The organism is Acaricomes phytoseiuli DSM 14247, from assembly GCF_000376245.1.
GTDB classification, from domain to species: domain Bacteria; phylum Actinomycetota; class Actinomycetes; order Actinomycetales; family Micrococcaceae; genus Renibacterium; species Renibacterium phytoseiuli.
This window is the reverse complement of the sequence record NZ_AQXM01000053.1, coordinates 1-56,281: the sequence shown is the minus strand read 5'-3', so window position 1 is coordinate 56,281 and position 56,281 is coordinate 1. Positions and strand designations below refer to the sequence as shown.

Below are 56,281 nucleotides of genomic sequence, written 5' to 3'. Positions count from 1 at the left end.
GCTGGCTCTGGTGGAATCCGCCATCGGTATCGAGGAAGCCAATAACATCGCCCGGGCCGAGGGCGCCTTCCGGCTCGCTTTCGGTTCCGGTGACTTCCGCCGGGATACCGGAATGGCCGCGGACCGGGAAGCCATGGCTTATCCCAGGGCCAAGCTCGTCGTGGCCAGCCGGGTGGGTGATCTGCCAGGCCCTATCGACGGGCCCACCGTCGGCAGCAATCACCCCATCCTGCGCGAGCAGTCCGGTATCACCGTGGCTATGGGCATGACCGGTAAGCTCTGCCTGCAGTCGGACCAGGCCACGGTGATCAACGAAGTGATCTCCCCGGCGCCCTCCGATGTCGCATGGGCCACGGACTTCCTTGCTGATTTCAAGGCACGGGGAGAGGTCATCCGAGATGGCTCGGATCTGCCGCGTTTAGGCCGGGCGCAGAAGATCATGAAACTCGCGGTGGCCTTCGGCGTCCAGCCGGCCAGCTGAGCAGCCTTTCTGGCGGGCAAGAGTTCATGACTATCGAGGCTATGCGGCTCCGCGAGTACACTGCAGACGATGCCTGCGCCACGCTCTCGGTTTTCCTGGCGGCGGTGACCGTGACCGCCAGCAGTGATTATTCCGCCGAGCAGATCGCGGCCTGGGCCAGGCCGGAGCGGTGGGTGCTGAGGGAATGGGATGCTGCCCGGCTCCAGGGGATGACCCTGGTGGCGCTCCTCGATGACGAGATCCGCGGCTTCGGTCAGCTCATCGATACGGGGCATATCGAGATGATGTTCGTCCATCCGGAGTACACCAGGCGCGGGGTGGCCAGCGCTTTGCTGGGCACTCTGGAATCCGCCGCGCGCCAGGCCGGTTATGCCGAGCTGACGAGCGATGTGAGCCTCACCGCTCGCGAATTCTTCGAACGGCACGACTTCGCGGTGATCGCGGAGCAGCAGCCGGTATTCTCCGGCGTCAGGCTGCGCAACTTCCTCATGGTCAAAACCCTGGCTGCCTGAGCTCGGCAGACCCCTGGCCTCGGTAGACTAGGGGTATGTCCGAATACTGGCGTGTCGCGAGCCCGGCCTACAAGACCATCGTCTTCACGGCGATGGCTCTGCTCGGTCTGGGTATTGTGCTGACCATCCTGAGTGCGGTCACCGGGAACAACGGGCAGGTCTGGCCCTCGATGCCGTTCCTCATCGCCGGGGCCGTGCTGCATTTGGTGGGCCTGGTGGTCCGCATGCTGGATGTGCGCCGCCGACTGCGCGGGCTCGAGAAGCGTTGAGCGCGGATTCCACCGTTTCCAGCTGACCCGTTGAGCCTCATTCGCTCTCTGTTTTTACTGAGTCCTGAGTGCGGACCTTCCGCAGCACGATAAGGGCCATGGCCGCAGCGACGAGCATGAGCGTCAGCCCCACCAACGAGGTCACGACGGCACCGCTATCGAAAGCGTGGCTCGCCGATTGCCGCAGCGCTTCAGCTGCCGGCCCCGGCAGGTCATTCGCGATCTGCAGCGCCCCGGCCAGGGTCCCCTCGGCTTGGGATACCTGCCCGGCGTTGAGGTTCTCCGGCAGGGACAGCTGATTCCGGTAGACCGCGACCAGCACAGAGCCCAGTACGGCGGTGCCGAGCACCGAGCCGACTTCATAGGCGGTTTCCGAAATCGCCGCGGCGGAGCCGGCTTTCGCCGGCGGCGCTGAGCTGAGGATGAGGTCGTTGGAGATCGTCTCGGCGGCTCCCACACCGGCTCCGAGCAGGATGAAGGCGATCATGAGCACCGGAACGGGTTGCGGGTTGGTGAAGGCCACCAGTGCGTAACCGACGGCGTTGAGCAGCAGCCCTCCGGTGATGATCCACACCGGTGCCACTCGCCGGGCCAGCGGAGCGGCGATCAGCCCGGCGGTGATCGCGAAGCCCAGCCCTGGCAGCAGCACGAAGCCGGCTTGAGTGGGCGAGAGGCCGATGATGAGCTGCAAGTGCTGGGAGATGAAGAAGAGGAATCCGACCAGAGAGAAAACGCTGAGCAGATTCGCTACGACGCCGCCGGAGAACGCGGGGTTGCGGAAGAGCCGCACATCCAGCATCGGATCGCGGTGCCGCATCTGTCGACGGATGAACAGCCAGAGGAAGACCGCGCCGGATGCCGCGGCGGCGATCATCACCGGGGTCAGTCCGTAACTGGCGAAAGTCTTGATGCTCAGTACCAGCGGGACCATCGCGGCGAAAGAGAGCAGGATGCTGACCGGGTCGATCTTCGGCGGGTTCGGATCCTTGGACTCGGTGATGAAGACCGGGCCGAAGATCAGTAGTGGAATCAGTACGGGAACGGCGAGGAGGAAGACCGAGCCCCACCAGAAGTGTTCCAGAAGCAGTCCGCCGACGATGGGGCCGAGTGCGGCGCCGCCGGAGAAGCCGGCGGCCCAGACGGCTACGGCGAGCCGGCGCTGCTGCGGATCCAGGAAGATATTGCGGATCAGGGAGAGCGTCGAGGGCATGAGCATGGCTCCGAAGAAGCCGAGGCCGGCGCGTCCTGCGATAAGCCATTCGGCGCTGGGGGCGAAGGCCGCTAGAGCTGAGACCAGGGTGAAGCCGGCGCCGCCGAGCAGGAGCATCCGGCGCCGCCCGACGCGGTCCGCGAAAGAGCCCATGGAGACCAGCAGCCCCGCTAGAACCAGCGGGTAGATATCGATGACCCACAGGAGCTGGGATCCGCTGGGGGCCAGCGCTGCGGAGATCTCCGGGATGGCGAAAGACAGGACGGTGTTATCCACTGCCACCAGGAGTACCGGGAGCATCAGGACGGCCAGGGCGATCCAGTCCCGCAAGGTGGCGCGGGGCGGGGTGTTCGCTGAGTTCGCGGGGGATGGCGTGGAGGTCGGGTGCGCAGAGGGCTGCATGGGGCACTCTTTTCACGGTGGGAGGACGAAGAGATTGATTATTACTGTACCGTCTGGACGGTATAGCATCAACCCAGGGTCATGATGCACAATGGTGGAGATGAGTGAAAGGACCGGTGTCGATGCCGCGGAGTAGCAGCCGGGACCAGATACTCGACGCTTTCGTCGAGCTTCTGATCGATCAAGGGGAGCGGGCTGCCACACTAGAGGCAGTGGCCGGTGCGGCGAATGTTTCCAAAGGCGGACTGCTCTATCACTTCGGTAATAAAGCGGCCCTGACCGAAGGGCTGCTCGAGCGCCTCCGGGAACTCGCAGCGGAAGACCGGGCCGCCATGGCTGAAGCCAGCGACGGGTCCATCGGCTACTATCTGCGGACATCCGCCGCCAGCGGCTCAGATCTCGAGCGCGTCATGCTGGCCGCGATGAAGCTCAGCGACGCCGCAGAACAAGCTACCCAGACGCTCAGTCAAGTGCAGCAGGGCTGGTTCGATCTGATCTTTGCTGAAGTCGGCGACCCCACCGTCGCTCAGGTGATTATGCTGGTAGGCGACGGCATGTACTACAACACATCCTTGCACGGCAGCGGAATCGACCTTCCCGCAGCGCGGCACGGAGTCGATGCAGAAGACATCCGCGCCGCCCTGGAACGGTTGCGCTGATCTCTGCAGTGGTCTTCGCATGCCGGTCACGGACGCAGCCCGGTGCCCGATAGGCTTAGAAGCTGGGGTCAGCCATATCTATCCGCTCTCAGGAGGCACCATGAGTCTTCACCCAGGTCTAGCAGGCCGGGTCTACCCGGCTGAAGGCGTCTATGACGTCGGCCGGGAGAAAATCCGGGAATTCGCGGCGGCGGTGAAAGCCGTCGACCCCGTGCATACCGATCTGGAGGCAGCCCGGGCGGCCGGTTACTCAGACCTGGTCGCACCGCCCACTTTCGCGATCATCGTGGCGCAGCGAGCTGAAGCCCGGTTCATCCGGGACCCTGAAGCCGGCATCGACTTCTCCCGGGTGGTTCACGGGGAGCAGCGCTTCCAGCATCACCGGCCGATCATCGCCGGGGACGCACTCCAGGCGGAACTGCATGTGGATTCGATCCGCATGATGGGCGCAGGAGCGATGCTCACCACCCGGGCGGAGATCACCACCGTCGAGGGCGAGCCGGTGTCGACCACCGTCTCGACCATCGTGGTCCGGACCGAGGAAGAAGGTCAGGAACCAGGGCAGGGGAGCGGGGCATGAATCAGGATCCTGACAGCGCGAAGACCCCGGTGCTCGCCAAACTGACGGTCGGCCAGGAGATCGGCAGCCGTTCGATCCCGGTGACCAGAGCGGATCTCATCCGCTACGCCGGTGCTTCAGGGGATCTGAACCCCATTCACTGGAATGAGCGGGTAGCTCGGGAAGTAGAGCTTCCCGGTGTTATCGCGCACGGCATGTTCACGATGGGTGCTGCCGTGCAGCTCGTCGTGGACTGGGCCGGTGGAGCCGGTGCCGTGGTTGCGTACCAGACCCGGTTCACCAAGCCCGTTCCGGTACCGGATAACGATCAAGGCACCGCGATTGAGGTCACCGGAGTGGTCGGTGCCCTCGAGCCCGAACCGGGGACGGTAAGGATCGACCTGACGGTCATGAACTCAGGTCAGAAAGTCCTGGTCAAAGCTCAAGCCCTGGTCCGGCTGGTATGACGCCCACAGCCTCCGGCGCGGATCTCGCGCTCGCCGAGCTGACCACCATCGGAGTGGGCGGCCCGGCGCGACGCCTCGAGGAAGCCGTCACCGAAGCGGAGATCATCGACGCGGTCCGTGCCGCAGACGACGCTGAAGAACCACTGCTGATCATCGGTGGCGGCTCCAATCTGCTGATCTCCGACGCAGGTTTCGACGGCACGGTGCTGAGGATCCGGACCTCCGGCATCAGGACCAACTCGGAAGACACCTGCGGCGGTGCTTCCGTGCTCGTGCAGGCGGGTCAGAACTGGGATGAGTTCGTCCATGACGCTGTTCTCCACGCCCGGAGCGGAGTTGAAGCGCTTTCCGGTATCCCGGGTGCCACCGGCGCTACTCCGGTGCAGAACGTCGGCGCTTACGGCTCTGAAGTGGCTCACACCATCGCCGCCGTCCGGGTCTGGGACCGTCAGGAACAGCAGGTCCGTACTTTCACCACCTCTGAACTGCAGTTCGGATACCGGGACTCGGTGCTTAAGCGCCATCGGTGGCAGGGCATCACCGGCTCGCCGCGGTACGTGGTGCTGACCGTGGAGTTTCAACTGCCGCTCAGTCGGATGAGCGCCCCGATCCGCTACGCTGAGCTCGCCGCTCGGCTGGATGTGCCCCTGGGCGAGCGCGCCTCGGCGCTGGATGTCCGTGAAGCCGTGCTCGAGCTGCGCGGACGTAAGGGCATGGTGCTCGATGCCGAAGACCGGGATGCTTTCTCCACGGGCTCGTTCTTCACTAATCCTGTGATCAGCGAAGAACAAGCTGCCGGATTGCCCGATGAGGCACCTCGGTACCCGGCTTCCGGCGGGGTGAAGCTCAGTGCTGCCTGGCTTATTGCGGCTTCAGGTTTTTCCCGGGGTTTCGGCTCCGAGCTCACCGGCGGCCGGGCATCGCTGTCCACGAAGCACACTCTGGCGATCACTAACCGCGGTGGCGCTGATGCCACAGACATCCTGGCTGTCGCCAGGGCTGTACGCCAAGGGGTGCAGGACCGCTTTGGCATCGAGCTCGAGGCAGAGTCACTGCTGGTGGGCCTGCAGCTTTGAATAACCGGTCAACCCGGGAAGTCCTCGTTCCTTTAGGGGATCAAGAGAGGTCAGCGATAAACGGTCTGCTGGATCCGCTGGTATCCCAGCACGCCGAGAGCCGTGAAAAGGATGAGGTACCCGCCAAGCAGGCCGAGTGCGGGCCAGGAGATCTCCGACGCCAAGGCGGAGTTGATCAACCGAGACCAGGCGCCGGGCGGTAGCCACGCTCCGATGTCACTGAGCACGCCCAGGTTCATGCCACCCCACAGCCCGCTGAGTGCTGCCAGCGGAAAATACAGCACCGTGGCGATGGGCCCTGCTCCTTTGACCGGAAGCCAGTACCCCAGAACGAGCCCGAATGCTCCTTGAACGACGGCCCCGAGCAGCAGAGCTGCGCTGCCAAGCGTCAGGGTGCCCCCAGGACTTCCCGCGAAGGCGCCCAGAAGCAATCCGGCGATGGCTATCGGTGCGGCGAACAGGACGGTCAGCGCAATATTCGCCAGGATCAGCGAAGCTATTCTGATAGTTCCGCTGGCCGGCAGCGACAGCAGATAGAGCGACCACGGCTGCTCTCGTTCGGCGGCAACTGCTGCGCCGAAATGGAAGACCGCGGTACCGAGCATCGAGAAGGCGAGATAGCCGAAGACCAGCGGCAGGGGGTCGGCTCCCGAGGTGGTCCCAAAGATCAGGTAGAAGAGCAACGGCAACCCCATCGTGGGCAGGACGAATGACGGATAACGTAGGATCTCCTGAAGCCGCAACCGGGTGTAGCGCAGTAGCCGCCGCATCAGCCGGCCGCCTCAGGGGAGTCGCGCAGAAGGTCCGAGATCAGATGCTCCAGCGTGAGTTCGCCGCTTTTCGTGCTTTCAGAACGCAATCTGGTGAGCTGCCCGAGCCGTTCGTGCAGCAGCAATCGCCCATGACGGATCAGCGAGACCGTGTCTGCGGTGGTTTCAGCTTCGGCGTAGTCATGGGTGCTCAGGATGATGCAGCGGCCCATGGTGCGCTGTTCGCGGAGAATCTCATGCACCGTGGAGCGGGTCTCCGGGTCCAGGCCGGTTGACGGTTCATCGAGGAGCAAGACCTCCGTATTGCCGCTGAGTGCACAGGCCAGGCCTACCACCCGGGTCTGCCCGCCGGAGAGACCTCCGCATTTGCGTTCCAGAAGCTGCGCCAGCGGCAGCCGATCGCAGAGCGCATCTATCGCCAGCGGTTGCGGATAATGTGCGGCGATGAAATCCAGGACTTCTCGCACCCTAAGCACCGGAGGGAAGGAGAGCGCCTGCGGTGTGCTGCTCAGCGAGCGGGCGCTTCTTCCCCCGCGGGTCACGCGCTCCCCGCAGACCCGCATTACCCCGTCATCAGCCAGCCGAATACCGCTGAGCAGATTCAGCGCGGTGGATTTCCCTGCACCGTTCGGTCCCAGCAGGGCGTGCACCCCGGGGCCGAGCTCAAGACTGAAGTCCTCGAGCGCCGCTCGAGGGCCGTACAGCTTGGTCACGTGCTCCCAGCTCGCCCCCGGGGTCATGGTGCTCCGGTGCCGGGCCGGCCCAAGACCAGGCAGTAGATCACGGTCTGCTCCACCCCGTCCAGGCCGAAGAAATCATCGGCGAGCCGATCGTGATAACCGCCTACTGGGCAGCTGGCCAGGCCATAAGACTGAGCGCTCAGAGTCATCGCCTGGGCAAGATGGCCCGCCTCCAAGAAAGCGAAGCGGTAGCCGCGCTGACCGTATTTCACCCGGCTGCGCAAGAAGCTCGCAACGAAGAACACAGCGGCGCAGGCGCCTGCTGCCAGTTCCGGGTAGAGGAGCGCATCGTGGAGGAAGGCTCTGGCGTCCGAGGCATCATCCACTGGCAGCCGGTAGAGTCTCTGGCCGAAAGGATCGATCGAGTAGAAGCCTTCATCGAGCCCGGAGACCCCGGTGGCGCAGAGATACAGATCTAATGGATAGAGCCCGCCCGCGGAAGGGGCGCCGCGTCCATGGTCGGGTGAGACCATGACGGTCTCCAGCAGGATATTGCTGAGGGTCTGGAAATCAGTGCCACCGGGCCCGAAGTCACTGGCCGAAACACGATCTCTGAAAACGGCACTCAGTGCGGAGCGTGTGTGTTCAGGGCCGGGTTCCAGCTCGATGGAGTCGGTGGATTCGATCACTGCGCTGGGCAGTCCGAAGCGATCGAGGGCTCTGCCATCGCTGCGGAACTGCTCGAAAGCGGGCCCGGCGAATGATTCGCTGAGCCGAGGGCTCAGTTTGGAGGCGACGATGAAGTTCTCCGCCGGGTCATCCAGGGAGATAGCGGGAAGCTGGGGTGCGGACACGTGGCTCCTTAGGATCGCGAGACTCGATGAGCTCAGGGGTCAGTGAGCTCAGGGAAAGGGGTTCAGGGTTGCATGGGCCACTTCGCCGAGCTGGCGCAGATGAGGTATGCCCACGTCCAGGGTCACTGCCTGCGGGGCCAGAGCGCGAATGACATACCAGCCGGTGCCGTGGAGGACTGCGGGCGCGATCTCGGCGAAGCAGAGTTCCCAGCCGGAGTCATGAGCACCGCTGATAGCCGCCGTGAAATCGACCGCAGGAGTGCTGAAGAACTCAACCAGGCCGGCCTCCGGGCCGGTATCGAGGAAATCGTTGAGCGGGCGGTTGGCGGGCGGAGCGTGTAGCTGGACGTGAGAGCGGAGCGTGAGGCCGGTATCTCCGATGGTTTCGCCCGACTGCCCTTGATCGAGTTCGGCTTCGGGGGCGTCTGCGCCGGTTCCTCCTCGAGCAGCTGCATTGCCCAGTTATAGCTGTGCAGGGATTCCGTGAAGGCCGTACGAGCGGCATCGCCTATTGCCGATTTGGCCGCACAGCCCACGGCCAGGCCCACGGTTCCGGAACGCAAGCAGGAGAGAATCACTGGCACTCCTGCGACGGCCGGCAGCTGCACCAGGGTGGCCTCGATTCCGCGTAACCGGAGCTTCTGCAGCATTCTGGGCAGCTCGGCTCCCATGCCCAGGGCTGAGGCTAGCAACGCCGGCTCCTGGCCCAGCATGGCTAGCCGCCCCTCGCCTCGCCGGGCGTACCAGGTTCGAAGAAAAGCGTCACGTTCGATGAGCTCGTAAAAGGCGGATGCAGCAGCTGACCCGCGGGATCGTCCCGCACCGAGTCCGCTCGAGCTGATAGTGCACCAGCGCTTGGCATCCACTCCGGTCAGGAAGACCAGTTCCGCCGGAACCGTTACGGGGAGGTTGTCGATAGCCCGACGGGCGGGGTAGTAGTGCACCTGGTTGAGGGTGCGCGGATCCCGGTACGGGAAGTCCGGGGAAGCGTACTGCTCGTCGGTGAACTGTAGGAACGACTCCAGGCTCAGCTGCCGGGCCGAGGCCGGGCCCGGCTGGCTGAGGTTCTCGGGAATGATCAGGCTGGCATAGCGTTCTACCAGTTCGCCATGGAGGGAGCCGGCCTGGTCACCGTTCTGGAGTGAGAAGCTGCTGCCGCAATGCAGGTCCTCACCGGGAGCGAAGACTGGTACGGCTGCTGCGGGGAGTGCCTGCAGCGCTTTCGCCGGAATTCCCTGCGGCCGGATCACGGGCTGGGTGAGCGTTGGTGCCACGCCGAGTGCGGGGCTGATCAGCCCTTCGCGGAGATCGGCTCCCGCCAGGGATAGCCGAGGCAGGAGGTAGCGCTCGTCGAGCAGGTCGGGCATCGGGGAACACTCCAGATTCTGGAACCGTGAACGCTCAACGAGCGCAGGTTGACCACTAGGCAAGAACCGATGGACTCTGGATCCTGCCGCACGAAAGCGGCTTCGGCGAGCCGCTGGGCGAGATTGAGGGATAGCTGCAGGTCTTTCGGTGAGATTTCGCCGCGGGAGCTGTTGCGGTGGATCTCCAGATAGTCTTCCGGCCAGCCGCTCAGCCCGGCGCGGCGCAGCATGAGGCATTCGAAGCATGCCGTGAGGCCTGGAACAACCGCCGGGCCGATGATCATCCGATGGCCGTCCCCGGGAGCGACCGGAAGGTGTTTCCGGCCGGCGGTCCAGGCGATCCCGGCGCAGTCCAGCATCTCAGCGGTTGACTCGCGGACCATGATGCTGGCCTCGGCGGTCTCTGCCGGAGGCGGATCCAGCTCGGAACGCAGAGATTCGGGGAGATCGTAGCCGATGCTGATACCGGTGCTCGGCATATCATCGACCATGGTCAGGGCGCCCGCTTCGGTGAGTCTGCCCAGAAGGCGTTCCGGGTCCGCCAGACCCGGAACGCCTCGGGTCACCTCGTCCGCGCTGCGCGGCGACTCCAGGAAATCGAAGAGCCTCCGAACCAGCTCCCGGTGCTCACGGAAGCGCAGGATCGATGCGCCGTTGACTACTGCGTAACAGGCATCGAGATCCGCTCTCTGAGTACCGTAGGCCAAGGTGTATTTCATGATTGAGCAGGATCAGTTCCGAGTGGGCGGAAGCGTGCAGGAACTGCTGCTGCAGCACGATGCGCCGTTGCTCATCCTGGCCGGCGGAATGTGCTGCCCCTCGTGTTCGAAATCGAGGTCGATCAGCACCTCGGGCATGATGCTGCCAGGTTCGGTTTCCATGACTTCTGGAACAACGATGTGGTGATCCATGGTTGATGACTCCTGACTCTTCAAGGAAAGCCTGGGGGAGGCGTGTTCAGACCATGCCCCGGCGCTCCGATTGACCCGGAGAATTCGACGGTGATTCCCCCGAGTGACGCTCTCTGCGAAAGCGTTGCAGAGAATGTATTTCAGTCAGGGACAAAGGTCAACTGTTGATAGACAGAAAAATGCCATCTGGTAGACGGTGAAGATGCTTATAGCCGAGCAATATAGGCGAGCGAGGTGGCCGCCCGGAGGCCCGATGGTAGACGCTTCGACAGCCAGCTCAGAGCCGGCCGGTGGCGATAGCCAGCATCCGGCGCAGGGGTTCTGCGGCGCCCCAGAGCAGCTGGTCGCCCACCGTGAAGACGCTTAGGTATTCCGGGCCCATCGACAGCTTCCGCAGCCGCCCCACCGGAATCTCCAAGCCGCCCGAAGCCGCCATCGGCGTCAACGCTGCAACCGTCGCTTCCTTGGTATTGGGCACCACCTGCGCCCAGGGATTATCCCCTGCGATGAGGTTTTCGATCTCGGGGAGCGGCAGGCCCTCGCGGAGCTTCACCGTGAGCGCCTGGGAATGCGCTCGCATCGCCCCGATGCGCACGCACAGCCCATCGAGGGCGATCCGATCAGTTGCGCAAGTGCCGAGGATCTTGTTCGTCTCCGCGGCGCTCTTCCACTCCTCGCGGGATTGGCCATTGCCAAGGTCCGCATCGATCCAGGGAATCAGCGAACCGCCCAGGGGAACCCCGAACTGGCTCGCATCGGCCTTGCCTTGCGCGGTGAGCACGCCCCGGTCGATCTCCAGAATGGCTGCGGCCGGGTCTGCCAGCTGATCTGCCACTGCCGCGTGGATGCTGCCGAACTGATTCAGCAACTCCCGCATATGTTGGGCACCGCCGCCCGAGGCCGCCTGGTACGTCATCGAGGTCGCCCATTCCACCAGGCCATTGCGGAAGAGGCCACCCAACCCCATCAGCATGCAGGAAACTGTGCAGTTTCCGCCGACAAAATCCCGGACTCCGTTAGCCAGCGCAGCATCGATAGCCGCTCGGTTGACCGGATCCAGCACGATCACCGAACTCTCCTCCATACGCAGGGTAGAAGCCGCATCGATCCACAGACCGTCCCAGCCCCGGGCTCTGAGCCGTCCGTGGACCGCCTCGGTGTACTGCCCGCCCTGCGCGGTTACCAGAATCGGCAGGGCGGCCAGCGCATCGAGATCGTAAGCGTCCTGCAAAGTGCCGGGATCGCCCTCGTCGAAAACCGGGGCCGGGCCGCCGTGGTTGGAGGTGGAGAAGAACACCGGATCCAGCTGACCGAAATCTTGCTCTTCGCGCATCCTCTGCAAGAGGACTGAGCCGACCATGCCGCGCCAGCCGATAAAACCTACCCGGTGGGACATATGCTCACTCGCTTCCTGATTCTGCTCTTGATGATTCCTGGCGCCGCTGCCACCAGGTGAAACGGTATCCGGTGCCGGTGCTCGAGCTATGCCAGCCTGCTGCAGGGTCGCTGCGCGTCAGTTCCCATTCCGGGCCGAGCTCCGGTGCCAGGGTGTCTCCGCTGACATCCGTGTCGATGTAGGTGATCGCCGTGCTATCCGCCAGCGGTAAAGCCTGTTGATAGACGCGCCCGCCGCCGATGATCCAGATCTCTTCGCCGCCGGGGGCGTTCTTGGCCACAGTGATTGCTCGTTCAAGGGCTCTGTCATATTTTCCGTCGCAAATTACATGAGCTCCAGCTGCGTCAGCCTCGACCCCCCACCCGGGCTCACGAGTCAGGACGTAATTGGTCCGGCCGGGCAAAGGCCGGAACCGCTCCGGGAAGGAGTCCCAGGTGCGCCGGCCCATGATCACCGGATGCCCTTCGGTGGTGCGCCGGAAATGCGCTAAGTCTTCCGGCAGATGCCAGGGCATGCCGCCTTCGGAGCCGATCACGCCCTGCGTCGTCTGCGCCCAGATCAGACCGATCCGGGGAGTCATACGGCAACCGAGGCCTTGATCGTGGGGTGGTGCTGGTAATCGACTACCTCGAAGTCCTCATAGCGGTAGTCGAAGATGGATTCCGGCTTCCTCGTCAGGCGCAGCCGGGGGTACGGGTACGGCGTCCGGCTCAGCTGTTCCTGGACCTGGGCCACGTGGTCGTCATAGATGTGGGTGTCCCCGCCGGTCCAGATGAATTCTCCGGGTTCCAAGCCCACCTGCTGGGCGACCATCAAGGTCAGCAGAGCGTAGGAGGCGATATTGAAGGGCACACCTAGGAACATATCCGCACTGCGCTGATACAACTGGCAGGAGAGCCTGCCCGGGCCATCAGAAGAGGGCTGCACGTAGAACTGGAAGAAGGCATGGCACGGCGGCAGAGCCATCTTCCCGATATCCGCCACGTTCCAGGCGGAGACGATATGGCGTCGGGAATGGGGGTTCTCCCGCAGCCCGTCGATCAGGGCCGAGATCTGATCGATATGCTTGCCATCGGGAGTGGGCCAGGAACGCCATTGGACTCCGTAGACGGGCCCCAGTTCGCCGTCGTCATCGGCCCATTCATTCCAGATCCGGACCCCGTTCTCCTGCAGCCATCCCACATTGGAATCCCCGCGGAGGAACCAGAGCAGCTCCAGGGCGAGGGATTTGAAGTGAACCCGTTTAGTGGTGATGAGCGGAAAGGACTCCGCTAGACTGAAGCGGATCTGCCTGCCGAAGACGCTGCGGGTACCGGTTCCGGTGCGGTCAGATTTCGGGGTTCCGTGCTCCAGCACATCACGCAACAGGTCTTCATAAGGGGTGGGCAGGCTCATATCTCAATCTTATCTCCGGCTGAGCTTTGGAACGCGAGGCCTCAATCGTCAAAAGGACGGAAGCGCTCCACCGCGACGATCCGGTCCCGGCAGACCTGGAACACTAAGAGTTCCCCCGGGCTCAGGTACGGGTCGGCAGATGGCAGCCGTTCGGCCAGGCCCTCGGGCATCTCTTTTTTTAAGCGGTTGAGTACTGTCGGCAGAGTCGGCCGGTGCACGCAGACCACGACGGGCCGGTGCTTGTCGAGCACCCCATCGAGAACAGCTGCGGTCTTCTTGGGCTTACGCCGGTGCTCGGCTTCGGTCAGGGCGTCCACGAGCTTGATCTTGGCGTCGCTGGCCTTGACATAAGCGGATACCGTGGCGACGCAGCGCAGCCAAGGACTGCTGATAACGCGTTTCGGAGACCAGGCCGAGAGCAGCCGCTTCACCGCCGCTGCTTGCCGTTGGCCGGTGGCGGCTAACGGCCGGTCCCCTTCGGCCCGAGTCCAGGAAGAGCGGGGCTTGGCTTTGGCGTGTCTGAGCACGATCAACGGCCAGGTGGCGAGCTGCTGCTGCTCGAAAGCTCTGCTGAGCGCATCGAGCGGGATCACATCAGAAGGGTTCGTGAGTAGCTCCCGGGCCCGCTGCGGAGTGGCCCACAGCACTGCATCCACTTCTTTGCCATCCGGCACCGGCTTCTGCTCCCCGGTCTCAGCAGCCCAGTAGTAGACGCGTTTCAGACCGGAATTCACCCGGTAGTCGATTTCGGGTAAAGGAATGCCCAGTGAGATCTTGAGCCCGACTTCTTCGCGCACTTCACGGACCGCGGTCTGCGGAAGCGTCTCGCCGTGATCGTATTTCCCCTTGGGCCAGGACCAGTCGTCATAGCGTGGCCGGTGGATCAGCAGGACCTGGAGTTCCTTCTTACGGATCCGCCAACACAGGGCTCCCGCGGCGAGCACCGCCGGCTCCTCCGGTCCGTTCTCGGGTAGCACAGGGGATACTGAGGCGTTCAACGGTGTTCCTAGCGACGAGACGCCATGCGCTGACGGGACCGGCTGGCAAGCAGCCAGGACTGGATATCGGAGAGCGGAGCTCCTTGCGCATCGAGGTGGTGCCTGGTCCACGCGCCTTCATGGTCCAGATGCCAGCTGGAGGTGCTCTGAGCCATATAGCGGTCCAGGAGCGAGAGCACTTCTGCGATGTCTTCCTGATACGACAGCTGCACCAGTGCCTCGACACGCCGGTCCAGATTGCGGTGCATCATATCGGCCGAGCCGATGAAGACCACGGGATCCCCGCCGTTGGCGAAGACGAAGACCCGGGAGTGCTCCAGGAACCTGCCCAGCACGGAGCGGACCGTGATGTTCTCGCTGAGCCCCGGAACCCCGGGCCTCAGCGAGCAGATTCCGCGGACGATCACATCGACTTTCACACCGGCCTGGGAAGCTCGGTAGAGCGAATCGATGATGGCCTCGTCGACCATCGAGTTCACCTTGATCTGTACCCGGGCGTCCAGCCCCGCACGCTTATTGGAGATCTCCTTCTCGATCCGGTCGATGAGCCCGGAGCGCACCGAACGCGGAGCCACCAGAAGGCGCTTGAAGGTTGATTTTGGCGCGTAGCCGGAGAGCTGGTTGAAAAGCCGGCTGAGATCCTCGCCGACCCGCGGGTCAGCGGTCAGCAGGCCGAGGTCTTCGTAGTAGCGCGCGGTTCTCGGATGGTAGTTGCCGGTACCGATATGGCAGTAGCGACGCAGCCCGTCCTGTTCCTGCCGAACCACGAGTGAGAGTTTGCAGTGAGTTTTGAGGCCCACGATTCCGTAGACCACGTGCACACCGGCTTGTTCCAGCGTCCGCGCCCAGGAGATGTTGGCCTGCTCATCGAATCTGGCCTTGATCTCCACGAGGGCCAGAACCTGTTTACCCGCTTCTGCCGCATCGACGAGCGCATCGACGATAGGTGAGTCACCGCTGGTGCGGTAGAGGGTCTGCTTGATCGCTTGGACCTTGGGGTCGGCTGCAGCCTGCTCCAAGAAGGCCTGTACCGAGGTGGAGAAGGAGTCATAGGGGTGGTGCAGCAGAATATCGCGGCGGCGCATCGCGGCGAAGACATCCGCGGCCTTGGAGGTCTCCGACTCGTTGAGCGCCCGGGAGGTATGCGGCACGGCTTTGGGGTAGTGCAGGTCGGGGCGGTCTATCCCGGCGATCACATTGAGCCCGCGAAGATCCAGGGGAGCGGGCACGGCGTAAACCTCGGATGCTTCCACGTCCAGCTCGCGCACCAGCAGCTCGCGGATATTCGGATTGATATCCGTGGTGACCTCGAGCCGTACCGGGGGGCCGAAGCGCCGCCGCAGCAGCTCCTTCTCCAGAGCCTGCAACAGATTCTCGGCATCGTCTTCTTCGACCTCGAGATCTTCGTTGCGGGTCACTCGGAAGGTGTGATGTTCCAGGACTTCCATTCCCGGGAACAGCTGGTCCAAATGCTCGGCGATAACGTCTTCGAGGGTGATGAATCGGGCGACTCTACCCGGCACCGTCCCGGCGCGCGGGCCGTCGACGGAGATCAGTCGGGGCAGCTGATCCGGCACCTTGACCCTGGCGAAGAGCTCCTTATCGCTCACCGGGTTCCGTACGACGACGGCCAGGTTCAAGGAGAGTCCGGAGATATAGGGGAACGGATGCGCAGGGTCCACCGCGAGCGGGGTGAGGATGGGGAAGACCTTCTCCGAGAACATCGTGCTCAGTTGGGTTTTCGCGGTCTCATCCAGTTCGTCCCAGCGGACCAGATGAATATGCTCATAGGCCAGTGCCGGGCGGATCTGATCGGCGAAGACATGGGCGTGCCTGGCCTGCAGATGATGCGCTTCCTCGCTGATCTGGGCGAGAACTTCGCGGGGGCTCAAACCGGCTGCAGAGGGCACAGCCAAGCCGGTGGCGATTCGGCGTTTCAGGCCGGCCACCCGGACCATGAAGAACTCGTCCAGGTTCGAGGCGAAGATGGAGAGGAAGTTTACCCGCTCCAGCAGATGCAGGTTAGGGTCCTCGGCGAGTTCCAGAACCCGGGCATTGAAGGCTAGCCAGCTCAGTTCCCGGTCCAGGAAGCGATCCGGGCTGATATCCCCCTCCGGTACCAGTGTCGGCTCGAAGTCGGGGATGTCGATCCGATCCTGAGTAGCCCGGGCTGTAGGCACTTCAACAGTGCTGAGACGTTTGGCTGCGTTCTCCGCGCCGTTATCGCCCGCAGGTTCCTGCTGCATGATGCCCTTTCTTTTGGTTCCAGCCACTGCTGTGCTGCTGATCTAAGGTTACAAGGAGATCCGAGGCGAGTGGTCGCCAGCGCTCATCGCTCGGTTTCTGCTGCTGCCCCCAGTGCATACATCACATCGACTTTCCACGGCTCGAAGCCCAGGCTGCGGTAAAGGCCCAGCGCTGCGGGGTTATCGCCGTCCACGTACAGCGTCGCCTGATCGAGCCCTCTGGCGCGCAGATGCTGCATCCCCGCGAGAGTCAGCGCCTTGCCGAGGCCTCGGCCCTGAGCCTCAGGCGATATTCCGACGACATACACTTCGCCGAGCGGGGCAGCGTCGTCATGCTGATGCACCTTGGTCCAGTGGAACCCCAGAATGCGGTCATCTTCGTCCACCGTGAGCAGCAGCCCGTCTGGATCGAACCACGCTTCGTCCATTCTGGCCTGCAGATCCGCCAAGGTCAGTGCTCCTTGTTCCGGATGATCCGCGAAAGCCGCTGAATTCACCGCCAGAAGCGCTGATTCATCCTGGCCGGGCAGGAAGGTGCGCAGCCGCACCCCTGCGGGCCAGTTTGGCTCAGGCAAGTGCCCGGTGAGATTAGAACGCAGCTGCAGCAGTTCCCGCACGGGGACGAAATTGTTTTTTTCCGCGAGCCGGGCCGCCGCCGGATAGTTGCCATGGGACCAGGCGCGCAGCTTCTTCAGGGGAATATCGGCACCCCGCCTCTGGTCGTAGCGGATTCCCTGGATCAGATCGGTGCCGATGCCCTGATCGCGGTATTCGGGGAGCACTGCCATTTCCAGTGTGTGCCCGCCTTCGGGCCGAGGAGCGGTCAGCGCCACACCGAGAATCCGGGGTGCGGAGCCCGCCGTCTCATTGGTGCCCCGGATAACGTGGAAAAAGCAGCCGCGCCCGCCCGGTTGCATCGCTAGCAAGGTCTCTTCGGAGAACGGGCTCTGCGTGCCGTTTTCAGCCGCCGCGTATTCGCTGAGGAAGGCGCGGAAATCTTCGTCAAGAGTGCTTTCTAACGGGGTGTAGAACGACATAACTTCCCAGTTGGAGGCAAACGGCTCTTCAATATCATCTCGCATCATTGAGCTCCATGCCGCTAGCCTAGATCTTCCCGGAACGACACGCCTACCCGCCCGTGGCAGTAGCCCCGCGAGTTTTCCGCTATACTAGTTGACTGTTGCCGTTAGGCAGCCGAGGGGGATGCACCAGTGGGGTGCCTTAGATACGTTCGACCCGTATGTCCTCCACCATATTCGAGATGAGCTTCGTGCTGAATCTTTATCTCCGCCAGGCTGAGTCCGCGCAAATACCTTCTAGTACTCTAGCTATTGCCTTTTAGGCTTCGGAGAGCTGATTCTCTTCCGACTGCACATAAGCCAGCCGGTAGCCGACGTTGCGCACTGTACCGATGAGATTCTCGTGATCCCCGCCGAGTTTCGCGCGCAAACGCCGGATATGCACGTCGACCGTCCGGGTGCCGCCGTAGTAGTCATAGCCCCAGACCTCATGCAATAGCTGGGCCCTAGTAAAAACCCGGCCCGGGTGCTGAGCGAGATACTTGAGCAGCTCGAACTCCTTATAGGTCAGGTTCAGCAGAATCCCGTTGACTCTCGCGGTGTAGGAATTCTCATCGATGACCACTCCCGCGGCCCGGATCTCCTTGTCCCACTCGACGCCTCCCGGCTGCTGCGAACGGGATATCGCTAGCCGAAAACGGGCTTCCACCTCTGCGGGCCCGGCATGGTCGAGCAGCATGTCATCGGCCGCCCAGTTCGCCGAGATCGCGGCCATTCCGCCTTCGGTCAGAACCAGAATGAGCGGAGCACTAATGCCAGTAGCCCTGAGCATCTGACTTAGCGAGCGCGAGCCGACCAGGTCTTTACGTGCATCCAGGAGAGTCACATCGGCGCGGATCTGCCCGAGCAGTGCTGCCGGCTCTGCTGGCAAGACGTGCACCTGGTGATTGAGGAGCTCGAGTGCAGGGAGGATACTCACCGAAGGTTCGGTGCTATTGGTCAGTATCAGAATCTGTGACAAGAGCATCCTCCGCCGGGCTTCTGCAGCATGTGACCGGGCGGTCATCTTGCTGATCGGCCCTGAGTGATTGTTTTCAATTATAGCCGCCCCGAGGGCCGTCGGCGGGCCGGGACAGCGGCTCGGTGCTGCGGAGCCAGGCAGAATTCCAGGATTAGGGCAGGATGGAAGGGTGAAGAACCGGACTCTTGCCGCTAGTGCGCTGCTGATGTTGACAATCGTCATCGCTGGAGCAGGGCCGTGGCAACTCTCCCTGATCCTCAAGATCGTGCTGGTGGCGTTCTTCGCCATCGGCTGGCCCCGGTACCTGGGCATTCCGGCGCGTAAGACGCTTAGCCTGGTGATCGGCATCGTGGGTGCTATCGGTATGCTGATAGCGCACTTCACCCCCGCCTCGGACCTGCGGGGCCTGCTGGGCTGGCTCGCTCCGGTGATCGCCTTGGGCATAGGTGCCGTGATCGTGGTCCAGCTGATCCGGGGCACTGGTCAGAGCCACCGGCTGGAATCGGTTTTCGGTTCGGTGACCGGCGTAATCCTGGTGACCAGTGGGGCCGGCTGGCTCGCGATTCTGCGCTCTTCGGGAGGGTTCGAGCTGCTTCCGGGCGCCGCGGCATGCGTCCTGGTCGTGGTACTGCTCAGTATGACCTCCTGGCCGGATCAGATCGTTGCACCCTTTGGTCTGGCCCTGGGAGCCTTGGCGGCTGCCTTAGTGACGCTGCTGATCTCCGGCCCGGATTTCCTCATCGCCGCGATCGTAGCGGCGCTGGTGACTGCTGCGATCTTCCTGGGATTCCGGAAAATGATGATCATGGCCCAGCCTCCGACTGAAATCCTCAGCCAGCTGGCCCTCGGTGCTGCTCCGGTCCTGGCACTCGGTTCGATGCTCTACTTCGTCGGCCGATCCTTCTTGCTCTGACTTGCTCTGACTTGCTTTGAGCTGCTTCTGAGGATGGTCGTCCCGCGGGGTAGACTGTTTTCATGTCTATTCTGGCGTTAGAGATTTTCTTCCTCACGCTGCTCGCGCTGGCCAGCCTCGGCATGGCCTGGTTTGCTGCGGTTGTGGTTCTTGGCCTGTTCAAGGGCCAGAAGTAGCGCAGGCGGCTGCTATGCCCATTGACATCCCCACGGATCTCACACCTGAGCTCGTCCCGCTATCCTGGCTCATCGGTGAGTGGGAAGGCTACGGCAGGCTCGGTGCGGGGGAAGCCGATTCCGAACACTTCTTTCAGCAGATGAGCTTTCGCTCCCATGGTCTTCCCTACCTGGAGTACCGCGCGGAGAGCTGGCTCGCTGATGAAGACGGAGCAAAGCTCCGCCCGCTGAGTGTCGAGCTCGGATTCTGGGCGCTTGACCGCGAGCTCGGCGAAGCGGATGGCGGCCCCGGGCTCATCCCCGCTGATATCGTCCCGGCACTGACGACGGCGGATGCGGTCGAAGAACTGCGCAACGATAGCGCTGGTTTCGATATCACCGCGACCATCGTGCACCCCGGCAAGATCGCGGAACTCTACTACGGCAGCATCAACGGCCCGCAGATCCAGCTGGCTACAGACGCCGTGATGCGAGGAGCCGGAGCCAAGGAGTACAACGCGGCCACCCGAATTTTCGGCCTGGTCAACGGCGACCTCTACTGGCGCTGGGATCTAGCGGCGGCCAGGGCAGACGAGGAAGGCGGCTTGCGGCCGCATGCCTCGGCGATCCTCAAGAAGCTTCAGGTCGGGCCCGGGGAGGAATCCACGGGCAGTCCTGGCGCAGATGCGGAATAGCCGCTATGCAGCGGCGGTTCGCATCTGCATGAGTGAGCGCAGCTATGAGTGAGGCCAGCCGGGACGGTTATCGCAGCGTACTGCTGGATCGTCACGGCGCAGTCGCGGCTACCGGCCTCGATGCGGCAGTGGCGGCGCACTACGGCGATCCTTTGCGTGAGCAGCGCTCACTGGCCCTCGGTGAAGCGGTGGTGGATCACTCGCATCGCGGGGTCGTCACGGTGACCGGGCCGGACCGGCTTAGCTGGCTGAACACCCTCTCCTCGCAGGATGTCTCCAGGCTGCGGCCCGGAGATTCGACCGAGCTGCTCCTGCTGAACCTCCAGGGCCGGATCGAGCACGACGGGCATGTGCTCGACGACGGCGAGCGCGTCTGGCTGATCGTCGAAGCGGAGGAAGCAGCCCCGCTTGCGGCGTGGCTCGATTCCATGAAGTTCATGCTCAAGGTGGAGATCGCGGATGTCTCCGGGGAGTGGGGAGTTCTCGCCGGCACGGTTCCTTTGGCGGATGTCGGGCCGGAGCGGGTGCCTTTGGTGTGGCAGGATCCCTGGCCGGAAGAAGCGCCTGGCGGCTATTCGTATTCGCTGCCCGCTGCTCAGCACCCGGGGCGAGAGCGCCGCTGGTATGAGCATCTGATCCGGATCGCGGAGCTGCCAGAGCTCGTTGAGAACCTTGAGGTAGCTGGCTCTTGGGCCGCTGAGGCACTGCGCATCGCCGCATGGCGTCCGCGCTGGGGGGCGGAGACGGATGAGAAGACGATTCCGCACGAACTGGATCTGCTGCGCACTGCCGTGCACCTGGCGAAGGGCTGCTACAAAGGTCAGGAGACCGTCGCCAGGGTGCACAATCTGGGCCGGCCGCCACGCAGGCTCGCTTTTCTGCACCTGGACGGCTCTCAGCACACCATGCCGGCCGCAGGAGCGGAAGTCTTCGCACCAGGTTCCGGGGAGCGCCCGGTAGGGAAGCTTACCTCAGTCGCCCAGCATTATGAGATGGGACCGGTTGCGCTGGCTCTGCTCAAGCGCAGTGCGGACCCCGAGGCCGAGCTGCTGATCCGCGACGGCGAGACGGAATACAGTGCAGTCCAGGAAGTCGTGGTGTCGCCTGAGGCCGGGCAGGTCGTCGGCCGGGAGAAAGGCTTTTTACGTCCGCCGCGCTGAGGGGCATGAAAATCATGGCCCACAGCGCGTTGCGGACAATGCAAAGCCTGGCCTAACCGAACAGCAGCTCGGCTTCCTCGTAGCGGCTGAGCGGTACTGTCTTCAGCTTGCCGAGGGCTTCTTCGAGGGCGACGTTCACAATATCCGTGCCGGAAAGCGCCACCATCGTGCCCCAGTCGCTTTCCATGACCGAATCCACCGCTGCCATGCCCAGCCTGGTCGCCAACACCCGGTCGAAGGCCGTCGGCACGCCGCCGCGCTGGATATGCCCCAGGATGGTGGCACGGGTCTCGATACCGGTGCGCGCTTCGATCTCCGGTGCTAGTTGATCGGCGATGCCCCCGAGGCGCGGCCGGCCGAAAGTATCCAGGCCTCGGGTGGAGTGCGCGGTGTCCAGGTGCTCGGGAACGAAGCCTTCTGCGACCACGACGAGCGGAGCCCTGCCGCGGGCGTGGGCGTCTGTGACCCAAGTGGCGATCTGGTCCATGCTGACGCTCTGCTCCGGGATCAAAATCGCGTGCGCGCCTGAGGCCATACCGGAGTGCAGGGCGATCCAGCCGACATGGCGCCCCATGACTTCGGCGACCATGCAGCGGTGATGCGATTCACCGGTTGTGCGGAGCCGGTCGATCGCTTCGGTGGCGATCTGCACTGCGGTGTCGAAGCCGAAGCTGTAATCCGTGGCGTCGAGGTCATTGTCGACGGTCTTCGGTACGCCGACGATTTTCAGCCCGGCGTCGGTCAGCCGCTTCGCGGCAGCAAGCGTGCCTTCACCGCCGATGGCGATGATCGCGCCGATGCCGAGGCGCTGCATATGAGCGGTGATGACTTCCGGCCCGCCGCCTTCGAAGGGGTTGGTGCGAGAAGTGCCGAGGATGGTGCCGCCTTGCTTGGAGATGCCGCGTACGCTGTGTCGCGGCAGGTCGATGATGTCTCCTTCGACTACGCCTCGCCAGCCGTCTTTGAAGCCGACGAATTCCTGGCCGTGGACTTTGATCCCCTTGAGCACGGCCCCCCGGATCACGGCGTTGAGTCCGGGGCAGTCTCCACCACTGGTCAGAATGCCGATTCGCATTTGCTCTCCTACTCTCCTCGTTCCATCCTCATTCGGTCGTCAGGACATGACGGGAGCGCGTCATCGGGCTCCAGAAAATTCTAGACCGCTCGGCTGCTCAAAGTCCTCATAGGAGTCAGCAGGCTGCGCCGGAAGATCACTTGCTCTTGGTGATTCTGGTGTTTCCGGTGCGGTTGAGAAATTTTTCCAGCACGATCTGACCGCTGCTGTGCTCGGGTAACAGCAGCCAGAGCAGCAGGTAGAGCAGGATGGCCGGCCCGGGCAGCAAGCAGAAGACCAGGAAGCCTATCCGGACCCAGGTCGCATCGAATCCGGTCAGTTCGGCGAAACCGCCGAGCACTCCGCCGAGCAAGCGCTGTGGACCTCGCCGATAGGGGTTCTTGCGAAGGGCTGTGAAAAGCGGGTTCAGGAAGCGCTGCATGGTTTCACTCCGAAGCAGTAGTTGACAGGGCAGTAGTAGCAGTAGCGGGATGACCGCGATAAAAACTCAGCCGAGATAGTTTTGCAGGCGCTCCAGGCCCTCAGCGAGGTCTTCATCGCTCAGGGCGTAGGAGAGCCGGAGGTAGCCGCTCGGTCCGAAAGCCTCGCCGGGGACGACCGCGACTTCCATCTCGTCCAGGATCTCGGACGCGAGATCCGCGGAAGTGGCCAGCCGGCGCTGTTCCAGCAGTTGACGGACATCGGCGTAAGCGTAAAAGGCGCCATGCGGGGTGGGGCAGTTCAGCCCGGAGATCTGGTTCAACCCGGAGACTATCGCTTGACGCCGCCTGTCGAACGCCAGGCCCATCTCGTGCACGGCGTCGAGCGGACCGGAAACAGCCGCCAGAGCGGCTCGTTGGGAGACATTGGAGACATTGGAGGTCGAATGCGACTGCAGATTGGCCGCAGCCGCTATGACATCCTGCGGGCCGACGGCCCAGCCCACCCGCCAACCGGTCATGGCGTAGGTCTTGGCCACACCGTTGAGCAACACCACTCGGTCTTCGAGCTCTGGAGCGACCGCGGCGATGGAGGTGAAGGGCACGCCATCGTAGGTCAGATGTTGGTAGATCTCATCACTGACCACCCAGAGACCTTTTTCCGCCGCCCACAGCCCGATCTGTCTGGTCTGCTCGGCCGAGTAGACCGCGCCGGTCGGGTTTGAAGGGGAGACGAAAAGCAGGAGTTTAGTGCGCGGAGTCCGCGCGTCCTCAAGCTGCTCTACTGTGACCAGGTAGTCCTGCTCGGCACCCGCGAAGACCTTGACGGGCACTCCGCCGGCCAAGCGCACGGCTTCGGGGTAGGTGGTCCAGAAAGGCGTCGGGATGAGGACTTCATCGCCGGGGTCGAGCAGGGTCGCGAGGATCTCGTAGACCGCCTGCTTCCCGCCGTTGGTGACTAGTACCTGGGCGGGCTCCACCGCGTAGCCAGAATCTCTGGCCGTCTGCACGGCGATGGCAGCGCGCAGTTCAGGCAGCCCGGCCGCCGGTGAATAGCGGTGATTGCGTGCATCCTGTGCGGCTTCGACAGCGGCTTGCACGATGTAGTCCGGGGTGGGGAAGTCGGGTTCTCCAGCACCGAAGCTGATCACCGGACGACCAGCGGCCTTGAGCGATTTGGCCTTGGCATCCACGGCGAGCGTGGCTGATTCCGCAATAGCGCCGATGCGTTGCGAGATACGGCTGGACGTCATCATCAGGAGCTTCCTGTCGTTGGATGAAAGGTACTGCCTTAGTTATGTTTCAACTCTAGTTCCAACTCCAGTTCCGGCTCTAGTTCCAACTCCAGTACAAGGGGTGTGCGAGCGGGATCAGGTCTGCAATACTTCTGCCTGATCCCTGCCGAACTCCTGTTGAGCACTGCTGCAACCGTGAGCTGCGAGGGGTTGTATTCGACTGTGGAGCCCAGATTGCGTAAACTAATTTCTCGGTGTGAGAACACGATAATGTTCTGTGCCTGAATCATGAAGTCCCCAGGGGGCGGATCAGGTAGCGGCGCCGTGAATAGTAGTAAGTAAAAGGTATAAAGGGTAGTGGCGCAATTGGTAGCGCAGCGGTCTCCAAAACCGCAGGTTGCAGGTTCGAGTCCTGTCTGCCCTGCTAAGTGAACGTCGTACATAGTCCATCTCGTCCAATGAAACCAGTGAGGTTCAGGTGACCGAAACAGCTGCCAGCGGCTCGGAGAGGCCTGCGAAGAAGTCCAGTAACCCTCGTGAGCGCAAGCTCGGCTTCTTCGCGCGGATCGCACTGTTCATCCGACAGGTCATTGCAGAACTGCGCAAGGTCGTCACCCCGACGCGGCCGGAACTGATCAACTTCACTATCGTGGTCTTGGTGTTCGTCATCATGATGATGGCCATCACGGCGGTGCTGGATCTCGCCTTCGGCTGGGGGATCGGCGTGATCTTCGGTAGCACCGGCTTTACCGAGAGCTGAGTGGAATGAAGCCGGAACGGGAACCGTTGGAAACCCCTCGGAAGCAGAGTTCCCCGGCCGCATCGATCAAAGATGAAAGCAGGAAGTCAAGTGTCTGAGCAGGAGCTCGAGATGTCCGAACAGAGCGAAGAGCTCGATGCCGAGCAGGTGCAGCCCGAGGCAACCCCGGAAGCTGCTGTCGAGGCAGAGGTCGATGCCGAGCAGGCGGACGAGCAGCCCGTTGCGGACCCTGCAGAGGAGTTCAAGGCCAAGCTGCGCAGGCGGGAGGGTGACTGGTATGTCATCCATTCCTACGCCGGCTACGAGAACCGGGTCAAGGCGAATCTGGAGAACCGCACCCAGTCGCTGAACATGGAAGATTACATCTTCGAGATCCAGGTCCCCATGGAAGAAGTCGTGGAGATCAAAAACGCTCAGCGCAAGATCGTCAACCGAGTGCGGATCCCCGGCTACGTCCTGGTCCGGATGGATCTGACCGACGAGTCCTGGGGTACCGTCCGGCACACTCCGGGAGTCACCGGTTTCGTAGGCAATGCCCACAATCCCGTACCCTTGCGCCTCGATGAGGTCTTCTCCATGTTGGCTCCGGTCTTCGAGCAGGAGCAGGCGGCGGATACCCAGGAAACCGGTGGCGGCCAGCAGGCGAAGACACCGGTCACGGTGGACTTCGAAGTGGGCGAATCTGTGATCGTCAAAGAGGGCCCGTTCGAGACCCTGCCCGCGACGATCTCCGAGATCAAACCGGAATCCCAGACCATGGTGGTACTGGTTTCGCTCTTCGAACGCGAGACCCCGGTGACCCTTTCGTTCAACCAGGTCACCAAAATCTAGTAAGATTAATAGGTTGTACCATACTTCGCTTCTGCTCGGCTCGCTTTAGCCGTGCCTAAGCGCCGGTCGTCCCGCCATGACGGCCAACCCCTCCTCTGCGCTCCGGCAGAAGAGGACAGTACGAGAAATTGTTAGGACCGATAGTGGCTCCCAAGAAGAAAGTCACCGGCCTTATCAAGCTCCAGATCCAGGCAGGCGCTGCTAACCCAGCTCCTCCTATCGGTCCGGCGCTTGGTCAGCACGGTGTCAACATCATGGAATTCTGCAAGGCATACAACGCCGCAACGGAGTCCCAGCGCGGAAACGTTATCCCGGTGGAGATCACCGTTTACGAAGACCGTTCCTTCACCTTCATTACGAAGACCCCGCCGGCAGCTGAGCTCATCAAGAAGGCTGCAGGTTTGGGTAAGGGATCAGCGACGCCGCATACCGTCAAGGTCGGCAAGCTGACTCAGGACCAGGTCAAGGAGATCGCTTCGCAGAAGCTCCAGGACCTCAACGCCAACGACATCGATGCTGCCGCGAAGATCATCGCTGGCACGGCCCGCTCCATGGGCATCACCGTCGAAGGCTGAACCAGATCCACCGCACGTAAACATTGAGTCATCCGCATCAGGATGGCAGTGGCAGGGCCGGCGCGGTCCGCAGACCACAACTGCACGAGGAGAAAACAAGCAGCATGGCAAAGCGCAGCAAAGCATATGAGGCAGCCGCGGCCAAGATCGGGGCGGATCAGCAGTACGCTCCGGTAGAGGCCCTAGCTCTGGCCAAAGAGACCAACGCCTCCAAGTTCGATGCCACCGTCGAGGTGGCCTTCCGCCTCGGGGTGGATCCCCGTAAGGCGGATCAGATGGTCCGCGGAACGGTGAACCTGCCACACGGGACGGGCAAGACCGCTCGGGTTCTGGTCTTCGCTACCGGTGACCGGGCCGAGGCCGCCGTAGCAGCAGGCGCTGACTACGTCGGCTCCGACGATCTCATCGAAAAGATCGCCGGCGGCTGGACCGATTTCGACGCCGCCGTGGCCACCCCGGACCTGATGGGTAAAGTCGGTCGTCTGGGCAAGGTCCTAGGCCCGCGTAATCTGATGCCCAACCCGAAGACCGGTACGGTGACCGTCGATGTTGCTAAGGCGGTGCAGGAAATTAAGGGCGGAAAGATCGATTTCCGCGTAGACAAGCACTCCAATTTGCATTTCATCATCGGCAAAGTGTCCTTCGACACCACGCAGCTCGCAGAGAACTACGCCGCGGCGCTGGAGGAAGTTCTGCGACTCAAGCCCTCTACGTCCAAGGGCCGTTACCTGCAGAAGGCCACCATCACCACGACCTTCGGCCCGGGTATCCCGGTCGATCCCAATGTGACCAAGGTGCTGACCGAGGCCTGAGCCCGGTTGTGCTGAATCAACTTTCATCAAGTGCTATCAGGCCGGGTAACGGCTGTTACCCGGCCTGATGCGTCAGAGATGTTCTAAGAGATGTTCTAGATGATGTCTCAGCTGCAGCATCCGATATCAAGAGATCAATAGGAGAATTGAAATGAACAGCGATATCAATCAAAGAGGCCAGAGCGGCAAGAGCGATGTGCTGTCCAGCTTCTATGCCGCAGGGCGGCAGCTGTGGTGGGCGGTCCTGCTGCGTGGGGTTTTTGCGATCATCCTAGGCCTGCTGGCTCTTTTCTCGCCGAGCAGCACGCTCTTTGCCCTGGTGCTGCTCTTCGGGTTCTTCGCCTTCGTCGATGGTGTGACTGCGATCTTCATGGCGGTGCAGTCGCGCAAGGAGCAGCGCTACTGGGGGTGGGCGCTTGTCGAAGGTCTGCTGTCGATCGCTGCCGGCCTGATCGCCCTGCTCTGGCCGGGTATCACTTCCGTGGCGCTGGTCTTCGTCATCGGCTTCTGGGCGGTGCTGCTGGGTATTTCGCAGATCGCTCAGAGCTTTTCGCTCAAGCGCGGTGAGAGCTCGGTATGGGGGTGGGTCCTGGCATCGGGCATCGTCGGTGTGATCTGGGGGCTCGTGGTCTTCTTCTCTCCGGGTGTCGGGCTGCTCAGCCTGCTCTGGCTCTTCGGGCTGATCGCTCTTGCTTATGGGATCGTCACCGTGGTGCTTTCCCTCCGAGTGCGCGCGACGGCTCAACAGCTGAAATCAGAAGTGGCCTCAGGGCTGTAGCATCTGCGTCCCAGAGCCGGGCCGCTCAACCGAGCGGCCCGGCTCTGCTTTAAGAAGTGAGGCTCATCCGCGTTTTGGCGGGAAAGCATCCTTGCTCTACAATAGAAGAACCAAAGACCGCCGGTCGGTCTATTGCGTCTGGATACCCGGGCCAATGGATCCGAAGGTTCATAAAAACGGCCTGCGCAGGTGAACGTTGCAAGCTCTCTGAAGGCCATGGGTCGGAAGATCGAGCCGAGCCCCGTGCATCTGCGCGGGGCAATTTTATTTCCTCCCGGTATCCCCAGTCGCTACATATCTGCAGCGACCGCGGGCCGAGCAGCGGTAACGTACATGACCGGAAGGAGAACCATGGCGCAGCCAGGCAAGGCAGCCGCGGTCGGTGAGTTGACGGAGAGCTTCCGCAATTCGCACGCCGCTGTTTTGACTGAATATCGTGGCCTCACGGTGGCACAGCTCAAAGAGCTACGCAATGCCATCCGGGAGCACGCAGAATACGCCGTGGTGAAGAACACGCTCACGGAGATTGCAGCCAAGGAAGCGGGAATCTCTGCTTTCGAAGGCAAGATGGCAGGCCCATCCGCAATCGCCTTTGTCCACGGCGACGCTGTCGAAGTGGCTAAGGGACTGCGTGACTTCGCCAAGACGAATCCTCAGCTTCTGCTCAAGGCGGGTTACCTCGACGGTAAGCCCCTTGACGGAGCCGAGATCACAAAACTTGCAGACCTCGAACCACGTGAGGTCATGCTGGCCAAGCTTGCAGGCGCGCTCAAGGGCTCGCTCACCAAGGCCGCTTACGTCTTCCAGGCACCGCTGTCCAAGACAGTGCGCACGGTCGATGCTCTGCGGGCACAGCAAGACGCCGCTTAAAGCTCATTTCTTGAGGCAAAGGCGTCAAGCCCCGGCCTCAGCCCATGACTCAGTTGACGGGCGACCGTCGCAAACAAAAGTAAGGAGCGCCAATCATGGCGAAACTGTCCACTGAAGAACTGCTGGACGCGTTCAAGGAACTCTCCCTCATCGAACTGAGCGAGTTCATCAAGGCCTTCGAGGAGACCTTCGACGTTACCGCTGCCGCTCCGGTAGCCGTGGCAGGTGCTGCTCCCGCTGCCGGTGGCGGCGACGGTGCAGCGGAAGAGGAGAAGGATTCCTTCGACGTCATCCTCGAAGCCGCTGGCGACAAGAAGATCGGCGTGATCAAGGAAGTACGTGCGCTGACCTCCCTCGGCCTCAAGGAAGCCAAGGATCTGGTTGACGGTGCCCCGAAGCCGGTTCTGGAAGGCGTCAACAAGGAAGCCGCCGATAAGGCCAAGGAGCAGCTCGAGGGCGCTGGCGCGACCGTCACCCTCAAGTAATCTCTCGCTGCGCGACGCTCAGCGTTCAGCAGCTCAAGGGCCCCGCATTCATCAGGGATGCGGGGCCCTTGCCGTGCCTGCTGCCCTCTGTGCTACTGGTCGGGCAGAGCTCAGACCCGGGCGCTGGCAAGTGCCGGTGCCGACCTCAGGCCGCCCTTGCGGATAGCCACGAGTTCGAATCGCAGGGTCCCGTCTGCGGGGATCCGCATGCCCTTGCCCTGCGCGAAGAAGCAGTCCCGGTGGCAGCGACCGAGCCAGCTGCGTGCCCCGGTGTCATCGAGGCTCAGCAGATCGTAGGCATAGGCGTCAGCTGCCATCGTCCAGTCGAAGAAGGCCAGAGCCTGCTGCTCCTGCCGGTTATTGAGGAAACCATGAACCCGGCGGGTGCTTGTTCCGCCCCGGCAACGTGGGCTTGGCCCAGATTCAGCTCCATCCCGGCATCGGCGGTCACCCGGAGTGACATGCGGGCGATCCGCCCGGCGGCAGCTCCGAGCTCAGCGCCTCCCCGATCCGCTGACAGATCAAGGTAGGCACAACTTCGACTACGAGCTTGTGCCGGGTGAAGATCCGGGACATGGTCCGGGAAGGGCTCGCCCTGAACATTCCGAAGCGCGAACTGAACTGTGCCGCAGCGGTAACATCGCTCATCGAAGTAGACGAGGACGCCGTTGTGATCTCCGCGATCAAGCTCGCCGAGGATCGCAGTGGTGATGTTACCCTCCGGCTCTATGAAAGCACCGGCGGCTGGGCGAAGGCTCGGGTCTCGGTGCACTTCGATCACACGACGGTGGCGGCCACCGATCTGCTGAAGCGGCCGCTCGGTGAAGCGCACAGCGACGGAGCGGAACTCAAAGAGACTTCGCGGGGCATCCAGGTGGAACTGCGGCCGTTTCAGATCCTCACGCTCCGGCTGGCCTGCCTGTCAGCGTGACCGGAAAAAGCTCTTCAATCGGGACTCGCTGACCGGCTCCGCTGCTTCCGTAGTTCTCGGAGGCAGCGGGTAGAGACTTCGGGCTTCCCTGGTCTTCGCGGCGGTACGTTCCTGTAGCCTGCGCCGGAACTCAGTGGGGGCGTCACTGGTAATCGGGGGATCTTCATTGACGGCCCATTCACTCCCCAGGTCGAGGAGTGACTGATGTTTAACGTCGTAATAGCCCTTGTTGACCTCTATGACACTGCCGCGGACCCCCGCTGCTGCCGCAAGGAAATGATAGTGGAAGCGTGAAGTCACCCAGCGTTGGTGAGGAGCGAACCGGAAACCCTCGCGCCAGATAGTGAGAAACGGGATGAACTCCTCAGGGGCGAGCAGGTCTTGTAACTGGTCATAAGCGGCCCAATCCGAGCCGGGTAGAGCCTCGATATAACGGATAGTTTTGCCTTCTTGCCGAGCTTTTTCAATTTCGGCGCGGGCGATATCAAGGCCGTGTGCCAGCGGCTCAGGGTCCGCAAGATCCGATTGCAAGCACAGCACGAGATCCGCTAACTCGTCTGTTTCCGGGGCACGATTGAGTTCCTCCGATACACCGAGAAAAACGTCGTCCAATCCGGTCTCCAAGCCCAGCGCTTGAGCGCTCTGAGTATCCCGGACAGAGAAGTGGTCGAACTTCGCCACTAGCGGGCGGATCTTCTCCGGGGCAGCCGTGGGAATCAGCCCCAATCCGGTCCCGTAGAGACGGGCACCCGTGACAGCCTGTACCGTGGTCATCACGTTCAAAATAGAATGTTGCTTAGGCCAGAGGTCTGTGATGTACCCACCCCCCAGTAGGTGAAGCGAATCAGCCTCCCGCAGTTTGAGCAATCCGGCGTCAATACGCGGTGAGTCGAGGTTCTCAATGGTCTGCTGCAGGTACGTTGCATCCGGTAGTTCATCGGAATCAACGGGTGCTTCGCGAATGAGCCGCCATACGGTATTGGTGAAATGGGCGCGGGGGTGAACTCCCTGGAAGAGCAGGGAGGCTGTGCCCGGTTCTGCGCAGTCCAGCCATACTTCTTCTTCGGGTCGATTTTCTGCTAGGAATTTCAGCCAGATTCGTGCAATGAGCTCGTCACCGTAATTCGGGAAGCCAGCGGTGGAGATCAGGTAGATCACAAGATTCCTTATTTATTGAGAGCGGCAGAACAGGATCTTATTTTTTCATAATCCCTCACTAATTTCTCGGTGCCTCACTGATATCGCCTACCGTGGCGTCGAATGCGCAGATCAGAGCGTCCGCCTCGAGGAAAGTGCTGTATCCGTGTGCGCCGGCCCCCATGGAGATGCGCTTGCCACGGATGCTGCTATCGGCATAGACCGGCCAATCGCCTTAGGCCCCGATAGGAGTGATGGTCCCGCGCTCATAACCGGTCGCGGTGAGAGCCGTATCTGCCGGTGGTAGAGAGAGCTTATTCGTGCCGACCAGTTCACGGAGTTTAGGCCAGGAGATCTGCCTGTCGCCGGGTATCAAAGCGAAGAGGAAGCTGCCATCCTTATGCTTGATCACCAGGGATTTGACGATATCCGATGCCTCGATGCCGAGCAGCTCGGCAGCCTCTTGAAGACTCCGTGCAGCTGGCCGTTCGATCAGCTCAACGGCCAGCCCGAGGCCTCGGGCACCGCCCAGGAAGCGTTCTTTGCTCATCCCCTCAGCTTATTCTGCTGCCTGTCAGTCCCGGTAGAGCAGCAGGGCTTCGCCCTGACCGCCGCCACCGCAGAGGGAGACGGCAGCTTTGCCCTGACCGCGCCGGGCGAGTTCCAGGGCTGCGTGCAGTGCAAGCCGCGCACCAGAGGCGCCGATGGGGTGGCCCATAGCGATCGCCCCGCCATGGATATTGGTCTTCTCCAAGGGATACCCGAGGTCCTTGAGGGATTGCACGGCAACAGAACCGAAAGCTTCATTGATCTCCACGAAATCGAGTTCGTCCGTTTTCCAGTCAGCCCGGCTCAGAGCCTGCTTGATCGCATTCGAAGGCTGGGAATGCAGGGAGGTATCCGGCCCGGCGACTTGCCCCGGTTTGCCGACAACGGCCAGCCACGGCAGGCCGAGCTCTTCGGCTTTCGCTCGGGTGGTCAGGACCACTGCGGCTGCGCCGTCAGATAGCGGTGAGGAATTCCCCGCGGTGATCGTGCCGTCTTCGATGAATGCCGCGCGCAGGCCGGCCAGTGTCTCTACGGTGATGTTAGCCCGTACGCCTTCATCGGCAGAGACCAGAAGGGGGTCTCCCTTCCGCTGCGGTACTTCCACCGTGACGATTTCATCGTCGAATACGCCGTCCTGCTGGGCTTGAGCCGCGCGTTGATGCGAAGCAGCGGAGACTTCGTCCTGCTCCGCACGGCTGATGCCGAGTTCTGTGTTCCGGTGATCCGTGGAGAAGCCCATGGACTGGCCATCGAAGGCATCGGTCAGCCCGTCGTGGGCCACCGAGTCGATGGCGCTGAAGCTGCCGTAGGTCCAGCCCTGGCGGGAACCGGGGAGGATATGTGGGACGTTGGTCATGGACTCCTGACCGCCGGCGACCACAACGGCCGCTTCGCCGCTGCGCAGCAGACGCGCCGCATCGGTGATCGCGGCGAGCCCGGAGAGGCACACTTTATTGATGGTCACGGTAGGGGTGTTCCAGCCGATACCGGCTTTGATCGCGGCTTGCCGCGCCGGATTCTGGCCGGCTCCAGCCTGGACCACCTGGCCCATGATCACCGCGTCGACATCTCCCGGGGAGACCCCGGCTCTCTCCAGCGCCCCGGCGATGGCCAGGCCGCCGAGCTCAGCGGCCTGGAAGCTCGCCAGGGATCCTTTCAGCTTGCCTAAGGGGGTGCGTGCTCCAGCCAGGATCACCACGTCATCGGGGTTGTTCATTACGGGCCTGCCTTAGGTTGGTGGGCGATGGGTAGTTCAGACCACTCTAACTCCGTTGCCGAGGCGATGTAACGGCAGCCTCAGGTGTTGCAGAGGCCAGAAGAATTAGGTGTTGGTCGGCACAGAACATTCTGTGCCGACCAACACCTATCAATTTCTTCTCTAGATCCGCTCTCAGCTCACCTCGAGCAGAGAATCAGTGGTTTTCCGGTTTCTGCCCCTGATGCTTGCCTTCCGCTACCTCTTCGACCAGCTTCGCGTTGAAGGCCTCGAGGTCATCAGGGGTGCGGCTCGTTACCAGGCCGTGATCCACCACGACTTCCCGATCCTCCCAGAGAGCACCGGCATTGCGCAGATCGGTTTCCAGGGACGGGTACGAGGTGAGCTTGCGGTCCTTGACCACATCGGCCTCGATCAGGATCCACGGCGCATGGCAGATTGCCGCCACCGGCTTGCCGGCGTCGAAAAATGCTTTCACGAAAGCGACGGTGGGCTGATCAAGCCGGATCTGGTCCGAATTGAGCAGGCCTCCTGGCAGCACGAGGGCATCGTAGTCGGCGGGGTCAGCGGCGCTCACCGCGAGATCGACCGGGTACTGGCCCCCTTCATTGACATCGCCGTTATAGGCCTGGATCGAATCGCCTTCAGCCGGCGAGATAAGCACCGGAGACGCCCCTGCTTCCTGGACAGCCTTCCAGGGACTTGTCAGTTCTGGCTCTTCAACTCCGTCAGTTAGTACGAACGCGATCTTCTTTCCGGAAAGGTTGTGATCAGTCACGTCGCTCCTTAGATTGAAATACTCGTTCTTGTGGTTCGGGCTTCCGGGAGCCAGGGGCTCCTTCAAGGCTGCTTGTTTCCGACCTCACCCTCTACTCAGCCTGCACCTCCTAGGAGGGGAAAGCAATATTCCTGCGATTCCTACGGCGCCGTCTTGCCCCGAGATCTGTGGCAGACGTCAGGGCATTCGCAGGCACCCCAAGACATTCACAGGGTGAGGCCGTCCTACGGAAACCCCTGAAATGAAAGCTCCGTCTAGGCTAGTAAGGAGCTGGTCAGGAATGAGCAGCTTGGGAGCCATCTAGAACTACTGGAGTATCGATGACGCAGAAAGAGCGGGCCACGGGTCCTCTATCTGGTGCTCTCACGCCGAAGGCTTCTGCAGCGGACCCGGTAGCGCAGCTCTTGAATCGTGCCTATATCGCCTCCGGTCTCTGGCATGACCCCGGGGCGGCGGTCAGCGCTGCCCAACAGGCCATCAATGCGGCCGGCCGGGCCCGTGACTACCGTAGCCAGGCCATCGCCACGGCCCTACTGAGCAGCTCACTGGTGGATCTGGATCGTCACGAAGAAGCGCTGCGCGCCCTGAAGCAGCGCCATAGTGCCTTGCTCAGCGCAGGTAGCAAAGGCTTGGCAGACGTGGAGCGCAAGCTGGGCCTGCTGCTCTACGGAAAAGCGAATAACGCGCAGCACGGCACCCTGCTGCGGGCTGAGTTGGAAGCAGCCGCGCGGCGTGACGACGCAGAATCCGTGACTGTTATCGCCAGTGCGCTCGCTGTCGCACTCTGGGAGGCCGGGGAGGTCCAGGAAGCAGCCGATTTAGCTCGCTTCACCGCGGAAGCCGCGCAGCGCCTCGAAGACCAGGCGCAGCGAGCCTCGATGATCGCGCTCAGTGGCGTCTTCCTCACAGCGCTTAGGAACGACGATTCACTGACGGAAGCAGGGCAGCTACTCGATCACGTTCTTGACGGCTACCCGGGCAACGGCCTTCCGGTGTCCTATGCCGCTTCGGCCCTGCGGGCCCGTGCCCAGATCCACGGCCGTTTGGGCGCCCCGGATCAAGGCCTGCCTTATGCTCGAGCGCGCGCTGATCTGTGTCTGCAGGCGAAGGCCTACCGGGAGGCCTTCGACGCGCTCCTCTTAGCTGCGGCTCTCAGTAGCGAGGCAGGTGACGATGCCGCAGCCGCGCAATCAGCCCGGGCCGCCCTCGATCTGGTGCAGAACTCTGACCTGTTGGAGCCGGCAGGGTCATCTGATCAATCGATTCCGCCGCTGCGCGAGGCGATGGCGATATTCAACCTGGGCCAGTACCAGCTCTGGTCCGGGGATCCGGAAACAGCCCTGACCACATTTCAGCAGGCCGGCGCGGCCGCGGAAAAACATGATGCGCCCACGGCCGCGCAGGCCGACATCCTGGTCTGGGCCGGGCGTGCCGCGCAGTCGCTGCAGGACCACGGCTTGGCGCGGCGGTACTGGGAAGCCGCGCTCGCGGTCATCGAAGCATCGGCGGTGCCGGTGCCGCCGGAAGCTAGGGCCGCTGCTGCCGTTGATCTCGCGCAGTCTTATCTGTTCACGCTCATGGCTTTGCCGCCGGAGTCCACGGAAAGGCCCCGGCAGCTCCGCGAGGCGCTCAGTAAGGCGGAGCAAGGAGTGGAGGCGGCCCGTGCTTCAGGTTCCTTGCGGCTGCTCATCCAAGCGCTTGATGTGAGCGCCCGGGCTCGCACGGAGGCCGGGGACGAACAAGGCCTGGACCAGGCGCAGGAGGCTTTCGCGCTGGCCGAACGATACGGTTCCGACTGGCTGGTCGCCGATGTCCGGGACTCCTGTGGGCGGGCGCTGATGGCTCTCGGCCGAGTGGCGGAGGCCGCACCGATTCTGCTCACGGCCGCCGCCGAATACGCTGCCGCGGGAGATCCCATGTCCGCAGCCATGGCCGAACTCGTTGCGGGTCGCGGTTTTGCCGCTGAAGAACGGCCGGAAGAAGCCTTCGGAGCCTATGGCTCATGCCTGAGCCGCCTGCCGCAGGACAGCGAGCAGTATCGCGGTGTCGCTTTGGAGTACGCCCACGTCCTGGAGACCTACGAGCATCGTGAGGCTGGGGCAGCACTGCGGGCAGCGTTAGCTTGATCTCCCATATTCGTGATTCCCAGTCTCTGAGCCCGGATCTGACTCCGATTACTTAGGTGCGCAGAAAAGATGCCAGTTAAAATGACCGGCGTCTCGTAATTAGAAAAATTTCCGTGACTTCCGGGACGATAGGAGAGCCGGTGCAAGACGCTACCGGCTCGTGAACGTGGGGGAGGGGAACAGGAGTGCCGTTCACTGTCTCCCACGTAGTTGCGGTCTGGCCGCTGCATAAACTCCAGGTTCTGCAGGTAATCCCCTGGTCGGCTTTTGCCATCGGAGCGATGGCCCCGGATGTTTTTCACTTCATCGGTTTGGCGCATCTGAGATGGCTGACTCACAGCGTGACCGGATTGTGGTTAGTTAATCTGCCGCTCGTAGTGCTGCTGACCTTGCTCTGGTTGATCGTTATACGCCCCGCGGTAGTCGATTTATCGCCCTGGTGGCTCAGGCAGCGCTGGCAGGCCAGCATCGAAGCGCGTCAAGCAGAACTCGGTGGGCCGCGTGATCCCTTGAGTCGGCGCGGCCTCGCGGCTATCAGTGTGGGTGGGTTGCTGGGTGCATTCAGTCATCTGTTAATAGATGCTTTTACCCATGGCAGGAGTTGGGGAGCGTGGCTATTTCCTGCCCTGGAAGACGCTCTGGGGCCACTGCACTGGTACGGCTGGCTGCAGTACGGCGCGAGTGTGCTCGGCTTGCTGATTTTGGCAGTCCTTTTTGGCCGGTGATGCCGCAGAACTCGACCCCAGCAGGGCTTTCCGCGACTAGAAGGGTATCGGCGCAGAATATTGCAGCTCGCCCCTTTCGTTCTCGCCCCCTGGACACCTCTCGTGGTTTTCCTGTTGCTTGATAGTGACGGCGGGTTCTACAGTCCGGATGGCTGGGATGGCTTCGCTCCGATAGTGCTGATGATGAGCGGATTCGGCTGCTTCATGCTGTTTTCCTCGGTGATATGGCATCGTTTGGTGCGAGTGCGTGGGACAGAAGCCATGACAGAAAGCGTTTCAGAACACGCGGGCTGAGGTCTTGCGCTGGATGCCGGGAGAGTTTACTCTGGCAGGCTGGACATGTTTGGAATGATCAGCTATGCTGCTTGTTCGCGTCTTCCTATCCACCCCCAGCCTTCATATAGCGGTGGGCTTGCCGCGCTTCAACGCGCACTGGGTGTATTGAGTCTTCCGACTCAGCTACAGGTAGACGCAGTAAAGCTGAAGGTCTGTGGAAGGATCCCTCTTGGTCGCCTCAAGCGCCTCTGATAAGAAAACCGCTAGTCTCGATAAGAACGCTGCTGATAGCACCGACGGTGCAACTCGCCGCATATCGTTCGCCAAGATTCACGAACCCCTAGATGTTCCGAATCTGCTCGCCCTCCAGACCGAGAGCTTTGACTGGCTCGTCGGCAATGAGCGCTGGCAGGAGCGGATGCGCAATGCCATTGATTCCGGTGATGAGTCAGTCGCCACGACATCCGGCTTGGCCGATATCTTCGAAGAGATCTCCCCGATCGAGGACTTCCAGGGCACGATGTCCCTGAGTTTCTCGGAGCCGGAGTTCGCCGACCCGAAGTACACCGTTGCCGAGTGCAAAGACCGCGATGCCACCTATGCCGCACCGCTATACGTCAAAGCCGAATTCATGAACAACAACACCGGCGAAATCAAGCAGCAGACGGTGTTTATGGGCGACTTCCCGCTGATGACGGACAAGGGCACGTTTGTGATCAACGGCACCGAGCGTGTCGTGGTCTCCCAGCTGGTCCGCTCCCCGGGCGCGTACTTCGAACGCACCGCGGACAAGACCAGCGATAAAGACATCTTCACCGCGAAGATCATCCCCTCCCGCGGCGCCTGGTTTGAGCTCGAGATCGATAAGCGCGATCAGGTCGGCGTCCGGCTGGACCGCAAGCGTAAGCAGTCGGTCACCGTGCTGCTCAAGGCCCTCGGCTGGACCGAGGCGCAGATCCTCGAGGATTTCGGCGAGTTCGACTCGATGCGCGCCACCCTGGAGAAGGACGGCACCGCGACTCGCGAAGACGCGCTACTGGATATCTACCGCAGGCTCCGGCCGGGCGAGCCGCCGACGGTCGAGGCCGCGCAGACTCTGTTGGAGAACCTCTACTTCAACCCGAAGCGCTATGACCTGGCGAAGGTCGGCCGTTATAAGCTGAACCGCAAACTGGGCCTGGATAAGCCGCTTTCGGCCGCTGGGTCCTCGGTTCTGGACAACGACGACATCGTCGCGATGATCAAGTTCCTGGTCACCCTGCACGCTGGCGGGAAGTCCATTCCCGGCCAGCGCGATGGCGAGGAGATCGAGGTCCGCGTCGAAGCAGACGATATCGACCGCTTCGGCAACCGCCGGATCCGCGCCGTCGGCGAGCTCATCGAGAACCAGGTCCGCACGGGCCTGTCCCGGATGGAGCGCGTGGTCCGGGAGCGGATGACCACTCAGGACGTCGAGGCGATCACGCCGCAGACCCTGATCAACATCCGGCCCGTCGTCGCCGCGATCAAGGAGTTCTTCGGAACCTCCCAGCTCTCCCAGTTCATGGATCAGAACAACCCGCTCGCCGGGCTGACCCATAAGCGCCGCCTCAACGCCCTTGGCCCCGGCGGCCTTTCCCGTGACCGCGCGGGCATGGAAGTCCGTGACGTGCACCCGTCCCACTACGGCCGGATGTGCCCCATCGAGACCCCGGAAGGCCCAAACATCGGCCTGATCGGCTCGTTGGCCTCCTACGGTCGGATTAACCCGCTCGGCTTCATCGAGACCCCTTACCGCAAGGTCGTCAAGGGCAAGGTTACCGATGAGGTGGATTACCTCACCGCTGATGACGAGATGGAAGTAGCCATCGCCCAGGCGAACGCGCCACTCAACGTGAAGAGCGAGTTCGTCGAGGAGAAAGTGCTCGTTCGCCAGCGTGGCGGCGGCGGTGAACCGGTGCTGGTGGACCGCGATGACGTCGAGTACATGGACGTCTCCCCGCGGCAGATGGTCTCCGTGGCCACCGCGCTCATCCCGTTCCTCGAACACGATGACGCCAACCGCGCGCTCATGGGCGCGAATATGCAGCGTCAAGCAGTGCCGCTGCTGCGCTCCGAAGCGCCGCTCGTCGGCACCGGTATGGAGCGCGCCGCTGCGGTGGACGCCGGGGATGTCGTCGTCGCCAAGAAGCCGGGTGTCGTCCAGGAGGTCTCCGCCGACCTGGTGACTTCGCTCAATGACGACGGCACTGAGACGAACTACCGGATCGCCAAGTACGACCGCTCCAACCAGGGCACCGCATACAACCAGCGGGTTCTGGTCTCCGAAGGCCAGCGTCTGGAACTCGGCAGCATCATCGCCGACGGCCCCGCGACGGATCAGGGCGAACTGGCGCTCGGCAAGAACCTGCTCGTGGCCTTCATGTCCTGGGAAGGGCATAACTTCGAGGACGCGATCATCCTCTCGCAGCGCCTGATCTCAGAAGACGTGCTCTCCTCGATTCACATCGAAGAGCACGAGATCGACGCCCGCGACACCAAGCTCGGTGCCGAGGAGATCACCCGGGACATCCCGAACGTCTCCGAGGAGATCCTCTCCGGGCTGGATGAGCGCGGTATCGTGCACATCGGTGCCGAGGTCGACGCCGGGGACATCCTGGTCGGCAAGGTGACCCCCAAGGGCGAGACCGAGCTGACCCCCGAGGAGCGCCTGCTCCGGGCGATCTTCGGCGAGAAGTCCCGGGAAGTCCGGGATACCTCGCTCAAGGTCCCGCACGGCGAGTCCGGTACGGTCATCGGCGTCCGCGTCTTCGATCGTGAAAACGATGACGAGCTGCCTCCCGGTGTGAACCAGCTGGTCCGCGTCTATGTCGCGCAGAAGCGCAAGATCACCGACGGTGACAAGCTCGCTGGCCGGCACGGCAACAAGGGCGTGATCTCCAAGATCCTGCCCGTCGAGGATATGCCGTTCCTGGCGGACGGCACTCCCGTCGACGTCGTGCTGAACCCGCTCGGCGTGCCCGGCCGTATGAACGTCGGCCAGGTCCTGGAAACCCACCTGGGCTGGATCGCCAAGACCGGCTGGAACATCGAAGGCAATCCGGAGTGGGCCAAGGCGTTGCCTAGCCTGCCCCGCGAGACCGGCCCGCACCAGACCGTGGCCACCCCGGTGTTCGACGGCGCGCGCGAAGCCGAGATCTCCGGCCTGCTGGATTCGACCAACGTCACCCGGGACGGTGACCGGCTGATCGATTCCTCCGGCAAGACGCTGCTGTTCGACGGCCGCTCCGGGGAACCCTTCCCCGATCCGGTGTCCGTCGGCTACATGTACATCCTGAAGCTGCACCACCTGGTGGATGACAAGATCCATGCTCGTTCCACCGGCCCGTACTCGATGATCACCCAGCAGCCGCTGGGCGGTAAGGCGCAGTTCGGCGGGCAGCGTTTCGGCGAGATGGAGGTCTGGGCGCTCGAAGCCTATGGCGCCGCCTATACCTTGCAGGAACTGCTCACGATCAAGTCGGATGACATCCACGGCCGCGTCAAGGTCTACGAGGCCATCGTCAAGGGCGAGAACATTCCGGAGCCTGGTATTCCGGAATCGTTCAAAGTGTTGATCAAGGAAATGCAGTCGCTGTGCCTGAACGTGGAGGTCCTCTCCACCGACGGCAACGCGATCGAGATGCGTGACTCGGATGAAGAAGTCTTCCGGGCCGCGGAGGAACTCGGCATCGACCTTTCCCGGGCCGAGCCGAACTCCGTCGAAGAGGTGTAGCCCCTTCGTTTCCGATCCGGCATTTTGCCGGCCACTGCTTCGCTTGATGTGGCCTCGCAAAACACCGGATATGAAACTCCCGGTTCGAACCGGTCTGCTGGACCGGTGAGTCCGGAAGCGGCATCAAGCGAAGCAGCCGCGGAGGACTTATCCGGTCCAGCAGACCGGGACAGACTTGAGAAGACTTCAGATTTTTGTGAAAGAGAGATAGGACCCTATGTCCAGCGAATCTTCCTTCGGCAATATGCAGATCGGCCTGGCCACCGCGGATGAGATCCGTCAGTGGTCGTACGGCGAGGTCAAAAAGCCGGAAACCATCAACTACCGAACCCTCAAGCCAGAGAAGGATGGCCTTTTCTGCGAGAAGATCTTCGGCCCCTCCCGGGACTGGGAGTGCTACTGCGGTAAGTACAAGCGCGTGCGCTTCAAGGGCATCATCTGTGAGCGCTGCGGCGTCGAGGTGACCCGTGCCAAGGTGCGTCGTGAGCGGATGGGCCATATCGAGCTGGCCGCCCCGGTCACGCACATCTGGTACTTCAAGGGCGTGCCCTCGCGTCTGGGCTACCTCCTGGATCTGGCCCCGAAGGACCTGGAGAAGGTCATCTACTTCGCGGCTTATATGATCACCAGCGTCGACGAAGAAGGCCGTCACGCTGATCTGCCGAACCTGCAGAACGAGCACGATCTGGAGAAGAAGCAGCTCGAGGACACCCGCGATTCCGATATCGCCGCGGTGGCCAAGGATCTCGAGGATGAGCTCGCGAAACTCGAATCGGAGGGCGCTAAGGCCGCCGATAAGAAGAAGGCCCGGGACTCCGCGGACCGTCAGATGGCTTCCATCCGGAAGCGGGCTGACGCCGATGTCGAGCGCCTGGAACAGGTCTGGGACCGCTTCAAGAACCTCATGGTCGCGGACCTCGAGGGCGATGAGGGGCTGTACCGGGAGCTGCGCGACCGTTACGGAATGTACTTCGAAGGCTCCATGGGTGCCGAGGCGATCAAGAAGCGCCTGGAGAACTTCGATCTCCAGGCCGAGGCCGAGGCGCTCCGCGACATCATCCAGAACGGCAAGGGCCAGCGCAAGACCCGTGCGCTCAAGCGGCTCAAGGTCGTCAACGCGTTCCTGACCACCGAGAACAGCCCGCTGGGTATGGTGCTGGATGCGGTTCCGGTGATCCCGCCGGAGCTGCGTCCGATGGTTCAGCTCGACGGTGGCCGCTTCGCGACCTCCGATCTGAATGATCTGTACCGCCGTGTGATCAACCGGAACAACCGGCTCAAGCGCCTGCTCGATCTGGGTGCTCCGGAGATCATTGTCAATAACGAGAAGCGGATGCTTCAGGAAGCTGTCGACTCGCTGTTCGACAACGGCCGTCGTGGCCGTCCGGTCACCGGCCCGGGCAACCGCCCGCTGAAGTCCCTTTCGGATATGTTGAAGGGCAAGCAGGGCCGGTTCCGGCAGAACCTGCTCGGTAAGCGTGTCGACTACTCCGGCCGTTCCGTGATCGTTGTCGGCCCGCAGCTCAAACTGCACCAGTGCGGTCTGCCCAAGCAGATGGCTCTGGAGCTGTTCAAGCCCTTCGTGATGAAGCGGCTGGTCGATCTCAACCACGCGCAGAACATCAAGAGCGCCAAGCGGATGGTCGAGCGTTACCGCCCGCAGGTCTGGGATGTTCTCGAAGAGATCATCACCGAGCACCCGGTACTGCTGAACCGTGCACCAACCCTGCACCGTCTGGGTATCCAGGCCTTCGAACCGCAGCTGGTTGAAGGCAAGGCCATCCAGCTGCACCCCTTGGTCTGCGCCGCGTTCAACGCCGACTTCGACGGTGACCAGATGGCAGTGCACTTGCCGCTGTCGCCGGAGGCCCAGGCCGAGGCCCGCGTGCTGATGCTGTCCTCGAACAACATCCTGAAGCCCTCGGACGGCCGCCCGGTCACCCTGCCTTCGCAGGATATGATCATCGGCCTGTACCACCTCACCACCAAGCGTGAGGGCGCCACCGGCGAAGGCCGGGTCTTCACCTCGCCCGCCGAGGCGATCATGGCCCACGACGCCGGGGAACTGCACCTGAACGCCAAGGTGAAGATCCGCCTGGAGGACTTCGTGCCCGCTGAGGGTGCGGAGGCTCCTGAGGGCTGGGAAGCCGGGCAGCCGGTGCTGGTCGAGACCTCACTCGGTCAGGTGCTGTTCAACGACACCCTGCCCGAGGATTACCCCTGGGTCGAAGCTGTTGCGGATAAGGGCCAGCTCTCGGCGATCGTCAACGACCTCGCCGAGCGTTACCCGAAGGGCGTCGTCGCGGCGACCCTGGATAACCTCAAGGACGCCGGCTTCTACTGGGCCACGCGTTCCGGTGTGACCGTTGCGGTTTCGGATATCGAGGTTCCTGCGGCGAAGCCCGGCATCCTCGAAGGCTACGAGGCCAAAGCGGCCAAGGTTCAGGCGCAGTTCGAAAAGGGTCTGATCGCCGATGATGAGCGCCGTCAGGAACTCATCGACATCTGGAACCAGGCGACCAACGAGGTCGCTGATGCGATGCGCGAGGGGCTGGATCCCTCCAACACTATCAACCGCATGGTCTCCTCCGGAGCCCGTGGTAACTGGATGCAGGTGCGTCAGATCGCCGGTATCCGTGGCCTGGTGGCCAACCCGAAGGGTGAGATCATCCCGCGGCCGATCAAGTCTTCCTACCGGGAGGGCCTGTCGGTTCTGGAGTACTTCATCGCGACCCACGGTGCCCGTAAGGGCCTGGCCGATACCGCGCTGCGTACCGCCAACTCGGGTTACCTGACCCGTCGTCTGGTGGACGTCTCGCAGGACGTCATCGTGCGCGAAGCCGACTGCGGCACTGAGCGCGGATTGACGCTGCCGATCGCTGTGCCCGATGCCAACGGCAAAATCGCGTTGCACGAGGACGTCGAGAACTCGGTCTACGCTCGGACGCTGGCAGCTGATGTTCTCGACAGCAAGGGCAACGTGCTTGCCGCCGCTGGTGAGGACGTCGGCGATGTGCTGATCGCCAAGCTCTTCGCCGCGGGCGTCACCGAGGTCAAGGTCCGCTCCGTGCTGACCTGCGAATCCGCGGTGGGCACCTGCGCACTGTGCTACGGCCGCTCCCTGGCGACCGGCAAGCTGGTGGATATCGGCGAGGCCGTGGGCATCATCGCGGCGCAGTCGATCGGTGAGCCGGGTACTCAGCTGACCATGCGTACCTTCCACACCGGTGGTGCGGTGTCCTCCGGCGGACGCGGTGAGGACATCACCCAGGGTCTGCCCCGTATCCAGGAGCTCTTCGAGGCTCGTACGCCCAAGGGCGTCGCGCCGATCGCCGAGGCCGCGGGCCGGATCTCGGTCGAGGAGAACGATCGCCAGATGCGTCTGGTGCTCACCCCGGACGACGGCAGCGAAGAACTCGCCTACCCGGTGCTGCGCCGGGCCCGGCTGCTGATCGAAGACGGTCAGCACGTCGAGGTCGGCCAGCAGCTGGTCCAGGGCTCGGTAGACCCCAAGCAGGTGCTCCGTGTGCTCGGCCCGCGTGCCGCGCAGAAGCACCTGGTGGAAGAAGTCCAGGGCGTTTACCGCAGCCAGGGCGTGGGTATTCACGATAAGCACGTGGAGGTCATCGTCCGGCAGATGCTGCGCCGGGTCACGGTGATCGAGTCCGGCGATTCGAATCTGCTGCCCGGCGAGCTCGCCGAGCGGGGGCGCTTCGAGTCGGAGAACCGGCGCGTGGTCTCCGAGGGTCAGAAGCCGGCTTCGGGCCGTAACGAGCTCATGGGTATCACCAAGGCCTCGCTGGCCACGGAATCCTGGCTCTCGGCGGCGTCCTTCCAGGAGACCACCCGGGTGCTCACCCAGGCGGCGATGGAAGGCAAGTCAGATCCGCTGCTGGGCCTGAAGGAGAACGTGATCATCGGTAAGCTCATCCCGGCGGGCACTGGCTTGCCGCGGTACACCGATATCTCGGTCGAGCCGACGGAAGAGGCCAAGGCGAACCTGTTTACCGCACCCAGCGGGTTCAGCGATTTCGATTACGCCGGAATCGGCGGGGATCTCACGCCAGAGTTCCACGCCATCCCGCTGGATGACTACGATCTCGGCGGGTACCGCTAAAAACTGAACACTGTGAGTCGCTAAGAACTGAGACTCACTAGAGCTGAGGGGCGAGGCATCGATCGGTGCCTCGCCCCTCAGCTCTTAAGCCGACGCTCATAACTGACATTGATGTCTGTATAGGTATTAAAGAACAGTACTAGTACCGATGGAGCCAACGTCATAGGTTTGAAGCATGGCAGCTAGCAAACCGAATGCGCTCTGGGTCTTCGCCAACCCGTCGAATCCGAAGCGGAACTCCTTCAACCATCAGCTTCTCGCCGCCGGGCGCGATGTCTTGGGCGAGCAGTATGAGGTTGAGATCTCTGACCTCAACGCCGATGGTTTTGATGCCCGGCTCACCACGGGTGACCTCGGGGACTTCGCGAAGGCGGACCGGCTCTTCGTCGATCTCATGGCGGATGCGTACGCCGCGAATCAGCTCCCTGCTGAGGTTGTCCGTGAACAGGAGAAGCTCAGTAAAGCGGACCTGCTGATACTCTAGTTCCCGCTGTGGTGGTACGGGCCTCCGGCGATCCTCAAGGGCTGGATCGACCGGGTGCTGACCAAAGGATTCGCTTTCGGCGGTGCGCCGGATCCGCAGAGCGGCCTGCCGCGAAGATACGGTGATGGCCAGTTCGCCGGGCGCAAAGCGCTGCTCGTCGTTACCGCCGGTGAAGATTCCGTTTCTATCGGGCCTCGGGGCGTCTCCGGGGATATCGAGTCCCTGCTCTTCCCCATCACGCACGGGGTGCTCTGGTACATCGGAATGTCTTCCTATCATTCCCAGATCTTCTATGACGTCAATGATTACGGTCAGGAGCACGCGGAGGCCGAAATTCAGAACTTCGAACGCCGGCTCAGGGGGCTGGGTCAGGAGCGCCCGATTCCCTACCGGACCCTGAAGAGCGGGGATTACTCCTCCGGAAGGGCGCTGAATCCGAGCATATTCCCGGGGCGCACTGATCTGGGCATTCATCAGGAGGGCGAATAGTTTTTGTTGTCAGGCTTCGTCGCCGGAGTGGCCCCGGGCCCAGCGCTGCCCCCAGTCGTTCAAGGCTGCAATCGTGGGGGCGAGTTGTTCGGTCCATGGCGTCAGGCGGTATTCGACTCGGGGCGGTACCTGCGCGTACACCTTGCGATGAACGAGGTCGTCGGTCTCCAGCTCCCTGAGCTGGCGGGCAAGGGTCCGTTCATTGATGCCACCCCCGATGGCCCGTCTCAGTTCACTGAACCGGAGGGTCCCGTGCTCATGCAAGTTGTTCAGGATCGTGAGTTTCCAGCTGCCGCCGACTAAGCAGATGGCTGCTTCGAGGGGGCAGACCTCGAGAGCTCTGGTGACAGGAAGCCTCATGAATCAATGGTGACATATCTGACTGTACGCACCAATGGGATATGCGCGTGGTATCAGTCGTGCCCGATATGCCCTACGGCCTGCTCCAGGAACTCGCGGACATGCTCGTCGTGCAGCGAATAGATCACCTGCCGCCCTTCCCTGGTGCCGAAGACCAGGTTGAGATGTCGCAGTATGCGCAGATGATTGGATACGGTGGCCTGCGCCATGCCGCTCTCCTCCACCAGGGTGCTGACGGAGCAGGGGCCTTCGTCCAGCCGGGCGAGGATGATCAGCCGCCCGGGGGAGGAGAGGGCCTGCATCACCTGGGCCAAGCGCTCGGCGCTGTCGTAGCTCATCTTCACGAATCTCATTCTTCCTTGCCGTGACGGCCTGGTGCGTATGCCATCAGCACTTCTAAGGACATTTACATATTTAGATATTTATATGTATCATAGCTGCTATGAGCGCACATCACGATCACAAAGACAATGCACGGTGGGAGATGGGCTTCGCCATAGCTTCTGGCGTCACCTACCTCATCGGTGTGGTCTTCGAATACTTTGTTTCCTCGCCACCGGCGCTGCCGTTGGCGTTCTTCCTCGCCACGTACTTCTTCGGCGGCTTCTTCACCTTCAGCTCAGCCTGGCGCTCCGTGCGCAATGGTCGCTTCGAAGTGGACTTCCTGATGCTGGTGGCCGCTATCGGTGCAGCCGCCGTCGGCAAGTTCGCCGAAGGCGCTGTACTGCTCTTCCTGTTCAGCCTCGGCCACGCACTCGAAGAGTATGCGATGGGCCGGGCCAAGCGGTCCATCGAGGCTCTTGCCGAGCTCGCCCCGCCGGTCGCCCTGGTGCTGACTGACAACGGTGTTGTAGAGCGGCCCACCGAAGAGCTCGAGCCGGGAGAGGTCATCCTGGTCAAGCCGAACTCCCGGATTCCCGCTGATGGCGTGGTGGTCCGCGGAAGCTCGGCTGTGGATCAGTCGGCGATCACCGGTGAATCCATTCCCGTCGACAAGGTCCCAGCGGACTCCGCTTCCGCGGCGGTCGATGACTCCAGCAAGGTCTTCGCCGGTACCGTGAACGGTGCCGGGTCGCTTGAAGTGCGCGTGACCAACGCGGCCAAGGACAGTACGCTGTCTCGCGTAGTCGCGATGGTGCGCGATGCGGATTCCACGAAGTCCACGACTCAGCGCTTCATCGATCGATTCCAGAAGTTCTACGTTCCCGCGGTCCTGGCCTTCGTCGCCGCGGTCTCCCTCTTCGGCTGGCTCGTCCTGAACGAGCCGTTAGCGGATAGCTTCTACCGTTCCATGCTGGTTCTCGTGGCGGCCAGCCCGTGCGCCCTCGCGATCGCGACCCCGGCGGCAGTCCTGGCCGGTGTTGCTCGTGCGGCTAAGGCCGGGTTGCTGGTCAAGGGCGGTGCTGCTCTGGAGAATCTGGGTCGGGTCAAGGCGATTGCCTTCGATAAGACCGGGACGCTGACCTGGGGCCAGCCGCAGCTCACCGATGTGGTGCCTGCCGAGGGCGTTTCCCGGGAGGAGCTCGCGGCTGTTGCGCTCGCGGTCGAGTCCGAGAGCGATCACCCGCTGGCCGGGGCTATCGCCCGAGGCCTGGATGCGGAAGTGCCGCAGGAGGGTCGGGGTAAGGTCGAGGATCTGCAGGCGGTGACCGGTCGCGGCGTGCAGGGCAAGGTGGCCGGCGAGCTTGTGCGCATCGGCAGCTTGCGGATGTTCGAGGAGGACGGCGGGGAAGTCGACGCCGGTGTGCTCGAGATCGTGCAGCGCCTTCAGGGCGAGGGGCGGACCACGATGGTGGTGGAATCCGCCGGCCGCCAGCTGGGTGTGCTTGGCGTGATGGACTCGCCGCGTGACGAGGCCCGCGAAGTGCTCGGCGTCTTGCGGGACAACGGGATCTCACAGCTCGTGATGATCTCCGGTGATAACCAGCGGGTTGCTGAAGCGGTCGGCGCTCAGGTCGGCGTCGATACGGCGCACGGCGAGCTGATGCCGGAGGACAAGGTGGCCGCGATCGGCCGTCTCACGGCGCAGCAGCAGGACGGCAAACCGGTGCTGACCGCCATGGTCGGCGATGGTGTGAACGACGCTCCGGCGATGGCCAATGCCACCGTGGGCATCGCGATGGGCGCGGCCGGCTCGGCGGTTGCTCTGGAGACCGCCGATGTGGCTCTGATGAGCGACGATCTGGGTCGAGTGCCCTACCTGATCCGGCTGAGCCGGGCGAGCAGCAAGATCATCCGGCAGAACCTCATCGCCTCCCTGGTGATCGTGGCCTTCCTGATTCCGGCGAGCCTGATGGGCGTGGCCATGGGGCCGGTGGTCTTCATCCACGAGGGTTCGACGCTCATTGTCGTCGCCAATGCGCTGCGTCTGCTGCGCTTCGGGATCGGCAAGGAGCACGAGGGCATCGAGCACGAGAATCGGCCCGCGCTCACCGCCGCCAAATAGGGCAGAGATATAACAAGAGAAATAACCACTGAATGATAGGTGGCCCCGGGATCCTCTGGTCCCGGGGCCACCTATTTTGTTACCCCGGCGAACTAATGAATAATGACTTAGATCACAGAGTGGGTGCTTCGCTGAGGGCCGGCTCGGGCAACTGCAGGGGGATCGAAGCACAAAATGGCAGGTCAGGATGTTCAGCTTTTAATCACCGCGTTGGCAGGGGTCGTCCTGCTCGTTCTACTGATCATCAGTAAACCCCGAGTGCATCCTTTTCTGGCTCTTCTGGTGGTATCCATCCTGGTCGGCATCGCTTCCGGAATGAATCTCGACGGCATAGCGGGCGCTGTGACAAAAGGGGCTGGGGATACTCTCGGCGATGTCGGCATCGTCCTGGCTCTCGGCGCGATGCTCGGCAAGATCCTCGCCGACTCAGGGGCCACGGAGCGGATCGCCACGGCCATCGTCGAGCGGGCTTCGCTGCAGATGCTGCCCTGGGCGATGGCAGGGGCGGCGTTCCTGATCGGCATCCCGATGTTCTTCGAGGTGGGTCTGGTCATGCTCCTGCCGTTGATCTTCTCGGTGGCGCGGAAGGTGGAGCAGAGAGGCGAGACGAAGCACGGTTCCCCTTATCTGCTGGTCGGCGTCCCCGCGATCGCGGCTCTGGCGACCCTGCACGGCATGGTCCCTCCGCACCCGGGGCCACTCACCGCCATCGCGGCGCTCAAGGCGGAGGTCGGGCCCACGATGCTCTACGGGCTGGTGGCCGCCGTCCCCGCGGTCATCATCGGCGGCCCGCTCTACGCGCGCTTCCTCGCACCGAGACTGTCCGGGGTCCGGCCGGATGATGCTTTGCTGGCGCAGTACACCACGGCCCCGCTCGATGCTGGTCGGGAGCGGGTGGCAGTGGTGCATGGATCCGGCTCCACAGGAGTGTCCGGAGCTGCTGCGCCTCCTGCTTCTGCGCGAGTCGCTTCTACTTCTATACGAACCGTCCCGGCGCCTCCGGTGGGCCTGGGGGTGCTGGTGGTGCTCTTCCCGGCTCTGCTGATGTTGCTGCGCACCGTCGTGGAGCTTCTGCTGCCCGAGGCCGGTTGGCTGCTCCAGTTCACGACATTCCTCGGCGAGCCCACTATCGCGATGCTCATCGGGGTTCTGGTGGCCCTGATTGTGCTGGGTTACACCCGGGGCGCGAATGCGGAGAAACTCCGCAAGTCTCTGGGCGCGAGCCTGGCGCCCATCTCCGGGGTGATGCTGATCATCGCCGGCGGCGGGGCTTTCAAACAGGTGCTGATTGATGCGGGAGTGGGGGAGGCGATCACTCAGTTCAGCCAACAGCTGGCCTTGCCCGCGCTCGTGCTCGGCTGGCTGATCTCGATGTTGCTCTCCGTCTCCACCGGCTCCGCCACAGTGGGCATCGTCGGTGCTGCGGGGCTGCTGGCTCCACTGGCCGCTGCTGACCCGGGCCTGAACCTGCCGTTGCTGGCTATCGCGATCGGTGCCGGTTCGCTTTTCTTCAATTACGCCAATCACGCCGGGTTCTGGTTGGTGAAGGAGTCCTTCGGGATGTCCATGGGGGAAGCCACCGCGGTGAATTCGGTGGTTCAGTCCATTGTTTCCCTGGTGGGTCTGATGATGGCCCTGCTGCTCAACTTGCTGCCGCCAATGAGCTGAGGGGCTCTTGTGCCACTAGGCGGCTGCTTCAGTGCGTGCTATCCTGGCTAGGACTGTTAGTGATGGCAAAGGATTCCGTTCCGCGTTGCACGCACCTTGTGCAACAAATGCCATCTTTTCGTGTGCCTGAAGCTGACTTTACGCGGGAATTTCCCCGTGGTGCCGGACGTTGAGCGTAATAGACAACCGGAGTTGGCCGAAGGCTGACTCAGCGCCGGAATGATGAATGAGGCGCTGGAAGCTATGCGATAGCTGAAATGCTTCTGCCTCACCGCGGCACAACGCGTCCGGGGCCTGGGGCGGAGATGACGGGACCGCGGGGACGCGGCCTGAGAATGACGATGGAGAAGAATGCCTACGATCAACCAGCTGGTCCGCAAGGGCCGCTCACCGAAGGTCGCTAAGACCAAGGCGCCGGCACTGAAGAACAATCCGATGCGCCGCGGTGTGTGCACCCGTGTGTACACCACCACCCCGAAGAAGCCGAACTCAGCGCTGCGGAAAGTCGCGCGTGTCCGTCTCGCCGGCGGGGTCGAAGTCACCGCTTACATCCCGGGTGTGGGGCACAACCTGCAGGAGCACTCGATCGTGCTCGTCCGCGGCGGCCGTGTCAAGGATCTGCCGGGTGTGCGTTACAAGATTGTCCGGGGCGCTCTGGATACCCAGGGTGTCAAGAACCGCAAGCAGGCTCGTAGCAAGTACGGCGCGAAGATGGAGAAGAAGTAATATGCCTCGCAAGGGTCCGGCCCCCAAGCGGCCGCTGGTTCAGGATCCGGTGTACGGTTCCCCTCTGGTTACCCAGCTGATCAACAAGATCCTGGTTGACGGCAAGAAGTCCACTGCCGAGCGTATCGTCTACGGAGCCCTCGAAGGAGCCCGTGAGAAGAGCGGCGGCGATCCGGTGGCAGCGCTGAAGAAAGCCATGGATAACATCAAGCCGAGCCTTGAGGTCAAGTCCCGCCGGGTCGGCGGCGCTACCTACCAGGTGCCCATCGAGGTCAAGCCCGGCCGTGCTACCGCACTGGCCCTGCGCTGGCTCGTCGGTTACTCCAAGGTTCGCCGGGAGAAGACCATGACCGAGCGTCTGCGCAACGAGATCCTGGATGCTTCCAACGGTCTCGGTGCAGCGGTCAAGCGCCGTGAGGACACACACAAGATGGCCGAGGCGAACCGGGCCTTCGCGCACTACCGCTGGTAACGAGCAGGGGCCCAGGCTAACGGCATCCCCTTCCATTGAGGAAGGGCGCCGTTATCTTCGGGAAACAGCAACAGCAACACAGACTTTTCACCTTGAACTAGGGAGACACCGTGGCACAGGACGTGCTTACCGACCTCACCAAGGTCCGCAACATCGGCATCATGGCGCACATCGATGCCGGTAAGACCACTACTACCGAGCGCATCCTGTTCTACACGGGTGTGAACCACAAGATCGGCGAAACGCACGACGGCGCTTCGACGACTGACTGGATGGAACAGGAAAAAGAGCGCGGCATCACCATCACCTCTGCCGCGGTGACCTGTTTCTGGGACAACAACCAGATCAACATCATCGACACCCCGGGCCACGTCGACTTCACGGTCGAAGTAGAGCGCTCCCTGCGCGTGCTCGACGGCGCCGTCGCGGTTTTCGATGGAAAAGAAGGCGTGGAGCCGCAGTCCGAGACTGTCTGGCGCCAGGCGGATAAGTACAACGTGCCGCGCATCTGCTTCGTGAACAAGATGGACAAGCTCGGTGCTGACTTCTACTTCACCGTAGACACCATCATCAGCCGCCTCGGCGCCAAGCCGCTGGTGCTTCAGCTGCCCATCGGTGCCGAGAATGACTTCGTTGGCGTGGTTGATCTGCTCGAGATGCGCGCTCTGGTGTGGCCGGGCGACGCCAAGGGTGATGTCACCATGGGTGCCAAGTACGAAGTCCGGGAGATCCCCGAGGATCTCAAGGAGCGGGCCGAGGAATACCGTGCTCAGCTCGTGGAGACGGTCGCCGAGGCTTCTGAGGAACTCATGGAGAAGTTCCTCGAGGGCGAAGAGCTGACGATCGATGAGCTCAAGGCCGGCATCCGTCAGATGACCATCAATTCCGAGGTCTACCCGGTCCTCTGTGGCTCGGCGTTCAAGAACCGCGGTGTGCAGCCGATGCTGGATGCTGTCGTCGACTACCTTCCGTCCCCGCTGGACGTGCCCGCCATGGTCGGTCACGATCCCAAGGACGAAGAGCAGGAGATGACCCGCAAGCCCAGCAAGGACGAGCCGTTCTCTGCGCTCGCCTTCAAGGTCGCCACGCACCCCTTCTTCGGCACGCTGACCTTCATCCGGGTGTACTCCGGTCAGATCAGCTCTGGTAGCCAGGTCATCAACTCCACCAAGGGTAAGAAAGAGCGCATCGGCAAGCTCTTCCAGATGCACGCCAATAAGGAGAACCCGGTGGAGGAGGCCCAGGCTGGGCACATCTACGCGGCGATCGGTCTGAAAGACACCACCACGGGCGACACCTTGGCGGACACTGGCTCCCCGATCGTTCTGGAGTCGATGAGCTTCCCCGAGCCCGTCATCTCGGTGGCTATCGAACCGAAGACCAAGGGTGACCAGGAGAAGCTCTCCACTGCTATCCAGAAGCTCTCTGCCGAGGATCCGACCTTCCAGGTCAACCTTGACGAGGAGACCGGCCAGACCATCATCGCCGGCATGGGCGAGCTCCACCTGGACATCCTGGGGGATCGCATGCGCCGCGAGTTCCGGGTCGAGGCGAATGTCGGCAAGCCGCAGGTCGCTTACCGCGAGACTATCCGCCGTCCGGTGGAGAAGCACGACTACACGCACAAGAAGCAGACGGGTGGCTCCGGCCAGTTCGCCAAGGTCCAGATCGCGATCGAGCCTCTGGATACCACGGAAGGTGCGTTGTATGAGTTCGAGAACAAGGTCACTGGTGGACGCGTTCCGCGCGAATACATCCCCAGTGTCGATGCCGGCATCCAGGATGCGCTCACCGATGGTGTGCTCGCCGGGTATCCGGTGGTCGGGATCAAGGCGACGCTGCTCGACGGCGCGTACCACGATGTCGACTCTTCCGAGATGGCCTTCAAGATCGCCGGACGCATGGCGTTCAAGGAGGCCGCTCGTAAGGCGCAGCCGGTTCTGCTCGAACCGTTGATGGAAGTTGAGGTGCGCACACCCGAGGAGTACATGGGTGATGTCATCGGTGACCTCAACTCCCGCCGCGGCCAGATGCAGTCCATGGAAGACGCCAGTGGCGTCAAGGTCGTCCGGGCCTTGGTTCCGCTGTCCGGAATGTTCGGTTATATCGGCGATCTGCGGTCCAAGACCCAGGGCCGCGCGGTGTACTCGATGCAGTTCGACAGTTATTCGGAGGTCCCGAAGGCTGTAGCCGAGGAGATCATCCAGAAGGCTCGCGGCGAGTAAACGTTCTTTTGCAGAACGCTATCTGCCAGCGATTTCAACAAATTCAATATCGACGGTATACTTGCGAGAGTTTCACAAGCCCGGGTTTCCCGGTGCCTTGCTGGCAAGTCTGACAAAATGTTCTAGGAGGAACTAGTGGCTAAGGCCAAGTTCGAGCGGACCAAGCCGCACGTCAACATCGGGACCATCGGTCACGTCGACCACGGTAAGACCACGTTGACGGCCGCGATTTCCAAGGTTCTTGCTGATAAGTACCCGGATCTCAACGAGCAGCGTGACTTCGGTTCCATCGACGCTGCGCCCGAAGAGCGCCAGCGCGGCATCACCATTAACATCGCCCATATTGAGTACCAGACGGATAAGCGTCACTACGCTCACGTCGACGCTCCGGGCCACGCCGATTACATCAAGAATATGATCACCGGTGCGGCTCAGATGGACGGCGCGATCCTCGTGGTTGCTGCTACCGATGGCCCGATGGCACAGACCCGTGAGCACGTTCTGCTCGCCCGCCAGGTGGGCGTTCCCTACCTGCTGGTGGCGTTGAACAAGTCCGATATGGTCGAGGACGAAGAGCTCCTGGATCTGGTCGAAATGGAAGTCCGCGAGCTGCTCAGCTCGCAGGAATTCGACGGCGACAACGCCCCCGTGGTTCGCGTTTCCGGCCTCAAGGCCCTGGAAGGCGATGCGCAGTGGGTGAAGTCCGTTGAGGACCTCATGGAGGCCGTGGACGAGAACGTTCCGGACCCCGTGCGGGATAAGGACAAGCCGTTCCTGATGCCGATCGAGGATGTGTTCACCATCACCGGTCGTGGCACCGTGGTGACCGGTCGCGCCGAACGTGGCACCCTCGCTATTAACTCCGAGGTCGAGATCGTCGGCATCCGTCCGGTCCAGAAGACCACGGTGACCGGTATCGAGATGTTCCACAAGCAGCTCGATGAGGCATGGGCGGGCGAGAACTGCGGTCTGCTGCTTCGCGGTATCAAGCGCGAAGACGTTGAGCGCGGCCAGGTTGTCGTGAAGCCGGGTTCGATCACCCCGCACACCGACTTCGAGGCGAACGTCTACATCCTCTCCAAGGATGAAGGCGGCCGTCACAACCCGTTCTACTCGAACTACCGTCCGCAGTTCTACTTCCGTACCACTGACGTGACCGGTGTGATCACCCTTCCTGAGGGCACCGAAATGGTCATGCCCGGCGATAACACTGAGATGACCGTTGAGCTCATCCAGCCGATCGCTATGGAAGATGGTCTGGGCTTCGCTATCCGTGAAGGCGGCCGCACCGTTGGTTCGGGCCGCGTGACCAAAATTCTGAAATGAAATAAGGTATAGCAGCTCTTAGGAGCAGGCAGGGCGAGGAGATTCCGACCGGAATCTCCTCGCCCTTCTTTATTGGGGATGTGGTATTTGCTGTAGACAAGCGATAATCTGCGATCTGCATCACTGTCGGTGATGAATCGCATCATAGATTGATAGTTGCGCGTACTACTCCATGAAACCGCATGCAAGACATCAGAAGAGTTCTGATGGAGGATTTTCTGGACATAAGCCCCTGAGGGGCTTAGCCTAAGTAGCTGTAACGATTTAAAAAATGGGGGGAGTTATTCTTGGGTAACAAGACTGCAAAATTTCCAGGTGATCTCAAGTCCCTGGTTGAGAAAGAGGAATTCGGCCGTCGCTCGGTAGTTAAGACTGCTGGCTGGTCAGTTCCCGTGCTCGCTGCATCAGTAGCGGCACCGAGTGCTTCGGCGTCTCCGCAGCCGTCCAGTATCAAAACAACTCTTACGGCGGATGCCTTTGAAGCACGTATCAATGTCATCGGTGAGCCCACTGGCAACAATGTGACGATCACTAACACCACCAGCACGTCTCAGATCTCCAATGTCGAGGTCGAGATCCTGGTGAGCATTGAAGGCCGCAATGATGGAGACCAGACGCCGCTTTTGATCTGGACCCAGCAGACACCATCCAACTGGTCTGCACCCCAGGATGCTGGGGTCGCCACCGTCAACGGTCGCAGGGTGCGCCGCTACGTGGTGCGCTACCAGGGTGCTGTGACTCCGGGCAACCCCAATACAGTGATCTCCACCAATGACCTGGCGATTAACTCCACCCCGCCGGGTGGCACCGATGTCTACGTCATGATTCAGAGCAGGGCCATTGTCGATGGCGAGCAGATCCTGGGGACTCCGGACGGCTTCCAGCACTTCGGTGGTATGGACCCGGATTGGGCAGCTTCTCCGGTAGGGGCATCGCGCTCAGCAGGGGCTCCAGCGCCTTTGACCGCTGCTGATATCCAGAGGACCCGCGCGAACGGTCGTCTTGTTCGCGGCTAAGCTTCACGCTCACCGCTTCTCATGCAGGTCCGGTACATCTACTGGCCTGAAATCTCACTAAACCTTCTCCGTGGCTGTGCCCTGAGTTCAGCAAGTCTTCCGGAGAGTGCCCGCTCAGGGGGCGTAACGATCCTCAGGGTCTGCCCCGGGTTTGGTTGACAGTTGGGGTTTGGGGTGATCAGGCCGCTTTCGCGTCCGTGTAGATCGTCTCAAACTCTACGGGAGTGAGTTTGCCGAGGCCGCGTTGCCGGCGTCTTCGGTTGTACTTCGTTTCGATCCAGGAAACGATCGCGAGGCGGAGGTCAGCGCGAGTGTTCCAGCATCTCGTGTTGAGCACGTTCTTCTGAAGCAGGCTGAAGAAACTCTCCATGCTCGCGTTATCGCCAGCTCCGTAGGACCGGCCCA

53 protein-coding genes, 1 tRNA gene and 2 pseudogenes (1 of these 56 cut by a window edge) are annotated in these 56,281 nt (G+C 62.3%); 32 read left to right on the top strand and 24 right to left on the bottom strand.

Annotated elements, in window-relative coordinates; genetic code table 11:
* The 3 genes in view from C501_RS0105375 to C501_RS0105365 are tightly spaced (at most 35 nt apart) and all read left to right on the top strand, a layout consistent with a single transcriptional unit that may run on beyond the window.
* Positions 1–481: the 3' portion of an HpcH/HpaI aldolase/citrate lyase family protein gene (locus C501_RS0105375; RefSeq protein ID WP_018134612.1), read on the top strand. 428 nt of this gene lie to the left of the window's left edge; the window shows 481 of its 909 coding nt (coding positions 429–909); its start codon lies beyond the left edge, outside the window; it ends in the stop codon at positions 479–481.
* A 26-nt stretch (positions 482–507) separates the two neighbouring features.
* Positions 508–993, top strand: a complete 486-nt coding sequence (locus tag C501_RS0105370) for a GNAT family N-acetyltransferase (protein WP_018134611.1) — start codon at positions 508–510, stop codon at positions 991–993.
* Between the two features lie 35 nt (positions 994–1,028).
* On the top strand, positions 1,029–1,262 hold the full coding sequence (locus tag C501_RS0105365) for a DUF3188 domain-containing protein (RefSeq protein ID WP_018134610.1): 234 nt from the start codon (positions 1,029–1,031) through the stop codon (positions 1,260–1,262).
* 37 nt (positions 1,263–1,299) lie between these two features.
* Here the strand turns inward: C501_RS0105365 and C501_RS0105360 are convergent, their stop codons facing one another.
* Entirely contained in the window at positions 1,300–2,874 is a 1,575-nt protein-coding gene (locus tag C501_RS0105360) for an MFS transporter (protein WP_018134609.1), read from the bottom strand.
* A 122-nt stretch (positions 2,875–2,996) separates the two neighbouring features.
* Here C501_RS0105360 and C501_RS0105355 point away from each other — a divergent pair, with 122 nt between their 5' ends.
* The 4 genes from C501_RS0105355 to C501_RS0105340 all read left to right on the top strand — a co-directional run bounded on the left by C501_RS0105355 (position 2,997) and on the right by C501_RS0105340 (position 5,635).
* Entirely contained in the window at positions 2,997–3,533 is a 537-nt protein-coding gene (locus C501_RS0105355; protein WP_018134608.1) for a TetR/AcrR family transcriptional regulator, read from the top strand.
* A 100-nt stretch (positions 3,534–3,633) separates the two neighbouring features.
* The gene (locus C501_RS0105350) at positions 3,634–4,113 is read left to right on the top strand and encodes an FAS1-like dehydratase domain-containing protein (protein ID WP_026174643.1); all 480 of its coding nucleotides are present in this window, start codon (positions 3,634–3,636) and stop codon (positions 4,111–4,113) included.
* A complete protein-coding gene (locus C501_RS0105345) occupies positions 4,110–4,559 on the top strand; it encodes a MaoC family dehydratase (RefSeq protein ID WP_018134606.1) in 450 nt (149 codons plus the stop codon). The genes C501_RS0105350 and C501_RS0105345 overlap by 4 nt, the downstream gene beginning before the upstream one ends.
* On the top strand, positions 4,556–5,635 hold the full coding sequence (locus tag C501_RS0105340; protein WP_018134605.1) for a UDP-N-acetylmuramate dehydrogenase: 1,080 nt from the start codon (positions 4,556–4,558) through the stop codon (positions 5,633–5,635). Before C501_RS0105345 ends, C501_RS0105340 begins: the two co-directional genes overlap by 4 nt.
* 50 nt (positions 5,636–5,685) lie before the next feature.
* On the opposite strand, the gene C501_RS12620 is transcribed toward C501_RS0105340, so the two are convergent.
* From C501_RS12620 to C501_RS0105310, 5 genes are all read right to left on the bottom strand, one after another.
* Entirely contained in the window at positions 5,686–6,405 is a 720-nt protein-coding gene (locus C501_RS12620) for a hypothetical protein (protein WP_018134604.1), read from the bottom strand.
* A complete protein-coding gene (locus C501_RS0105325; RefSeq protein ID WP_018134603.1) occupies positions 6,405–7,145 on the bottom strand; it encodes an ABC transporter ATP-binding protein in 741 nt (246 codons plus the stop codon). Before C501_RS0105325 ends, C501_RS12620 begins: the two co-directional genes overlap by 1 nt.
* Positions 7,142–7,939 (bottom strand): SagB family peptide dehydrogenase, encoded by a 798-nt coding sequence (locus C501_RS13530; protein WP_018134602.1) that lies wholly within the window; start codon positions 7,937–7,939, stop codon positions 7,142–7,144. Before C501_RS13530 ends, C501_RS0105325 begins: the two co-directional genes overlap by 4 nt.
* Before the next feature lie 122 nt (positions 7,940–8,061).
* Positions 8,062–9,306, bottom strand: a complete 1,245-nt coding sequence (locus tag C501_RS0105315; RefSeq protein WP_026174640.1) for a YcaO-like family protein — start codon at positions 9,304–9,306, stop codon at positions 8,062–8,064.
* Entirely contained in the window at positions 9,231–10,025 is a 795-nt protein-coding gene (locus C501_RS0105310) for a TOMM precursor leader peptide-binding protein (protein WP_018134601.1), read from the bottom strand. Before C501_RS0105310 ends, C501_RS0105315 begins: the two co-directional genes overlap by 76 nt.
* On the opposite strand from C501_RS0105310, the gene C501_RS14255 reads away from it, so the two are divergent.
* Positions 10,024–10,212, top strand: a complete 189-nt coding sequence (locus tag C501_RS14255; RefSeq protein WP_156807644.1) for a hypothetical protein — start codon at positions 10,024–10,026, stop codon at positions 10,210–10,212. The two genes, C501_RS0105310 and C501_RS14255, sit on opposite strands and share 2 nt — an antisense overlap.
* 282 nt (positions 10,213–10,494) lie before the next feature.
* Here C501_RS14255 and asd read toward each other — a convergent pair whose 3' ends face one another.
* From asd to C501_RS0105270, 7 genes are all read right to left on the bottom strand, one after another.
* Positions 10,495–11,613 (bottom strand): aspartate-semialdehyde dehydrogenase, encoded by a 1,119-nt coding sequence (asd, locus tag C501_RS0105300; RefSeq protein ID WP_018134599.1) that lies wholly within the window; start codon positions 11,611–11,613, stop codon positions 10,495–10,497.
* A 4-nt stretch (positions 11,614–11,617) separates the two neighbouring features.
* On the bottom strand, positions 11,618–12,193 hold the full coding sequence (locus tag C501_RS12610) for a dihydrofolate reductase (protein ID WP_018134598.1): 576 nt from the start codon (positions 12,191–12,193) through the stop codon (positions 11,618–11,620).
* On the bottom strand, positions 12,190–13,008 hold the full coding sequence (locus C501_RS0105290) for a thymidylate synthase (RefSeq protein WP_018134597.1): 819 nt from the start codon (positions 13,006–13,008) through the stop codon (positions 12,190–12,192). Before C501_RS0105290 ends, C501_RS12610 begins: the two co-directional genes overlap by 4 nt.
* 41 nt (positions 13,009–13,049) lie before the next feature.
* Positions 13,050–14,006, bottom strand: coding sequence for an NUDIX hydrolase (locus C501_RS0105285; protein ID WP_043568310.1), 957 nt, complete (start codon positions 14,004–14,006; stop codon positions 13,050–13,052).
* A gap of 8 nt (positions 14,007–14,014) precedes the next feature.
* A complete protein-coding gene (locus tag C501_RS0105280; protein ID WP_018134595.1) occupies positions 14,015–16,252 on the bottom strand; it encodes an RNA degradosome polyphosphate kinase in 2,238 nt (745 codons plus the stop codon).
* Positions 16,253–16,335: 83 nt separating this feature from the next.
* Positions 16,336–17,337 carry a mycothiol synthase gene (gene mshD / locus C501_RS0105275; RefSeq protein WP_018134594.1) on the bottom strand — a complete coding sequence of 334 codons (1,002 nt, stop codon included), beginning with the start codon at positions 17,335–17,337 and terminating at the stop codon, positions 16,336–16,338.
* A gap of 253 nt (positions 17,338–17,590) precedes the next feature.
* Positions 17,591–18,292 (bottom strand): winged helix-turn-helix transcriptional regulator, encoded by a 702-nt coding sequence (locus tag C501_RS0105270; RefSeq protein WP_026174638.1) that lies wholly within the window; start codon positions 18,290–18,292, stop codon positions 17,591–17,593.
* Positions 18,293–18,461: 169 nt separating this feature from the next.
* On the opposite strand from C501_RS0105270, the gene C501_RS12605 reads away from it, so the two are divergent.
* From C501_RS12605 to ygfZ, 3 genes are all read left to right on the top strand, one after another.
* Entirely contained in the window at positions 18,462–19,205 is a 744-nt protein-coding gene (locus C501_RS12605; protein WP_018134592.1) for a hypothetical protein, read from the top strand.
* A 190-nt stretch (positions 19,206–19,395) separates the two neighbouring features.
* Positions 19,396–20,055: a nitrobindin family protein gene (locus C501_RS0105255; RefSeq protein WP_018134590.1), complete on the top strand. Its 660-nt coding sequence runs from the start codon at positions 19,396–19,398 to the stop codon at positions 20,053–20,055.
* 44 nt (positions 20,056–20,099) lie between these two features.
* Positions 20,100–21,215: a CAF17-like 4Fe-4S cluster assembly/insertion protein YgfZ gene (gene ygfZ, locus C501_RS0105250; protein WP_018134589.1), complete on the top strand. Its 1,116-nt coding sequence runs from the start codon at positions 20,100–20,102 to the stop codon at positions 21,213–21,215.
* Between the two features lie 52 nt (positions 21,216–21,267).
* Here ygfZ and C501_RS0105245 read toward each other — a convergent pair whose 3' ends face one another.
* From C501_RS0105245 to C501_RS0105235, 3 genes are all read right to left on the bottom strand, one after another.
* Positions 21,268–22,290 carry an ATP-dependent 6-phosphofructokinase gene (locus C501_RS0105245; RefSeq protein WP_018134588.1) on the bottom strand — a complete coding sequence of 341 codons (1,023 nt, stop codon included), beginning with the start codon at positions 22,288–22,290 and terminating at the stop codon, positions 21,268–21,270.
* Between the two features lie 136 nt (positions 22,291–22,426).
* Positions 22,427–22,711 (bottom strand): PspC domain-containing protein, encoded by a 285-nt coding sequence (locus C501_RS0105240; protein WP_018134587.1) that lies wholly within the window; start codon positions 22,709–22,711, stop codon positions 22,427–22,429.
* 66 nt (positions 22,712–22,777) lie between these two features.
* On the bottom strand, positions 22,778–23,962 hold the full coding sequence (locus tag C501_RS0105235) for a pyridoxal phosphate-dependent aminotransferase (RefSeq protein ID WP_026174635.1): 1,185 nt from the start codon (positions 23,960–23,962) through the stop codon (positions 22,778–22,780).
* Positions 23,963–24,295: 333 nt separating this feature from the next.
* Here C501_RS0105235 and C501_RS0105230 point away from each other — a divergent pair.
* From C501_RS0105230 to rplL, 8 genes are all read left to right on the top strand, one after another.
* Positions 24,296–24,368 (top strand) — tRNA-Trp (locus C501_RS0105230).
* 54 nt (positions 24,369–24,422) lie between these two features.
* The gene (secE, locus tag C501_RS0105225; RefSeq protein ID WP_018134585.1) at positions 24,423–24,704 is read left to right on the top strand and encodes a preprotein translocase subunit SecE; all 282 of its coding nucleotides are present in this window, start codon (positions 24,423–24,425) and stop codon (positions 24,702–24,704) included.
* A 90-nt stretch (positions 24,705–24,794) separates the two neighbouring features.
* A complete protein-coding gene (gene nusG, locus C501_RS0105220; RefSeq protein ID WP_018134584.1) occupies positions 24,795–25,535 on the top strand; it encodes a transcription termination/antitermination protein NusG in 741 nt (246 codons plus the stop codon).
* Positions 25,536–25,678: 143 nt separating this feature from the next.
* On the top strand, positions 25,679–26,110 hold the full coding sequence (rplK, locus tag C501_RS0105215) for a 50S ribosomal protein L11 (RefSeq protein ID WP_018134583.1): 432 nt from the start codon (positions 25,679–25,681) through the stop codon (positions 26,108–26,110).
* 104 nt (positions 26,111–26,214) lie between these two features.
* On the top strand, positions 26,215–26,922 hold the full coding sequence (gene rplA, locus C501_RS0105210; RefSeq protein WP_018134582.1) for a 50S ribosomal protein L1: 708 nt from the start codon (positions 26,215–26,217) through the stop codon (positions 26,920–26,922).
* A gap of 151 nt (positions 26,923–27,073) precedes the next feature.
* Complete coding sequence (locus tag C501_RS0105205) at positions 27,074–27,700, top strand: HdeD family acid-resistance protein (RefSeq protein ID WP_018134581.1); 627 nt, start codon at positions 27,074–27,076, stop codon at positions 27,698–27,700.
* 351 nt (positions 27,701–28,051) lie between these two features.
* Complete coding sequence (gene rplJ / locus C501_RS0105200; protein ID WP_018134580.1) at positions 28,052–28,570, top strand: 50S ribosomal protein L10; 519 nt, start codon at positions 28,052–28,054, stop codon at positions 28,568–28,570.
* A 95-nt stretch (positions 28,571–28,665) separates the two neighbouring features.
* On the top strand, positions 28,666–29,055 hold the full coding sequence (gene rplL, locus C501_RS0105195; protein ID WP_018134579.1) for a 50S ribosomal protein L7/L12: 390 nt from the start codon (positions 28,666–28,668) through the stop codon (positions 29,053–29,055).
* A 110-nt stretch (positions 29,056–29,165) separates the two neighbouring features.
* Here rplL and C501_RS0105190 read toward each other — a convergent pair whose 3' ends face one another.
* A complete protein-coding gene (locus tag C501_RS0105190) occupies positions 29,166–29,372 on the bottom strand; it encodes a hypothetical protein (RefSeq protein ID WP_018134578.1) in 207 nt (68 codons plus the stop codon).
* Between the two features lie 242 nt (positions 29,373–29,614).
* On the opposite strand from C501_RS0105190, the gene C501_RS0105185 reads away from it, so the two are divergent.
* Complete coding sequence (locus C501_RS0105185) at positions 29,615–29,986, top strand: glycosyl hydrolase-related protein (RefSeq protein WP_156807643.1); 372 nt, start codon at positions 29,615–29,617, stop codon at positions 29,984–29,986.
* On the opposite strand, the gene C501_RS12595 is transcribed toward C501_RS0105185, so the two are convergent.
* The 4 genes and pseudogenes from C501_RS12595 to C501_RS0105165 all read right to left on the bottom strand — a co-directional run bounded on the left by C501_RS12595 (position 29,978) and on the right by C501_RS0105165 (position 33,666).
* The gene (locus C501_RS12595; RefSeq protein WP_018134576.1) at positions 29,978–31,144 is read right to left on the bottom strand and encodes a polysaccharide pyruvyl transferase family protein; all 1,167 of its coding nucleotides are present in this window, start codon (positions 31,142–31,144) and stop codon (positions 29,978–29,980) included. The genes C501_RS0105185 and C501_RS12595 overlap by 9 nt on opposite strands.
* Positions 31,145–31,202: 58 nt before the next feature.
* Positions 31,203–31,673 (bottom strand): annotated as a pseudogene (locus C501_RS12590) (aminoacyl-tRNA deacylase).
* Positions 31,674–31,697: 24 nt separating this feature from the next.
* The gene (locus C501_RS0105170) at positions 31,698–32,888 is read right to left on the bottom strand and encodes an acetyl-CoA C-acetyltransferase (RefSeq protein ID WP_018134573.1); all 1,191 of its coding nucleotides are present in this window, start codon (positions 32,886–32,888) and stop codon (positions 31,698–31,700) included.
* A 196-nt stretch (positions 32,889–33,084) separates the two neighbouring features.
* Entirely contained in the window at positions 33,085–33,666 is a 582-nt protein-coding gene (locus tag C501_RS0105165; RefSeq protein ID WP_018134572.1) for a type 1 glutamine amidotransferase domain-containing protein, read from the bottom strand.
* Positions 33,667–33,986: 320 nt separating this feature from the next.
* Here C501_RS0105165 and C501_RS0105160 point away from each other — a divergent pair, with 320 nt between their 5' ends.
* From C501_RS0105160 to C501_RS12580, 5 genes and pseudogenes are all read left to right on the top strand, one after another.
* On the top strand, positions 33,987–35,792 hold the full coding sequence (locus C501_RS0105160; RefSeq protein WP_018134571.1) for a hypothetical protein: 1,806 nt from the start codon (positions 33,987–33,989) through the stop codon (positions 35,790–35,792).
* Between the two features lie 185 nt (positions 35,793–35,977).
* The gene (locus tag C501_RS12585; protein ID WP_018134570.1) at positions 35,978–36,517 is read left to right on the top strand and encodes a DUF4184 family protein; all 540 of its coding nucleotides are present in this window, start codon (positions 35,978–35,980) and stop codon (positions 36,515–36,517) included.
* Positions 36,518–37,022: 505 nt separating this feature from the next.
* A complete protein-coding gene (rpoB, locus tag C501_RS0105145; protein WP_026174634.1) occupies positions 37,023–40,547 on the top strand; it encodes a DNA-directed RNA polymerase subunit beta in 3,525 nt (1,174 codons plus the stop codon).
* Between the two features lie 217 nt (positions 40,548–40,764).
* The gene (locus tag C501_RS0105140) at positions 40,765–44,664 is read left to right on the top strand and encodes a DNA-directed RNA polymerase subunit beta' (protein WP_018134567.1); all 3,900 of its coding nucleotides are present in this window, start codon (positions 40,765–40,767) and stop codon (positions 44,662–44,664) included.
* Positions 44,665–44,839: 175 nt separating this feature from the next.
* Positions 44,840–45,637, top strand: a pseudogene (locus tag C501_RS12580) (NAD(P)H-dependent oxidoreductase).
* 9 nt (positions 45,638–45,646) lie between these two features.
* Here C501_RS12580 and C501_RS0105130 read toward each other — a convergent pair.
* A complete protein-coding gene (locus C501_RS0105130) occupies positions 45,647–45,997 on the bottom strand; it encodes a winged helix-turn-helix transcriptional regulator (protein WP_018134564.1) in 351 nt (116 codons plus the stop codon).
* A gap of 53 nt (positions 45,998–46,050) precedes the next feature.
* Positions 46,051–46,350: an ArsR/SmtB family transcription factor gene (locus tag C501_RS0105125; protein WP_018134563.1), complete on the bottom strand. Its 300-nt coding sequence runs from the start codon at positions 46,348–46,350 to the stop codon at positions 46,051–46,053.
* 89 nt (positions 46,351–46,439) lie between these two features.
* Here C501_RS0105125 and C501_RS0105120 point away from each other — a divergent pair, with 89 nt between their 5' ends.
* The 7 genes from C501_RS0105120 to C501_RS0105090 all read left to right on the top strand — a co-directional run bounded on the left by C501_RS0105120 (position 46,440) and on the right by C501_RS0105090 (position 55,876).
* Positions 46,440–48,443 (top strand): heavy metal translocating P-type ATPase, encoded by a 2,004-nt coding sequence (locus C501_RS0105120; RefSeq protein WP_018134562.1) that lies wholly within the window; start codon positions 46,440–46,442, stop codon positions 48,441–48,443.
* 174 nt (positions 48,444–48,617) lie between these two features.
* Entirely contained in the window at positions 48,618–50,111 is a 1,494-nt protein-coding gene (locus tag C501_RS0105115) for a GntP family permease (RefSeq protein ID WP_018134561.1), read from the top strand.
* Between the two features lie 351 nt (positions 50,112–50,462).
* On the top strand, positions 50,463–50,837 hold the full coding sequence (rpsL, locus tag C501_RS0105110; protein ID WP_018134560.1) for a 30S ribosomal protein S12: 375 nt from the start codon (positions 50,463–50,465) through the stop codon (positions 50,835–50,837).
* 1 nt (position 50,838) lies between these two features.
* Positions 50,839–51,309 (top strand): 30S ribosomal protein S7, encoded by a 471-nt coding sequence (gene rpsG / locus C501_RS0105105; RefSeq protein ID WP_018134559.1) that lies wholly within the window; start codon positions 50,839–50,841, stop codon positions 51,307–51,309.
* A gap of 110 nt (positions 51,310–51,419) precedes the next feature.
* Positions 51,420–53,534: an elongation factor G gene (gene fusA / locus C501_RS0105100; protein WP_018134558.1), complete on the top strand. Its 2,115-nt coding sequence runs from the start codon at positions 51,420–51,422 to the stop codon at positions 53,532–53,534.
* 135 nt (positions 53,535–53,669) lie between these two features.
* Entirely contained in the window at positions 53,670–54,860 is a 1,191-nt protein-coding gene (tuf, locus tag C501_RS0105095) for an elongation factor Tu (RefSeq protein WP_018134557.1), read from the top strand.
* A 392-nt stretch (positions 54,861–55,252) separates the two neighbouring features.
* Positions 55,253–55,876, top strand: coding sequence for a hypothetical protein (locus C501_RS0105090; RefSeq protein WP_018134556.1), 624 nt, complete (start codon positions 55,253–55,255; stop codon positions 55,874–55,876).
* 178 nt (positions 55,877–56,054) lie between these two features.
* On the opposite strand, the gene C501_RS0105085 is transcribed toward C501_RS0105090, so the two are convergent.
* Positions 56,055–56,281: integrase core domain-containing protein (locus C501_RS0105085; RefSeq protein WP_018134555.1), on the bottom strand; the 227-nt coding region annotated here is incomplete at its 5' end.

Excerpts from the sequence above, each read along its gene's own strand:
- C501_RS0105370 (WP_018134611.1), top strand. The coding sequence starts at position 508 with ATGACTATCGAGGCTATGCGGCTCCGCGAGTACACTGCAGACGATGCC.
- C501_RS0105365 (WP_018134610.1), top strand. The coding sequence starts at position 1,029 with ATGTCCGAATACTGGCGTGTCGCGAGCCCGGCCTACAAGACCATCGTC.
- C501_RS0105360 (WP_018134609.1), bottom strand. The coding sequence starts at position 2,874 with ATGCAGCCCTCTGCGCACCCGACCTCCACGCCATCCCCCGCGAACTCA.
- C501_RS0105355 (WP_018134608.1), top strand. The coding sequence starts at position 2,997 with ATGCCGCGGAGTAGCAGCCGGGACCAGATACTCGACGCTTTCGTCGAG.
- C501_RS0105350 (WP_026174643.1), top strand. The coding sequence starts at position 3,634 with ATGAGTCTTCACCCAGGTCTAGCAGGCCGGGTCTACCCGGCTGAAGGC.
- C501_RS0105345 (WP_018134606.1), top strand. The coding sequence starts at position 4,110 with ATGAATCAGGATCCTGACAGCGCGAAGACCCCGGTGCTCGCCAAACTG.
- C501_RS0105340 (WP_018134605.1), top strand. The coding sequence starts at position 4,556 with ATGACGCCCACAGCCTCCGGCGCGGATCTCGCGCTCGCCGAGCTGACC.
- C501_RS12620 (WP_018134604.1), bottom strand. The coding sequence starts at position 6,405 with ATGCGGCGGCTACTGCGCTACACCCGGTTGCGGCTTCAGGAGATCCTA.
- C501_RS0105325 (WP_018134603.1), bottom strand. The coding sequence starts at position 7,145 with ATGACCCCGGGGGCGAGCTGGGAGCACGTGACCAAGCTGTACGGCCCT.
- C501_RS0105315 (WP_026174640.1), bottom strand. The coding sequence starts at position 9,306 with ATGCCCGACCTGCTCGACGAGCGCTACCTCCTGCCTCGGCTATCCCTG.
- C501_RS14255 (WP_156807644.1), top strand. The coding sequence starts at position 10,024 with ATGATTGAGCAGGATCAGTTCCGAGTGGGCGGAAGCGTGCAGGAACTG.
- C501_RS0105310 (WP_018134601.1), bottom strand. The coding sequence starts at position 10,025 with ATGAAATACACCTTGGCCTACGGTACTCAGAGAGCGGATCTCGATGCC.
- asd (WP_018134599.1), bottom strand. The coding sequence starts at position 11,613 with ATGTCCCACCGGGTAGGTTTTATCGGCTGGCGCGGCATGGTCGGCTCA.
- C501_RS12610 (WP_018134598.1), bottom strand. The coding sequence starts at position 12,193 with ATGACTCCCCGGATCGGTCTGATCTGGGCGCAGACGACGCAGGGCGTG.
- C501_RS0105290 (WP_018134597.1), bottom strand. The coding sequence starts at position 13,008 with ATGAGCCTGCCCACCCCTTATGAAGACCTGTTGCGTGATGTGCTGGAG.
- C501_RS0105280 (WP_018134595.1), bottom strand. The coding sequence starts at position 16,252 with ATGCAGCAGGAACCTGCGGGCGATAACGGCGCGGAGAACGCAGCCAAA.
- mshD (WP_018134594.1), bottom strand. The coding sequence starts at position 17,337 with ATGATGCGAGATGATATTGAAGAGCCGTTTGCCTCCAACTGGGAAGTT.
- C501_RS0105255 (WP_018134590.1), top strand. The coding sequence starts at position 19,396 with ATGCCCATTGACATCCCCACGGATCTCACACCTGAGCTCGTCCCGCTA.
- ygfZ (WP_018134589.1), top strand. The coding sequence starts at position 20,100 with ATGAGTGAGGCCAGCCGGGACGGTTATCGCAGCGTACTGCTGGATCGT.
- C501_RS0105245 (WP_018134588.1), bottom strand. The coding sequence starts at position 22,290 with ATGCGAATCGGCATTCTGACCAGTGGTGGAGACTGCCCCGGACTCAAC.
- C501_RS0105240 (WP_018134587.1), bottom strand. The coding sequence starts at position 22,711 with ATGCAGCGCTTCCTGAACCCGCTTTTCACAGCCCTTCGCAAGAACCCC.
- C501_RS0105235 (WP_026174635.1), bottom strand. The coding sequence starts at position 23,962 with ATGACGTCCAGCCGTATCTCGCAACGCATCGGCGCTATTGCGGAATCA.
- rplA (WP_018134582.1), top strand. The coding sequence starts at position 26,215 with ATGGCAAAGCGCAGCAAAGCATATGAGGCAGCCGCGGCCAAGATCGGG.
- C501_RS0105205 (WP_018134581.1), top strand. The coding sequence starts at position 27,074 with ATGAACAGCGATATCAATCAAAGAGGCCAGAGCGGCAAGAGCGATGTG.
- rplJ (WP_018134580.1), top strand. The coding sequence starts at position 28,052 with ATGGCGCAGCCAGGCAAGGCAGCCGCGGTCGGTGAGTTGACGGAGAGC.
- rplL (WP_018134579.1), top strand. The coding sequence starts at position 28,666 with ATGGCGAAACTGTCCACTGAAGAACTGCTGGACGCGTTCAAGGAACTC.
- C501_RS0105190 (WP_018134578.1), bottom strand. The coding sequence starts at position 29,372 with ATGGCAGCTGACGCCTATGCCTACGATCTGCTGAGCCTCGATGACACC.
- C501_RS0105170 (WP_018134573.1), bottom strand. The coding sequence starts at position 32,888 with ATGAACAACCCCGATGACGTGGTGATCCTGGCTGGAGCACGCACCCCC.
- C501_RS0105160 (WP_018134571.1), top strand. The coding sequence starts at position 33,987 with ATGACGCAGAAAGAGCGGGCCACGGGTCCTCTATCTGGTGCTCTCACG.
- C501_RS0105140 (WP_018134567.1), top strand. The coding sequence starts at position 40,765 with ATGTCCAGCGAATCTTCCTTCGGCAATATGCAGATCGGCCTGGCCACC.
- C501_RS0105130 (WP_018134564.1), bottom strand. The coding sequence starts at position 45,997 with ATGAGGCTTCCTGTCACCAGAGCTCTCGAGGTCTGCCCCCTCGAAGCA.
- C501_RS0105125 (WP_018134563.1), bottom strand. The coding sequence starts at position 46,350 with ATGAGATTCGTGAAGATGAGCTACGACAGCGCCGAGCGCTTGGCCCAG.
- C501_RS0105120 (WP_018134562.1), top strand. The coding sequence starts at position 46,440 with ATGAGCGCACATCACGATCACAAAGACAATGCACGGTGGGAGATGGGC.
- C501_RS0105115 (WP_018134561.1), top strand. The coding sequence starts at position 48,618 with ATGGCAGGTCAGGATGTTCAGCTTTTAATCACCGCGTTGGCAGGGGTC.
- rpsL (WP_018134560.1), top strand. The coding sequence starts at position 50,463 with ATGCCTACGATCAACCAGCTGGTCCGCAAGGGCCGCTCACCGAAGGTC.
- rpsG (WP_018134559.1), top strand. The coding sequence starts at position 50,839 with ATGCCTCGCAAGGGTCCGGCCCCCAAGCGGCCGCTGGTTCAGGATCCG.